The 53,121-nt window shown below is 68.9% G+C and carries 60 protein-coding genes (2 of these 60 cut by a window edge); 46 read left to right on the top strand and 14 right to left on the bottom strand.

The window, feature by feature from the left end:
- Nucleotides 1–344: the 3' portion of a hypothetical protein gene (locus ACI2KI_RS11150; protein WP_404620069.1), read on the top strand. The gene continues 295 nt to the left of window position 1, outside the view; only the last 344 of its 639 coding nucleotides appear in the window; the start codon falls outside the window, past its left edge; it ends in the stop codon at nucleotides 342–344.
- A gap of 4 nt (nucleotides 345–348) precedes the next feature.
- On the top strand, nucleotides 349–654 hold the full coding sequence (locus tag ACI2KI_RS11155; protein WP_404620071.1) for a winged helix-turn-helix domain-containing protein: 306 nt from the start codon (nucleotides 349–351) through the stop codon (nucleotides 652–654).
- 34 nt (nucleotides 655–688) lie between these two features.
- Here ACI2KI_RS11155 and ACI2KI_RS11160 read toward each other — a convergent pair whose 3' ends face one another.
- Together ACI2KI_RS11160 and ACI2KI_RS11165 are read right to left on the bottom strand one after the other, a co-directional pair.
- Entirely contained in the window at nucleotides 689–1,120 is a 432-nt protein-coding gene (locus tag ACI2KI_RS11160; protein ID WP_404620073.1) for a GreA/GreB family elongation factor, read from the bottom strand.
- Nucleotides 1,121–1,155: 35 nt separating this feature from the next.
- Entirely contained in the window at nucleotides 1,156–1,296 is a 141-nt protein-coding gene (locus ACI2KI_RS11165; protein WP_404620075.1) for a hypothetical protein, read from the bottom strand.
- A gap of 251 nt (nucleotides 1,297–1,547) precedes the next feature.
- On the opposite strand from ACI2KI_RS11165, the gene folP reads away from it, so the two are divergent.
- The 4 genes from folP to ACI2KI_RS11185 all read left to right on the top strand — a co-directional run bounded on the left by folP (nucleotide 1,548) and on the right by ACI2KI_RS11185 (nucleotide 4,281).
- Complete coding sequence (gene folP / locus ACI2KI_RS11170) at nucleotides 1,548–2,372, top strand: dihydropteroate synthase (RefSeq protein ID WP_404620077.1); 825 nt, start codon at nucleotides 1,548–1,550, stop codon at nucleotides 2,370–2,372.
- 41 nt (nucleotides 2,373–2,413) lie between these two features.
- On the top strand, nucleotides 2,414–2,758 hold the full coding sequence (locus tag ACI2KI_RS11175; protein ID WP_404620079.1) for a DMT family transporter: 345 nt from the start codon (nucleotides 2,414–2,416) through the stop codon (nucleotides 2,756–2,758).
- Complete coding sequence (thiD, locus tag ACI2KI_RS11180; RefSeq protein ID WP_404620081.1) at nucleotides 2,755–3,555, top strand: bifunctional hydroxymethylpyrimidine kinase/phosphomethylpyrimidine kinase; 801 nt, start codon at nucleotides 2,755–2,757, stop codon at nucleotides 3,553–3,555. The genes ACI2KI_RS11175 and thiD overlap by 4 nt, the downstream gene beginning before the upstream one ends.
- Before the next feature lie 153 nt (nucleotides 3,556–3,708).
- Nucleotides 3,709–4,281, top strand: coding sequence for a nucleotidyltransferase family protein (locus tag ACI2KI_RS11185; protein ID WP_404620083.1), 573 nt, complete (start codon nucleotides 3,709–3,711; stop codon nucleotides 4,279–4,281).
- An 82-nt stretch (nucleotides 4,282–4,363) separates the two neighbouring features.
- Here the strand turns inward: ACI2KI_RS11185 and ACI2KI_RS11190 are convergent, their stop codons facing one another.
- A complete protein-coding gene (locus ACI2KI_RS11190) occupies nucleotides 4,364–4,738 on the bottom strand; it encodes a hypothetical protein (protein ID WP_404620085.1) in 375 nt (124 codons plus the stop codon).
- A 262-nt stretch (nucleotides 4,739–5,000) separates the two neighbouring features.
- Between ACI2KI_RS11190 and ACI2KI_RS11195 the strand changes: the two genes are divergently transcribed.
- The 19 genes from ACI2KI_RS11195 to ACI2KI_RS11285 all read left to right on the top strand — a co-directional run bounded on the left by ACI2KI_RS11195 (nucleotide 5,001) and on the right by ACI2KI_RS11285 (nucleotide 24,450).
- Nucleotides 5,001–5,339 (top strand): hypothetical protein, encoded by a 339-nt coding sequence (locus ACI2KI_RS11195; RefSeq protein WP_292083404.1) that lies wholly within the window; start codon nucleotides 5,001–5,003, stop codon nucleotides 5,337–5,339.
- Nucleotides 5,340–6,020, top strand: coding sequence for a response regulator transcription factor (locus ACI2KI_RS11200; RefSeq protein WP_207825428.1), 681 nt, complete (start codon nucleotides 5,340–5,342; stop codon nucleotides 6,018–6,020). It abuts the gene before it with no gap.
- Nucleotides 6,021–6,023: 3 nt separating this feature from the next.
- Nucleotides 6,024–7,472 (top strand): sensor histidine kinase, encoded by a 1,449-nt coding sequence (locus ACI2KI_RS11205; RefSeq protein WP_404620087.1) that lies wholly within the window; start codon nucleotides 6,024–6,026, stop codon nucleotides 7,470–7,472.
- Between the two features lie 154 nt (nucleotides 7,473–7,626).
- Nucleotides 7,627–8,004 (top strand): hypothetical protein, encoded by a 378-nt coding sequence (locus ACI2KI_RS11210; protein WP_292083406.1) that lies wholly within the window; start codon nucleotides 7,627–7,629, stop codon nucleotides 8,002–8,004.
- Nucleotides 8,005–8,231: 227 nt separating this feature from the next.
- The gene (locus tag ACI2KI_RS11215; protein ID WP_404620089.1) at nucleotides 8,232–9,542 is read left to right on the top strand and encodes a hypothetical protein; all 1,311 of its coding nucleotides are present in this window, start codon (nucleotides 8,232–8,234) and stop codon (nucleotides 9,540–9,542) included.
- Between the two features lie 97 nt (nucleotides 9,543–9,639).
- Complete coding sequence (locus tag ACI2KI_RS11220) at nucleotides 9,640–11,004, top strand: hypothetical protein (RefSeq protein ID WP_404620091.1); 1,365 nt, start codon at nucleotides 9,640–9,642, stop codon at nucleotides 11,002–11,004.
- Between the two features lie 18 nt (nucleotides 11,005–11,022).
- Nucleotides 11,023–11,838 carry a c-type cytochrome biogenesis protein CcmI gene (ccmI, locus tag ACI2KI_RS11225; protein WP_404620093.1) on the top strand — a complete coding sequence of 272 codons (816 nt, stop codon included), beginning with the start codon at nucleotides 11,023–11,025 and terminating at the stop codon, nucleotides 11,836–11,838.
- 33 nt (nucleotides 11,839–11,871) lie between these two features.
- On the top strand, nucleotides 11,872–12,363 hold the full coding sequence (gene ccmE / locus ACI2KI_RS11230; protein WP_404620095.1) for a cytochrome c maturation protein CcmE: 492 nt from the start codon (nucleotides 11,872–11,874) through the stop codon (nucleotides 12,361–12,363).
- Nucleotides 12,360–14,345: a heme lyase CcmF/NrfE family subunit gene (locus ACI2KI_RS11235; protein WP_404620097.1), complete on the top strand. Its 1,986-nt coding sequence runs from the start codon at nucleotides 12,360–12,362 to the stop codon at nucleotides 14,343–14,345. Before ccmE ends, ACI2KI_RS11235 begins: the two co-directional genes overlap by 4 nt.
- Nucleotides 14,342–14,833: a cytochrome c-type biogenesis protein gene (locus ACI2KI_RS11240; RefSeq protein ID WP_404620099.1), complete on the top strand. Its 492-nt coding sequence runs from the start codon at nucleotides 14,342–14,344 to the stop codon at nucleotides 14,831–14,833. Before ACI2KI_RS11235 ends, ACI2KI_RS11240 begins: the two co-directional genes overlap by 4 nt.
- A 136-nt stretch (nucleotides 14,834–14,969) precedes the next feature.
- Complete coding sequence (locus ACI2KI_RS11245) at nucleotides 14,970–16,532, top strand: trypsin-like peptidase domain-containing protein (protein ID WP_404620101.1); 1,563 nt, start codon at nucleotides 14,970–14,972, stop codon at nucleotides 16,530–16,532.
- 66 nt (nucleotides 16,533–16,598) lie between these two features.
- Complete coding sequence (locus ACI2KI_RS11250) at nucleotides 16,599–17,270, top strand: response regulator transcription factor (protein ID WP_248117903.1); 672 nt, start codon at nucleotides 16,599–16,601, stop codon at nucleotides 17,268–17,270.
- A gap of 141 nt (nucleotides 17,271–17,411) precedes the next feature.
- Entirely contained in the window at nucleotides 17,412–17,819 is a 408-nt protein-coding gene (locus ACI2KI_RS11255; RefSeq protein WP_404620104.1) for an endonuclease domain-containing protein, read from the top strand.
- The gene (locus tag ACI2KI_RS11260) at nucleotides 17,816–19,234 is read left to right on the top strand and encodes an ATP-binding protein (RefSeq protein WP_404620106.1); all 1,419 of its coding nucleotides are present in this window, start codon (nucleotides 17,816–17,818) and stop codon (nucleotides 19,232–19,234) included. The genes ACI2KI_RS11255 and ACI2KI_RS11260 overlap by 4 nt, the downstream gene beginning before the upstream one ends.
- On the top strand, nucleotides 19,234–22,146 hold the full coding sequence (locus ACI2KI_RS11265) for a bifunctional [glutamine synthetase] adenylyltransferase/[glutamine synthetase]-adenylyl-L-tyrosine phosphorylase (RefSeq protein WP_404620108.1): 2,913 nt from the start codon (nucleotides 19,234–19,236) through the stop codon (nucleotides 22,144–22,146). Before ACI2KI_RS11260 ends, ACI2KI_RS11265 begins: the two co-directional genes overlap by 1 nt.
- Nucleotides 22,147–22,210: 64 nt before the next feature.
- Nucleotides 22,211–22,846: an EF-hand domain-containing protein gene (locus ACI2KI_RS11270; protein WP_404620110.1), complete on the top strand. Its 636-nt coding sequence runs from the start codon at nucleotides 22,211–22,213 to the stop codon at nucleotides 22,844–22,846.
- 62 nt (nucleotides 22,847–22,908) lie between these two features.
- The gene (locus ACI2KI_RS11275) at nucleotides 22,909–23,481 is read left to right on the top strand and encodes an RNA polymerase sigma factor (protein WP_404620112.1); all 573 of its coding nucleotides are present in this window, start codon (nucleotides 22,909–22,911) and stop codon (nucleotides 23,479–23,481) included.
- A gap of 16 nt (nucleotides 23,482–23,497) precedes the next feature.
- Nucleotides 23,498–23,935 carry a hypothetical protein gene (locus tag ACI2KI_RS11280; RefSeq protein ID WP_404620114.1) on the top strand — a complete coding sequence of 146 codons (438 nt, stop codon included), beginning with the start codon at nucleotides 23,498–23,500 and terminating at the stop codon, nucleotides 23,933–23,935.
- Nucleotides 23,932–24,450, top strand: a complete 519-nt coding sequence (locus ACI2KI_RS11285; protein ID WP_404620116.1) for a periplasmic heavy metal sensor — start codon at nucleotides 23,932–23,934, stop codon at nucleotides 24,448–24,450. The genes ACI2KI_RS11280 and ACI2KI_RS11285 overlap by 4 nt, the downstream gene beginning before the upstream one ends.
- A 67-nt stretch (nucleotides 24,451–24,517) precedes the next feature.
- Here ACI2KI_RS11285 and ACI2KI_RS11290 read toward each other — a convergent pair whose 3' ends face one another.
- The 4 genes from ACI2KI_RS11290 to ACI2KI_RS11305 all read right to left on the bottom strand — a co-directional run bounded on the left by ACI2KI_RS11290 (nucleotide 24,518) and on the right by ACI2KI_RS11305 (nucleotide 29,536).
- Nucleotides 24,518–25,678 (bottom strand): serine hydrolase domain-containing protein, encoded by a 1,161-nt coding sequence (locus ACI2KI_RS11290; RefSeq protein ID WP_404620118.1) that lies wholly within the window; start codon nucleotides 25,676–25,678, stop codon nucleotides 24,518–24,520.
- 257 nt (nucleotides 25,679–25,935) lie between these two features.
- Complete coding sequence (locus ACI2KI_RS11295) at nucleotides 25,936–28,338, bottom strand: ATP-binding protein (RefSeq protein WP_404620120.1); 2,403 nt, start codon at nucleotides 28,336–28,338, stop codon at nucleotides 25,936–25,938.
- 113 nt (nucleotides 28,339–28,451) lie between these two features.
- Nucleotides 28,452–29,033, bottom strand: coding sequence for a hypothetical protein (locus ACI2KI_RS11300; RefSeq protein WP_404620122.1), 582 nt, complete (start codon nucleotides 29,031–29,033; stop codon nucleotides 28,452–28,454).
- Nucleotides 29,034–29,122: 89 nt separating this feature from the next.
- A complete protein-coding gene (locus ACI2KI_RS11305; protein WP_312063697.1) occupies nucleotides 29,123–29,536 on the bottom strand; it encodes a CBS domain-containing protein in 414 nt (137 codons plus the stop codon).
- 137 nt (nucleotides 29,537–29,673) lie between these two features.
- On the opposite strand from ACI2KI_RS11305, the gene ACI2KI_RS11310 reads away from it, so the two are divergent.
- The 4 genes from ACI2KI_RS11310 (at nucleotide 29,674) to ACI2KI_RS11325 (ending at nucleotide 34,996) form a co-directional block, all read left to right on the top strand.
- Nucleotides 29,674–31,533 carry a monovalent cation:proton antiporter-2 (CPA2) family protein gene (locus ACI2KI_RS11310; protein ID WP_404620124.1) on the top strand — a complete coding sequence of 620 codons (1,860 nt, stop codon included), beginning with the start codon at nucleotides 29,674–29,676 and terminating at the stop codon, nucleotides 31,531–31,533.
- 3 nt (nucleotides 31,534–31,536) lie between these two features.
- Nucleotides 31,537–32,847 (top strand): nicotinate phosphoribosyltransferase, encoded by a 1,311-nt coding sequence (locus ACI2KI_RS11315; protein WP_404620126.1) that lies wholly within the window; start codon nucleotides 31,537–31,539, stop codon nucleotides 32,845–32,847.
- Between the two features lie 76 nt (nucleotides 32,848–32,923).
- Complete coding sequence (locus tag ACI2KI_RS11320; RefSeq protein WP_404620128.1) at nucleotides 32,924–33,496, top strand: NADPH-dependent FMN reductase; 573 nt, start codon at nucleotides 32,924–32,926, stop codon at nucleotides 33,494–33,496.
- Between the two features lie 54 nt (nucleotides 33,497–33,550).
- Nucleotides 33,551–34,996, top strand: coding sequence for a cryptochrome/photolyase family protein (locus ACI2KI_RS11325; protein WP_404620130.1), 1,446 nt, complete (start codon nucleotides 33,551–33,553; stop codon nucleotides 34,994–34,996).
- On the opposite strand, the gene ACI2KI_RS11330 is transcribed toward ACI2KI_RS11325, so the two are convergent.
- Complete coding sequence (locus ACI2KI_RS11330) at nucleotides 34,993–35,649, bottom strand: class I SAM-dependent methyltransferase (protein ID WP_404620132.1); 657 nt, start codon at nucleotides 35,647–35,649, stop codon at nucleotides 34,993–34,995. The genes ACI2KI_RS11325 and ACI2KI_RS11330 overlap by 4 nt on opposite strands.
- Nucleotides 35,650–35,875: 226 nt before the next feature.
- Between ACI2KI_RS11330 and ACI2KI_RS11335 the strand changes: the two genes are divergently transcribed.
- From ACI2KI_RS11335 to ACI2KI_RS11345, 3 genes are all read left to right on the top strand, one after another.
- Nucleotides 35,876–36,280 (top strand): hypothetical protein, encoded by a 405-nt coding sequence (locus tag ACI2KI_RS11335; protein ID WP_404620134.1) that lies wholly within the window; start codon nucleotides 35,876–35,878, stop codon nucleotides 36,278–36,280.
- On the top strand, nucleotides 36,280–36,477 hold the full coding sequence (locus ACI2KI_RS11340) for a helix-turn-helix transcriptional regulator (RefSeq protein WP_184270605.1): 198 nt from the start codon (nucleotides 36,280–36,282) through the stop codon (nucleotides 36,475–36,477). The genes ACI2KI_RS11335 and ACI2KI_RS11340 overlap by 1 nt, the downstream gene beginning before the upstream one ends.
- A 137-nt stretch (nucleotides 36,478–36,614) precedes the next feature.
- A complete protein-coding gene (locus tag ACI2KI_RS11345; protein WP_404620136.1) occupies nucleotides 36,615–37,538 on the top strand; it encodes an alpha/beta fold hydrolase in 924 nt (307 codons plus the stop codon).
- Nucleotides 37,539–37,715: 177 nt separating this feature from the next.
- Here the strand turns inward: ACI2KI_RS11345 and ACI2KI_RS11350 are convergent, their stop codons facing one another.
- Both ACI2KI_RS11350 and ACI2KI_RS11355 read right to left on the bottom strand, forming a co-directional pair.
- Entirely contained in the window at nucleotides 37,716–38,549 is an 834-nt protein-coding gene (locus ACI2KI_RS11350) for a DUF3298 domain-containing protein (RefSeq protein ID WP_404620138.1), read from the bottom strand.
- 26 nt (nucleotides 38,550–38,575) lie between these two features.
- Nucleotides 38,576–39,604: a UbiA family prenyltransferase gene (locus ACI2KI_RS11355; RefSeq protein ID WP_404620140.1), complete on the bottom strand. Its 1,029-nt coding sequence runs from the start codon at nucleotides 39,602–39,604 to the stop codon at nucleotides 38,576–38,578.
- Nucleotides 39,605–39,730: 126 nt separating this feature from the next.
- Between ACI2KI_RS11355 and ACI2KI_RS11360 the strand changes: the two genes are divergently transcribed.
- The 3 genes from ACI2KI_RS11360 (at nucleotide 39,731) to ACI2KI_RS11370 (ending at nucleotide 41,616) form a co-directional block, all read left to right on the top strand.
- On the top strand, nucleotides 39,731–39,946 hold the full coding sequence (locus tag ACI2KI_RS11360) for a DUF4287 domain-containing protein (RefSeq protein WP_400547618.1): 216 nt from the start codon (nucleotides 39,731–39,733) through the stop codon (nucleotides 39,944–39,946).
- Nucleotides 39,947–40,052: 106 nt separating this feature from the next.
- Nucleotides 40,053–40,694, top strand: coding sequence for a hypothetical protein (locus ACI2KI_RS11365; RefSeq protein ID WP_404620142.1), 642 nt, complete (start codon nucleotides 40,053–40,055; stop codon nucleotides 40,692–40,694).
- Between the two features lie 277 nt (nucleotides 40,695–40,971).
- On the top strand, nucleotides 40,972–41,616 hold the full coding sequence (locus ACI2KI_RS11370) for a hypothetical protein (protein ID WP_404620144.1): 645 nt from the start codon (nucleotides 40,972–40,974) through the stop codon (nucleotides 41,614–41,616).
- A gap of 10 nt (nucleotides 41,617–41,626) precedes the next feature.
- On the opposite strand, the gene ppk2 is transcribed toward ACI2KI_RS11370, so the two are convergent.
- Nucleotides 41,627–42,370, bottom strand: a complete 744-nt coding sequence (gene ppk2, locus ACI2KI_RS11375; protein WP_312063752.1) for a polyphosphate kinase 2 — start codon at nucleotides 42,368–42,370, stop codon at nucleotides 41,627–41,629.
- Nucleotides 42,371–42,677: 307 nt separating this feature from the next.
- On the opposite strand from ppk2, the gene ACI2KI_RS11380 reads away from it, so the two are divergent.
- Entirely contained in the window at nucleotides 42,678–42,881 is a 204-nt protein-coding gene (locus ACI2KI_RS11380; RefSeq protein ID WP_292083547.1) for a cold-shock protein, read from the top strand.
- Nucleotides 42,882–43,048: 167 nt separating this feature from the next.
- Here the strand turns inward: ACI2KI_RS11380 and gluQRS are convergent, their stop codons facing one another.
- Nucleotides 43,049–43,897, bottom strand: a complete 849-nt coding sequence (gene gluQRS, locus ACI2KI_RS11385) for a tRNA glutamyl-Q(34) synthetase GluQRS (RefSeq protein WP_404620146.1) — start codon at nucleotides 43,895–43,897, stop codon at nucleotides 43,049–43,051.
- A gap of 7 nt (nucleotides 43,898–43,904) precedes the next feature.
- Entirely contained in the window at nucleotides 43,905–45,038 is a 1,134-nt protein-coding gene (locus ACI2KI_RS11390) for a JmjC domain-containing protein (protein ID WP_404620148.1), read from the bottom strand.
- A 48-nt stretch (nucleotides 45,039–45,086) separates the two neighbouring features.
- Between ACI2KI_RS11390 and ACI2KI_RS11395 the strand changes: the two genes are divergently transcribed.
- The 5 genes from ACI2KI_RS11395 (at nucleotide 45,087) to ACI2KI_RS11415 (ending at nucleotide 48,483) form a co-directional block, all read left to right on the top strand.
- Nucleotides 45,087–45,743, top strand: a complete 657-nt coding sequence (locus tag ACI2KI_RS11395) for a DNA-3-methyladenine glycosylase family protein (RefSeq protein WP_404620150.1) — start codon at nucleotides 45,087–45,089, stop codon at nucleotides 45,741–45,743.
- Complete coding sequence (locus ACI2KI_RS11400; RefSeq protein WP_404620152.1) at nucleotides 45,740–46,390, top strand: trimeric intracellular cation channel family protein; 651 nt, start codon at nucleotides 45,740–45,742, stop codon at nucleotides 46,388–46,390. Before ACI2KI_RS11395 ends, ACI2KI_RS11400 begins: the two co-directional genes overlap by 4 nt.
- Nucleotides 46,391–46,400: 10 nt before the next feature.
- Complete coding sequence (locus tag ACI2KI_RS11405; RefSeq protein WP_404620154.1) at nucleotides 46,401–46,799, top strand: ASCH domain-containing protein; 399 nt, start codon at nucleotides 46,401–46,403, stop codon at nucleotides 46,797–46,799.
- A gap of 136 nt (nucleotides 46,800–46,935) precedes the next feature.
- Nucleotides 46,936–47,511: an HNH endonuclease gene (locus ACI2KI_RS11410; RefSeq protein ID WP_292083549.1), complete on the top strand. Its 576-nt coding sequence runs from the start codon at nucleotides 46,936–46,938 to the stop codon at nucleotides 47,509–47,511.
- A gap of 204 nt (nucleotides 47,512–47,715) precedes the next feature.
- Complete coding sequence (locus ACI2KI_RS11415) at nucleotides 47,716–48,483, top strand: IclR family transcriptional regulator (protein ID WP_312063727.1); 768 nt, start codon at nucleotides 47,716–47,718, stop codon at nucleotides 48,481–48,483.
- A gap of 4 nt (nucleotides 48,484–48,487) precedes the next feature.
- Here the strand turns inward: ACI2KI_RS11415 and ACI2KI_RS11420 are convergent, their stop codons facing one another.
- On the bottom strand, nucleotides 48,488–49,675 hold the full coding sequence (locus ACI2KI_RS11420; protein WP_404620156.1) for an NAD(P)/FAD-dependent oxidoreductase: 1,188 nt from the start codon (nucleotides 49,673–49,675) through the stop codon (nucleotides 48,488–48,490).
- Between the two features lie 123 nt (nucleotides 49,676–49,798).
- Here ACI2KI_RS11420 and ACI2KI_RS11425 point away from each other — a divergent pair, with 123 nt between their 5' ends.
- The 5 genes in view from ACI2KI_RS11425 to ACI2KI_RS11445 are tightly spaced (at most 8 nt apart) and all read left to right on the top strand, a layout consistent with a single transcriptional unit that may run on beyond the window.
- A complete protein-coding gene (locus ACI2KI_RS11425) occupies nucleotides 49,799–51,049 on the top strand; it encodes an aromatic ring-hydroxylating dioxygenase subunit alpha (protein ID WP_404620158.1) in 1,251 nt (416 codons plus the stop codon).
- Nucleotides 51,050–51,057: 8 nt separating this feature from the next.
- Nucleotides 51,058–51,525, top strand: coding sequence for an aromatic-ring-hydroxylating dioxygenase subunit beta (locus ACI2KI_RS11430; RefSeq protein ID WP_404620160.1), 468 nt, complete (start codon nucleotides 51,058–51,060; stop codon nucleotides 51,523–51,525).
- Nucleotides 51,522–51,851 (top strand): non-heme iron oxygenase ferredoxin subunit, encoded by a 330-nt coding sequence (locus tag ACI2KI_RS11435; RefSeq protein WP_404620162.1) that lies wholly within the window; start codon nucleotides 51,522–51,524, stop codon nucleotides 51,849–51,851. Before ACI2KI_RS11430 ends, ACI2KI_RS11435 begins: the two co-directional genes overlap by 4 nt.
- Before the next feature lie 3 nt (nucleotides 51,852–51,854).
- The gene (gene gtdA / locus ACI2KI_RS11440; RefSeq protein WP_404620164.1) at nucleotides 51,855–52,910 is read left to right on the top strand and encodes a gentisate 1,2-dioxygenase; all 1,056 of its coding nucleotides are present in this window, start codon (nucleotides 51,855–51,857) and stop codon (nucleotides 52,908–52,910) included.
- A protein-coding gene (locus ACI2KI_RS11445; protein ID WP_404620166.1) for a fumarylacetoacetate hydrolase family protein crosses the window boundary here: on the top strand, nucleotides 52,907–53,121 show its beginning. The gene runs 481 nt beyond the window's last position; only the first 215 of its 696 coding nucleotides appear in the window; its start codon is at nucleotides 52,907–52,909; the stop codon falls past the right edge of the window. The genes gtdA and ACI2KI_RS11445 overlap by 4 nt, the downstream gene beginning before the upstream one ends.

Genomic DNA, 53,121 nt, shown 5'->3' on the forward strand with positions numbered 1-53,121 from the left:
TGACTTCGGCCGCCTTCAGCGCCACCGGCATGGCCAACGCCGCGGTGATCATCGTCTTCGGCGTGGGGGCGGTGCGGGATCAGGATTTCGCCGTCTGGCTCTATTACGCCGCCATCGTCTTCGCCTTGCAGGCGGCGGCCTGGTATGTGGCCTGGGTGCTGAAGAAGAAGGGCTGGATGCTGGCGGTGTCGCTGGGCGGATGGGTGACGGCGGTGGCCCTGGGCGTGCTGGTGCGCCAGCCGGTGGCCTATCTGGGCGTCTGCACAGTGGCCCTGTTCCTGCTGTTCGCCCTGCCGGGCTGGGCCCTGTTCCGGGACGCCCGCGCGGGCGCCAAGGCCGCCTGACGCCATGGGGCTGGCGGACGACTTTGGACGGATCGACGAGGTCATCCACGGCCGCATGCGGCTGGGGATCATGGTCTATCTGGCCGATGTCGAGGCGGCGGACTTCACCGAGCTGAAGACAGTGCTGGAGGCGACCCAGGGCAATCTGTCGGTCCACCTGAGGAAGCTGGAGGAGGCGGGCTATGTCGCCATCAGCAAGAGCTTCGTGAACAACAAGCCCCTGACCCGGATCGCCATCACGCCGCAGGGGCGGGCGGCGTTTGCGGCCTATCTGGAGGCACTGGGCGGCCTGATCGGGCGGAAGGGCTGACGCCGGAAGGGCGTCAGCGCCAGCGCAGGAACTTTCAGTGGGCGGCGGCCTCGATGGGATCTTCGTCCTCGATCAGGACGGGCGTCAGCTTGCGGGTCTCGCCCGACGGATCGGGCCAGACGATGGACTGGCCTTCTTTCAGGCCGATGAGGCCGGCGCCGACGTGCGACAGGATGGAGACGCGGCCGGCGTCAATGTCGGCCTCACGCGGCAGGACCAGCTGGACGCGGCGCACCTCGGGGTGGCGGTCGTCGGCGTAGTGCAGCCAGCGGTTCAGGCCGACCACGTCGCGCGGCATGTCGGCGTCGTCGCAGACCTCGGCGCGGTCCAGTTCCTGCTGCAGCAGGCCGGCGGGGCCTGTGCCGGGCAGGTCGCCGACCAGACGGTCCAGGGCGTCGAAGTCCGCGCTGCTGAGGACGATGGCGGGCAGGGCCGGAGGGCGGCCGCGGGGTTTGGCGGTGGTCATGTCGGTTCTCGATGTGAAGAAAAAGGAAGAAGGGGTCAGGCGGCCGAGGGGCCGTCGTCGTCGCTGTCGTCCGCCGGGGGCGCAGGCGCGGGCGCCGGCGGCGTCGCGGGGCGGCGGCTCGGGAAGGGCAGGATGTCGGCGCCGCGCGCGGGCGGATCGTCTTGAGGTCGGGTCATGGCAGGCGTGTTCACGGACGGCCGACGGGCGGCGTGCGCGATCCTGAATGTTGGAGAACTAGGGAAGAATGCGAAGCGACGCGCCCCGTAGCGGGCGACAGCGCAGGCTGGCCGCTACGGGTTAGATGCCTTCGACGCGGCGACCCGCGTGGGTGAGGCGTCGAGCCTGGCTGACGAAACGTTCCATAGTGTCTAGAGGCTGAGCCTCAGCGCGCGGAATGTCAAACCGGCGCCCCGGGAGTTCTTGTCGCATGGACCTTCAATCCCTCGTGAAGCCGCCGCTGGTCATGGGTATCGTCAACGTCACGCCCGACAGCTTCTCGGACGGGGGCCTGCACGACACGCGCGAGGCGGCGCTGGCCCATGCGTTGCGGCTGATCGCCGAAGGCGCCGATGTTCTGGACATCGGCGGCGAGAGCACGCGGCCGGGCTCGGACCCGGTGGGCGAGGACGAGGAGATCGCCCGCACCCTGCCGCTGATCGCCGCCCTGCGCGCGCGTTGGGACGGGATGATCAGCATCGACACCATGAAGCCGGGGGTGGCGCGCGCCGCCGTCGCCGCTGGGGCGACGATGTGGAACGACGTGACGGCCCTGATGCACGACCCCGACAGTCTGGCGACGGCCGCCGAGCTGAACTGCGAGATGGTGCTGATGCACATGAAGGGCGAGCCCAAGACCATGCAGGACGACCCGCGCTATGACGACGTCGTCGCCGAGGTGGTCGCCCATCTGGCGGCGCGGGCCGAGGCGGCGATGAAGGCGGGGGTGGCGCGCGAGAAGATCTGGCTGGATCCCGGCATCGGCTTCGCCAAGACGACGGCGCATAACCTGACCCTGACGGCGCGGCTGGAGGCCCTGGTCGAACTGGGCTTCCCGGTGCTCTACGCCGCCAGCCGCAAGCGGACTATTCAGGGCGTGGACGCCACGGCGGTTGAGGCGACTGATCGGCTGGGCGGCTCATTGGCCCTGGCGCTGGAGGGGGCGCGGCGCGGGGCGCGGATGGTGCGCGTCCACGACGTGCGCGAGACGGTTCAGGCGCTGAAGCTGCAGGCGGCGGTGGCCAACGCGGGCTGAAAGCGGTTGCCCCGATGCGGCGGCTGGGTCATGCAGCCCTCATGTCCTGGCTGTTGTCACTCAATCCGTGGGCGGTGCTGATCGTCGCCGGTCTGTTCGAGGTCATGTGGGCTTCGGGCATCAAGTATGTGGGCGTGCAGCGGCCTCTGTTGTCGCTGGGCGTAGCCGCGGCCCTGGTGGCCAGCATGGTCGGGCTGTGGATCGCCACGCAGAAGCTGCCGGTGGGCACGGCCTATGCGGTGTGGACCGGTATCGGCGCCGTGGGCGCGGCGGCGGTCGGGATCGTGGTCTATGGCGAGCCGGCGACGGCGGTGCGGGCGGTCTGCATTCTGCTGATCGTGGCGGGCATCGTCGGGTTGAAGCTGTTTTCGGGAGCGGCGGCATGAGCGAAGCCAAGGGACGCGTATTGATTCTGGCGGGGTCTGATTCCGGCGGCGGGGCGGGCATCCAGGCCGACATCAAGGCGGTGACCATGCTGGGCGGGTTCGCCGCCACGGCGATCACGGCCGTCACCATCCAGAACACCCTGGGGGTTCACGGCGTCTATCCCCTGCCGATCGACGTGATCGATGCCCAGGTGAAAGCCGTGCTGGACGACATCGGGGCCGACGCCCTGAAGACCGGGATGCTGGGCTCGGTCGAGGTGGTCGAGGCGGTGGCGGGCCTGATCGACTATGCCGACAATGTGCCGACGGTGGTGGACCCGGTGATGATCGCCAAGGGCGGCTCGCCCCTGTTGGAGGATCGCGCGGTCGAGGCGGTGCGGCGGTTGATGGTGCCGCGCGCGGCCCTGCTGACCCCCAATGCGCCGGAGGCCGAGGCCCTGACCGGGATCGCCGTGGCGGATCTGGACGGCCAGCGTCGGGCCGGCGAGGCCCTGCTGGAGATGGGCGCGCGGGCGGTCCTGATGAAGGGCGGCCATGTGCCGGGCGAGACGGTGATCGACCTGCTGCTGACCCGCGACGGCGAGACGGTGCTGGAGAGCGAGCGCATCGACACGCGCCAGACCCACGGCACCGGCTGCACCCTGGCCAGCGCCTGCGCCGCCGGAATCGCCAAGGGCCTGCCGCTGCAGACCGCCGTGGCCGAGGCCTGGGCCTATGTGGCCGAGGCCATCCGCCGCGCCCCCGGACTGGGGCAGGGGCATGGGCCGCTGGACCACGGCTGGCCGCTGCGGGGATGATATCCACGTCATCCCGGAAGCCCGCAGGGCTATCCGGGACCGCGGAAGGCGCTGGCGTCGGCGTTCCTGGCGGTCCCGGCTCTCCGCTTTGCTACGGCCGGGATGACGCAGATTTTGGTTTTCGGGGCGTTGGAATCGCCGTCTCTGCCGCCCATGAGCCTGGAAACCCGACTGATCGAGATCGTCCGCGCCGACCCGGCGTTGATGCATGTGCTGAGCGTGATGCGGGACCTGGACCTGCCCGATTGGCGGCTGTTTTCCGGCGCCGTCTATCAGGGGGTGTGGAACGACCGGACCGGGCGGCCCGTCGGCTACGGCATCAAGGATTATGACATCGGCTATTTCGACCCGGACACCTCGTGGGACGCCGAGGACGTCATCATCAAGCGGGTGGCCGCCGCCTTCGAAGCGCCGTTCCGCGATCTGGTCGAGGTGCGCAACCAAGCGCGGGTTCACCTGTGGTTCGAGAGCAAGTTCGGGGAGCCCTATGCGCCCCTGACCTGCACCGACGACGCCCCGGCCCAGTTCGTGGCGCCGGCCTTCGCCCTGGCCGTGCGGCTAGAGAAGGACGACACGATCAGCGTGGCGGCGCCCTATGGCCTGGAGGACGTCTTCGACATGGTGATCAGGCCAAATCCCGTACGGGGTCTGGCCAGGGGCTGGGACAAGGTGGTCGCCAGCGCGCGGGGACGGTGGCCGGAACTCACGGTGATCGAGCCCGCATAGGAAAAGGGCGCGACCCTTGCGGATCGCGCCCCTCGGTCGGGCCTCGGACAGGGAGGGATGAGGCCCGGTTCCCGGTCAGCCGTCAGTGGCGACGGCCGTTGTAGTCGTTGCGCTCATAGCGGACCTTGGCCGACAGGCGGTCGTAACGACGGTCCAGGTCCTCGCGCTCCCAGCGGGTCAGGCCGCCGCGCATGTAGCTGCGCTCCAGACGGACCAGGCTGTTCAGCTCGTCCTGCAGACGCGAGGCCTCGCGGCGGCTGAGCTGGTGGTTGCGAATGCCCTGGTCGATGCGGCGATCCAGGTTGTGCTTGCGCTGGGAAATCGAGTTCCAGCCGCCGTAGTTCTGTTCGTAGCCGTGGCCGCGCGAGGGACCGTGACGGTCGTAGTTCTGGGCGGCGGCGGGCAGGGCGGCCGAGGCGACGGCGACGGCCAGGGCGGGGATCAGCAGCTTCTTCATGGTCTTGGCTCCTTCGGTTCGTCGCAACCGGATCGGCTGCGTTGACCCCAAAAGACCACCCGGGGGCTGAGCCGCATCTGAACGACGCGTTTCAGACTGCGTTCATCAGCATGAGAAGTTCTTCATCTTCATCCACATGCGCGGCCAAGTCGCATATGGGCGACAGCGACGGAGAATCGGCGCGCGTGCGTTCCTTGTCCGGATGAACAGCGATAGACTGCGTTCAGCCCCCGTTCAGAGGCCCCTGTCTAGAAGACAAACCATGATGCGTATTCGAGCCCTCCTGCTGGCCGGCCTGATCGCCCTCGTCCCCCTGACGGACGCGGCGGCCCAGTCGCGCGGCCGCGACCGGGACCGCGACGAGGACCGTCGCGAGCAGCCCCGGAACTATCCGGGCCAGGGGCTGCGTGATGCGCCCCGCTCGGCGCCGCGCGCAGACCCCGGCGATGTCGCCCGGCGGGTCCAGTCCAACCGTCCCGGCCGGATGCTGGGCGTGCAGGAGCGCGGCGGCGACTATGTGGTGCGCTGGGAATATCCGGGCGGACGCGTGTCGGACATACAGGTTGACGGCCGGTCCGGCCGGGTTCGCGGAGACGACTGAATGCGGGTGCTGCTTGTCGAGGACGACGTCGATCTGTCGCGCCAGCTGAAGACCGCACTTTCCGACGCCGGATACGCCGTCGACCACGCCCCGGACGGCGAGGAAGCCTGGTTCCTGGGCGACACCGAACCCTATGACGTGGTGGTGCTGGATCTGGGCCTGCCCAAGATCGACGGGGTGTCGGTGCTGGAGCGCTGGCGCCGCGAAGGCAAGGCCACGCCGGTTCTGATCCTGACGGCGCGCGGCGCCTGGTCGGACAAAGTGGCGGGCTTCGACGCCGGGGCCGATGACTATCTGACCAAGCCCTTCCACACCGAGGAGCTGCTGGCCCGCCTGCGCGCCCTGCTGCGTCGCTCGGCAGGCCATGCGGCGGCGACCCTGACCTGCGGCGGCCTGCGTCTGGACCCGCGCGCGGCGCGGGCGACGGTGAACGGCGAGCCGCTGCGCCTGACGTCGCTGGAATACCGTTTGCTGCACTACATGATGATGCATCAGGGCCGGGTCATCAGCCGCACCGAGCTGGTCGAGCACCTGTATGATCAGGACTTCGACCGCGACTCCAACACCATCGAGGTCTTTGTCGGTCGCCTGAGGAAGAAGATCGGTTCGGACCGGATCGAGACGGTGCGCGGACTGGGCTATCGCCTGTCGCCGCTGGCCGGCGAGAGCGACGCGGCCTGATCCGTGACCGACGCCGGGGCGGTTGAAGCGCCCGCCAAGCCGCACGGGAACGAATGGGGGCGCTGGCTGGGGCGGCCGGGCAAGTCGCTGACGCGGCGGCTGATCTGGCTGGCCTCGGCCTGGATTCTGGTGGCCCTTGTGGTCACGGGCGTGGTGCTGACCTCGGTGTTCCAGGAATCGGCGCTGCGACGACTGGGCAATATGCTGGGCGACACCATCGACGAGACGGTGGTGGCCGCCAGCATAACCCCCGAGGGCGAGGTCTTCGTCGGCGAAATCCGCGACGCGCGCACCGAGCGCCTGCTGTCGGGCAAGTACTGGATGGTGGCCGAGCCCGGCAGCGACGGGCGGCTGCAGGTGGTGGCGCGCTCCGCCTCTCTTGGCCGGGCCGATCTGGAATATGCGCCGGATCTGGATGAGCGGCTGCGCGAAGCCTTCGGCCAGACCATCAGCTACAACGCCGAGGACGGCCCCAAGGGCGAGCCCCTGCGCATCGCCGCCAGCATGAAGCAACTTCCGGGGCGGACCGCGCCGATCGTCTTCTTCGCCGGGGTGGATCGCTCGGACATCGACGCCGACACGCGCCAGTTCGCCACCGTGACCTGGGTGGCCATGCTGCTGCTGGGGGCCGGTCTGGTCTCGGCGGTCTTCATCCAGGTGCGGGTGGGGCTGCGGCCCCTGTTCGACCTGCGCGACGAGATTTCAGACGTGCGCAAGGGCCGCTCGCACCGGGTCGAGGGGGTCTATCCGCTGGAGATCCAGCCCCTGGCCGAACAGGTGAACCGGCTGCTGACCCACAACCAGGAGACGGTGGAGCGCCAGCGCACCCACGTCGGCAACCTGGCCCATGCGCTGAAGACGCCGTTGGCGGTCATGCTGGCCGAGGCGGGGACCAGCGAGGGCGTCCTGCCCGACATGGTGCGCAAGCAAACACGGGTCATGCAGGACCAGGTCGACCACCACCTGCGCCGCGCCCGCGCCGCCGCCCGCGCCGCCCATGGTCTGGGCGAAACCACGCCGGTGGGAGAGGTGCTGGACGAGCTGGCCGTCATGCTGGAGCGGGTGTTCGAGACCAAGGGCGTCGAGATCGACTGGCGCGCGCCGGACGACCTGGCCTTCCTGGGCGAGCGTCAGGACCTGCAGGAAATCTTTGGCAACTTGATCGAGAACGCCGCCAAGTGGTGCCGGCGCCGGGTGCGGATTTCAGCCGGCGCTTCGATCCCCGGCCAGATGATCGTGGTGGTTGAGGACGACGGCCCCGGCCTGCCCGCCGACCAGCGCGACGCTGCCCTGAAGCGCGGCACGCGGATGGACGAGGACACGCCGGGCACCGGCCTGGGCCTGTCCATCGTCGAGGACCTGACCCGCGCCTATGGCGGCCGCGTCACCCTGGCCGACAGCGACATGGGCGGGCTGAAGGTGCTGCTGGAACTGCCGGCGGCGGAGGGATGAGGAGCTGAGGCTAGAAGCGGGCGTGTCGGGTGTCCGCTAGGGGTGGTTAGCGATCATGGCGATCAATAAATTAAGGTAGTCAGGAGAATTGGGGGCAAGCGATCATCCGCCGGGACTTGCTCAAGCTCTCACAATGGACGTTGGATCGATGAGAATGAAAAAGCAGCCATCGAGCGATATTGTGTTGTGGGTTTGTGTGGCTTCAATACTGTCTGCAATATTTTGTATTTTGATCAAAGAAGAAAATTATCTATTTAACGCTGTTGCATTTATAGCGGGGATATTTACTTTTTTATATGCAATATATTTGGCAGATGAAAGACTTCGCCAAAGAGGGAAGAGCGCGTCGTGGCTTATAATTTTCTTTGGTCCAGCTGTGGCGGCAATTATGTTTTCCCAGCTTTTACCTGAGGGTGAGGACAAGCTGATAATGCTATATATCATAGTATGTTGTTTGCTTGTTGTTCCTCCAGCCGTATGGGGGGTGTGCGAATTGTCGACAAAGCCAAATAATGAGGATAAAATTATTTGATCTTATTAAGGGGTGGTGTTTGATTTTTGTGCCGCCACGCCCTTTGGATTGGCTAAATTAGGCAGTTCAGAAGTCTTTCATGACGTCCGCAACGGGTCGAAAGCAGACCATAGGCCGCTCTGCCGGACGACGAGGGCGGCGCTGTGCCCGCCGCCCTAATATAGTCGCTTGAAGCTTGGCCATATTCGCTGCGGGCCGTGAGGCGGCGTGGGGAATGAGGGAAGGCTATGACGTCGCGTTTTATTTGCGGGCGGTTCGGGCTGGCAGCGGCCTTGCTGTTGTTTTCGGCGACGGGCGCGGCCGCCGGGGAGCGGCCGGACGTCGTCCCGGCCATGGCGGCGTTCGAGCAGGCGCGGGTCCTGTGCGAGGCAGACGGCGGGCGGGCCTGGGGCGTCAGCCTGTGCGGGCCTGTGCTGATCGCCGATCCGGCGACGCGACAGGTCATCGCCAACATGGACGGGGTCGATGCGGCGCTGGAACGCGAGGGCGAGGTCTTCCGGGGCCAATTGCCGGACGCCGTGCCGATCGCCAACACCGCCGTGCGCTGGAACGGCCGCGTCTGGACCATGCTGGTCGCGCCTGTGCCGGCGGATGAGCCGGGGCGGTCCATCCTGCTGATGCATGAGGCCTGGCACCGGATTCAGGATCAGATCGGCTTGAAGGCGGCGAACGCCGACCAGCCGCAGCTGGCGATGGAGGCGGGGCGGGTCTCGCTGCGTCTGGAACTGCGGGCGCTGGCGGCGGCGCTGGCGGCGAGCGACCCGGCCGCGCGTCGTGTCGCGGTGGAGGACGCCCTGACCTTCCGCGCCTGGCGCCATGCTCGTTTCCCCGAGGCGCAGGTCGCCGAGGACGCCATGGAGCGGCATGAGGGACTGGCCGAATACACCGGCCGTTTTCTGTCGCGCGACGACGTCATGATCCCGCATCTGGTCGAGCATCTGGGGCGGGGAGACCGGGTTCGCGAATATGCGCGGTCCTTCGCCTATTACACCGGGCCAGCCTACGGCCTGCTGCTGGATGCGGCGGCGCCGGACTGGAAGGCGTCGTGGGACCGGCGCGAGGGCCTGCCGCAACTCCTGGCGCAGGCGCTGGGCCTGCAGATCGCCGCCGGGGATGCGACGTTCGCGGCGCGCGGGGCGGCCTATGGGGCGACAACGGTTCAGGCTGAAGAGGCGGCGCGGGCGCTGGAGCAGGCGGCCCGCGTCGCGAGCCTGAGGGCCGGGCTGGTGGACGGCCCGGTGCTGGTCGCGCCTGTCGCCGGGGCGAGCTTCAGCTTCGATCCCAACAAGGTGACGCCCCTGCCGCCCGAGGGGACCGTCTATGGCGTCATTCGCGCCGCCGCCGACTGGGGCGTGCTGACCGTCGAGAAGGACGGGCTTCTGTCGACGGACTGGTCGCGCCTGATCGTCGCTCACGGCGGGACGACCCCGACGCAGGACGGGTTGAAGGGCGAGGGCTGGGCCCTGACGCTCAAGCCGGAGTGGCGTCTGACGCCCGGGCCGCGCGACGGCGACTGGACGATCGCGCGACGTCCGTGAGTTCAGCGCGAGGACAGGCGGCTCCCAATCCCCTGTTAACCCGAAGGGCGCACCCTGACCCCCGTGGCCGGGATTCGGTTCGGCCTGAGGAGAATGCATGGCGGACCTATCGGCCGCGCAAAGGGCCGCCCTGGCCCAGCTGATCGCCGCTTGCCCGGATCATCTGCTGTCCCAGCTGGAAGCGCTGGCGGCGGCGATGACGGGGGATCGGGCGTGGGCGCTGCGCGACATGGTCGAGGCCGAGGTTTTGGACCGGCGACGGCGGGATACGGCCTTTGCGCCGCTGAGGCCGTTGTTCCGCCGCCGCGAGGACGGGCTGGAGGGGCTGAGCTTTCCTGCAAGCGTGCCCGGGCGGCTGTGGCGGCTGGCCACACGCAACGAGCCGGAACTGCTGCCGCAGCTGGACCGCGACGACGAACTGTCGCGCATGGTGGCCGATCGCCTGTGCCTGAGCGCTGCCTCGGCGGTGCGGGATCAGGGCGAGGCGCTGTGGCCCGGCGCCAGCGCGGCGCAGCTGGCGGAACTGTCTTCCTGTTTTGATCTGGCGGCCCTGGCGCGCCGGTCCCTGGACTATCTGGAGACCTGGCTGGGACGGCCGGGGCCGGAGGCGGTCGCCGAGTTGAAGCTGGCGTTGCGGCAGGCGGGCTCGATCGCGCCGGACGGGGCGGGACGGCTGATGGAGATGCTGTTCGCCCACATGCCGGACGCACGCATGATGTTGCGGGTCGTGGCCCAGGCGACGCCGACGGCCGGGCGCGAAACCCTGCTGAGCGAAAGCGAGCTGGCGGTCTTCGTCGATCGCGTGGTGACGGCGCTGGCGCATCGCGCGGCCGAGGCGGCGGCCTTTGATCCCACGGCGGCGGGGGCGGACGCCGCCCTGCTGAAGGCCGATCTGGACTGGTGCGCCGAAACCCTGTCGGAGATCGACATGACCCTGTCGCTGCGGGCGGACAGCGCCTGGGGCAAGGCGGTGCGGCAGGCGCGGCTGAAGATCGCCCTGCGTTTGTCCGAACTGTTCAGCGCCGCCGAGAAGGCGACGGGCAAGGTGCTGCCGGTCGAGCGCGCGGCCATGGCGGGGCGCATGACGCGTCCGGCGCCGCGTCTGGACGAGGCGGTCGATGCGGCGACGGCGGATCGGGCCAAGGCCCTGGCGGCGGTCATCGGCCTGGTGCGTGGACCCGCCACGGTGTTCGGCTGCGAGGCGGAGCGACGCCAGACGGCGGAAGGCCTGACCGGACGGCTGGCGACCTGGGCCGACGAGGCGCTGGAGCGGCTGAACGACGGCGAGGCGACGGATGAGGGGGTGGCGCGCAAGCGGATCGCCCTGACTGCTGAGCTGCTGGGTCTGATCGGGGCCAGGGAGGCCCAGCGCACGGTGCGGCGGCGGCTGACGGTGGCCGGGGCGCCGCCCAGCGTGGCGGTCGAGGCTGCGACCTCGGGAGCCTCGCGTCGGCGCGCCTGATCCGCTAGAGCGCAGGGCATGACGATCTTCTGGATCATGACGGGACTGGCTGCGGCGATGGCCGGGCTTCTGGTTCTGGCCGGCGCGCGACGCGGGGCGGACGCCGAAGCCGTCGTCGATCGCGACGCCGCCGGGCGCGAGTTGGCCGAGCTGGACCGCCTGAAGACGCGCGGCCTGCTGGACGAGGCGGGCTGGACCGCCGCGCGGGCCGAGGCGGGGCGGCGGCTGCTGGCCGCGCGCCGCGACGTGCGGACGCCGGTCGTGGGCGCCAAGGACCGTCTGTGGGTTCTGGGCGGCATCGGGCTGACGGCGGCGGTTTCACTGGCGCTCTATCTGGGGCTCGGCGCGCCGGGCATGGCGGATCAGGCCTATGAGACGCGGGTGCGTGGGTGGGCCTCTTCGCCCGAGACGCTGGAGCCGGCGCAGGCGGCGGCGGTCATCGGCCGCATCGTCAAGGACCGGCCTGACGACCATCGCGCCCTGACCATGCTGGGCGCGGCCCGGTTCGAGGCGGGCGACCCCATCGGCGCGGCCTCGGCCTTCCGCCGGGCGCTGGTGATTGAACCTGACGACGCCCAGAGCTGGGCGCGGCTGGGCGAGAGCCTGGTGCGGGCCAATGAGGGGGCGGTCGGCGGCGACGCCGAGGCGGCCTTCCGCGAGGCATTGAAGCGCGATCCGAACCAACTGGGCGCGCGCTACTTCCTCGGCGAAGCGGCGCTGAAGCGCGGCGACAAGGCGGGGGCGGCGGCGGTCTGGGGGCCGCTGATCGCGGCGCTGGAGCCGAACGATCCGCGCCGGGCCGACCTGCAACAAAGACTGGGCGGGGCCGGATGACGGCGCGCTGCAACCCTTCTGTGATGTCCTGACATGAGCTGGCTTCCCAAATCGCCCAAGGCGCGGCGGCGCCTGTGGATCGTGGCGGCGGCGGCGCCCGTGCTGGCCCTGGCGGTCGGCCTGTCGCTGTGGGCCATGAAGGACAACGTCACCTACTTCTTCTCGCCGTCCGAAGTGACCGAGGAGGCCGCGCCGGTCGGGCGGGTGATCCGTCTGGGCGGGCTGGTCGAGGCCGGCAGCGTGGTCAAGGGCGCGGACGGGACGGTGGTCTTCGTCGTCACCGACAACGTGGGCTCGTCCAAGGTCAGCTATCACGGCGACCTGCCCGACCTGTTCCGCGAGGGGCAGGGGATCGTCGCCCAGGGCGCCTTCCGTCCCGACCGCGTGTTTGAAGCCAGTCAGGTGCTGGCCAAGCACGATGAGACCTATATGCCGCGCGAAGTCGCTGACCGTCTGAAGGAAAAGGGCGAGTGGCGGCCTGAGACGGGCGAAGCGGCCCCGAGCCAAGCGAGCCGCAGCCTGTGATCGTCGAACTGGGGGCGTTCGCGCTGATCCTGGCCCTGGTTCTGGCCGGGCTGACGACGGCGCTGGCGACGGCGGGCCGGCTGAGGCTGAGCCCGGTGCTGGCCGGGGCCGCGGGCGGGGCGCTGATCGCCTCGGCGGCGGCGACGACGCTGGCCTTTGCGGCCCTGATCTATGCCTTTGCGGTGTCGGACTTCTCGGTGTCGAACGTGGCCCTGAACAGCCACACCGACAAGCCGATGCTGTACAAGGTCGCCGCCGCCTGGGGCAGCCATGAAGGCTCGCTGGTGCTGTGGTGCCTGGTCATGACCGGCTTCGGCGGGGCGCTGGCGCTGGCGCGCGGTCTGCCGTTCGGGCTGAAGACGTCGAGCGTCGCGGTGCAGGGCGCGCTGTCGACCATGTTCCTGGCCTTCGCCGTCTTCACGTCCAACCCGTTCGCGCGGCTGGACCCGGCGCCGGTGCAGGGGGCGTCGCTGAACCCATTGTTGCAGGACCCGGCGCTCGCCTTCCATCCGCCGCTGCTCTACGCGGGCTATGTCGGGTTTTCGGTCTGTTTCTCGCTGGCGGTCGCCGCGCTGATCGAGAAGCGGGTCGATCCGGCCTGGGGCCGCTGGGTGCGGCCGTGGGCGCTGGCGTCCTGGGCCTTCCTGACGGTCGGCATCCTGCTGGGCTCGTTCTGGGCCTATTACGAGCTGGGGTGGGGCGGCTGGTGGTTCTGGGACCCGGTGGAGAACGCCAGCTTCATGCCGTGGCTGGCGGGGGCGGCTCTGCTGCACTCGGCCATCGTGACCGAGCGGCGCGGGGCGCTGGCGGGGTGGACGGTTTTCCTCGCCATCCTGGCCTTCACCTTCTCCATGCTGGGGGCGTTTCTGGTGCGCTCGGGCGTGCTGACGAGCGTCCACGCCTTCGCCGTCGATCCGCAGCGGGGGATGATGCTGCTGGCCATCTTGGGCGCAGCGGCGGGGGCGGCCTTCATCCTGTTCGCCTTCAGGGCGCCGGCCATCCGGTCGGGTGCGGCATTCGCGCCGATCAGCCGCGAAGGCGCCCTGGTGCTGAACAACCTCTTCCTGACGGCGGCGGCGGCGACGGTGCTGCTAGGGACCCTGTATCCGCTGATCCTCGAGGGGATTTCGGGGGCGACCATTTCGGTGGGGCCGCCCTATTTCAACGCCACCTTCACGCCGTTGATGGTGGTGGCCTGTCTGATCCTGCCCGCCGGGCCTCTGCTGGCGTGGAAGCGCGGGGACCTGAAGGGGGCCTTGCAGCGGCTGTGGCTGGCGGCGGGTCTGGCGGTCGTGGCGGCTCTCGCGGCCTTCGCGCTGTTCGAGCCGAAAAAGGCGCTGGCGGCGGCGGGACTGGGCGTCGGGGCCTGGCTGATCCTGGGGGCGCTGGCCGAGGTCGGCGTGCGCACCAAGGCCTTCCGGGCGCCGGTGGCTGAGACCCTGCGTCGCGCCAAGGGTCTGCCGCTGGGCGCCTGGGGCATGGCCCTGGCCCATGCCGGGCTGGGGGTCTTCATTCTGGGAGCCGTGGTCGAGACCAGCTTCAAGGCCGAGGCGGCGGCGGCGGTCCCTCTGGGCGGCGTGGTGTCGTCGGGGCCGTGGCGGGTGCGTCTGGACGCGGTCGAGGTGATCGAGGGGCCGAACTATCTGGCCGAGCAGGGGCGGCTGACGGTCATGCCGGTCGAAGGAAAGGCGGTCGAGCGTGTCGTCACCGCCGAGCGCCGCTTCTTCCCGGCGGGCGGGCAGACGACGACCGAGGTGGGCCTCGACTTCCGCGGGCTGGACGACGTCTATGTGGTCATGGGCGAACGCGCCCGGTCCGAGGGCGGCGAGCAGGCCTGGACGGTGCGGGTCTATTACAATCCGTGGGCGCGCCTGATCTTCCTCGGCCCGCTGATCATGGCTCTGGGCGGGGTGCTGTCCCTGCTGGACCGGCGGCTGCGGGTCGGGGCGGGATCGCGCAAGAAGGCGGAGGCCAGGGCGTGAGGCGGCTGGCGGCGCTGACCGGGGCTCTGGCCCTGATGGCGGGCGCGGCGATGGCGGAGCCGCCGCCGGCGCCGGATCGTCCCTTGCCCGACGCGGCGCAAGAGGCGCGGGCACGCGCCCTGTTCAGCGACATCCGCTGCGTCGTCTGCCAGCACGAATCCATCGCCGACAGCCCGGCGGGCATTGCCGCCGACATGCGCCGTCTGGTCCGCGAGGAGATCGCGGCGGGCAAGAGCGATCAGGCGGTGCGTCAGGACCTGGTGCGGCGCTACGGCGACTACATCCTGTTCCAGCCGCCGGTGCGGGCGGGGACCTGGCTTTTGTGGTTCGGGCCTTTCGCTTTGGTGCTGGGCGCGGGAGCGGTCTTCGTCTGGCGTTCGCGGCGTCGTCGGGTCGAGGTTCAGCCTCTGACGGCGGAGGAAGAACAGGCGCTGGCGGACCTGACGGCCGAACCTGACGAAAGCGAGAGCCTTTCGCCGCGATCCTGACGCAAGCGCGCCTCACGGCGAACGCGGATCGGGGACAACCATCGCGCGGGCGTGCATTGGCTTGGGCCGTAACGCCCTATATTCATGGGCGAACGGAGCTTCTGGAGCTCCGCCTTTCAGGACTGCAAGGACGACGATGCTGAAGCGCAAGGAGTTCATTCTGGGGGCCGCCGTCGGCCTGACCTTCGCCGCCGCCGCGACGGCGGGCGGGGTCATCAGCTGGCCGGGCGCCCAGGCCGCGCCCGCCGCCGCACAGGCGGGACGACTGGTCCCCTCTGCCGGGGCCGCGGGTCTCGCCTTTGCACCGCCGCAGGGTGCGCCGCTCAGCTTCGCCGACATCTTCCAGCAGGTCGCGCCCGCCGTGGTGCAGATCGACGTCAAGACGCGGGTGCAGCGCCCCAATGGCGGCGGTTTTCTGCAGATCCCCGGCTTCGGCGCCGTGCCCATCCCCGGTCAGCCGCGCGGCGGCGGTTCGGATGAAGACAGTGAAGAGGACAATTCGACCACGGCCCAAGGCGCCGGATCGGGCTTCTTCATTTCGGCCGACGGCTTCATCGTCACCAACAACCACGTCGTGGCGGACGCGATCGAGATCAACGTCAAGCTGAGTGACGGGCGCGAGCTGAAGGGGCGTCTGGTCGGTCGCGACGAGGGAACGGATCTGGCGGTCATCAAGGTCGATGGCGAAGCCTTCCCGTTCGTCAGCTTCGAGGAAACGGCGGCTCCGCGCGTCGGCGACTGGGTCATCGCCGTGGGCAACCCGTTCGGTCTGGGCGGCTCGGCTACGGCGGGCATCGTTTCGGCGATGTCGCGCGATATCGATCCGGCCGGCTACAACGAGTATTTGCAAATCGACGCCGCCATCAACCGGGGCAACTCGGGCGGTCCGACCTTTGACATCTATGGTCGGGTGATCGGCGTCAACACGGCGATCTTCTCGCCGACGGGCGGTTCTGTCGGCATCGGCTTCGCTATTCCGGCGGCCACGGCCAAGAGCGTCACCGACCGTCTGATGCGTGGCGAAAAAATCGAACGGGGCTTCGTCGGCCTTGGCCTTCGCACCCTCAGCGAAGATGGCTGGGAGGCTCTGGGGCAGCCCAGGAACTTTAAGGGCGCGCTGGTGGAAACTGTCACCGAGGGCGCGCCAGCTTCGCGAGCAGGCGCGCAGATTGGCGACTTGCTTGTGAGCGTCAACGGCGAGGCGGTCGCCAATAGCGTCGAGGCGACCCGTCGCGTCGGCGCGGCCAAGCCGGGCGATACTATTCGTCTTGAGGTGATCCGCGACGGTCGTCGTCAGACTCTGAACGTCCGTGCGGGCGTCCGGCCCTCTGAAGATGAACTCGCGGCGGCGGACGAGGGCGGTGCTGCCCCTGGGGCCGCAAAGCCGAGCGCAAGCGAAACGGTGGAAGGCCTGGGCCTGACGCCGCTGACTGCGGCCGCGCGGTCGCGCTACAGCATTCCCGAGAGCGTCTCGGGTCTGGTGGTGACGAATGTGGCGCAAGGCTCGTCGGCGGCCCGCCTTGGCTTCCAGCCGGGCTTCGTCATCACGCGCGCAAACACCCAGACGGTGAGTTCGGCGGTGGACCTTCGGGCGGTGGTGGAAGCCGCCAAACAGGCGGGGCGTCCCAGCGTCCTGTTGTTCGTCCGCACGCCGCAGGGCACCAGCGTCGTGCCGCTGCCCTTCGCCAAGTCTGAATAAGGCGTAACTCACAGGATCGGCGGCGATGCGCTAACATTGCCGCCGAATCTATTTTGGGAGGGGTCCATGCGTATTCTGGTGGTCGAGGACGACGCTGAAGCGGCGACCGCGATGGTGCGCGGCCTGTCCGAGGCCGGGCATGAGGTGACGCACGCCGTGGACGGCGCCTTCGGCCTGCTGGAATCGCAGAAGGGCGGCTACGATGTCTATGTCGTGGACCGCATGATGCCGCGTCTGGACGGCGTCGGCATGGTCGAGACGGTGCGCAAGGGCGGCGATCAGACGCCGGTCCTCTTCCTGTCGGCCCTGGGCGAGGTCGAGGACCGGGTGACGGGGCTGAAAGCCGGCGCCGACGACTATCTGGTCAAGCCCTACGCCTTCGCCGAGCTGATCGCGCGGGTCGAGGCGCTGGCCCGTCGTCGCGAGACGGGCGGGGTGCAGACCGTGCTCAAGGTCGGCGACCTGGAAATGAACCTGATCGGCCGCACCGTGCATCGCGGCACGACCGAGATCGACCTGCAGCCGCGCGAGTTCCAGCTTCTGGAGTTCCTGATGCGCCACGCCGGCCAGTCGGTGACGCGCACCATGCTGCTGGAGAAGGTCTGGGAATACCACTTCGACCCCCAGACCAATGTCATCGACGTCCACATCAGCCGCCTGCGCTCCAAGATCGACAAGGGCTTCGACAAGGCCATGCTGCAGACCGTGCGCGGCGCGGGGTACCGGCTGGAGGCGTAGGGCGGCCTGCAACAGCATTCTCCCTCCCCGTTCGGGGAGGGTGGTCGCGTAGCGACCGGGTGGGGAGGGCCGGGCGATGCAGCATCATCGCTGCCTGGCTTTGCCCAACAGGGCTCGGTTGATTGGGGAGGGCTAGGCGGAATGGCCATCGTCGCCAGAGCGCGAGCAATGCGAAAGGCGCTGACGCCGGCCGAGGCGCGTCTTTGGTTGGCCTTGCGCGCTTTGCGCGCCGAGGGACTCCACTTTCGAAGACAGGCTCCACTGAGAGGCTATTTTCTCGACTTCGCTTGCGCCGATCGCTTCCTGATCGTTGAGGTTGATGGTTCGTCGCACGATGACGAGGATCGGGCGCGCAAGGATCGGGTTCGGGACGCCGTTTTGGCGAGAGAGGGATGGCGGACGTTACGTTACACGAACCTCGCTGTTCGGGATGAACTTGAAGCCTTAGTTGAGGATGTGCGGATGCATTGCCTTGCCCGCCCCACCCGCTCGGCGCTGCGCGCCGACCACCCTCCCCGGGACGGGGAGGGAGAAATGTCGCGCTCATGAAGCTGCCCTCCCTTTTCCGGCGGACGCCGTTTCGGCTGACGCTGCTGTTTCTGGCGCTGTTCGTGGCCACGGCCAGCGCGGTGCTGGCCTATGTCTATGTCGCCTCGGCGTCGGAGGCGCGGGCGCGGGCTGAGGCGGGGGTGCGCAGCGAGGTCGAGGCTCTGACGGCGGTTTACCGCACGCGTGGCGTGAACGCCCTGAACCAGGCCATGGTGGACCGGACGCTGCGGGGCGGATCCTACCTCTATCTGCTGATGGACAAGGATCGGAAGACGATCACCGGCAATATCTCGACCTCGCCGCTGGACCCCGGCGCGGCGGTGCAGGGCGGGCGCTGGGACGATTTCCGCCTGACCGACACCGACGAGGAAGGCCGGGTGCGCAAGCGTCAGGCCATCGGCGTGGAGATGCCCCTGTCGGGCGGCGAACAGCTGTTCGTCGGCGAGGACATCGGCGACATCGAGGCCTATCTGGCGCGACTGACCCAGGCCCTGTGGGGGGCCATGATCATGGTCCTGGTGCTGGGGGTCGGCGGCGGCCTGTGGATCAGCCGGGGCGTTGAGCGGGCCATGGGCGGGCTGAACCGCGTGGTTTCGGCGGTGCAGGAGGGCGACCTGAAGGTGCGCGCCCCGGTCAGGCACTCGGGCGACGAGCTGGACGAACTGGGTCAGGGGCTGAACACCATGCTGGACCGGCTGGAGGCCTCGATGGCCTCGATCCGCCACGCGGGGGACGCCATCGCCCACGACCTGCGCTCGCCGCTGACGCGGATGCGCGCCAAGCTGGAGGTGGCGCTGATCGACGCCGAGGCGGGCAAGGTGTCGGGCGTGGATGCGCTTAGCATCGCCCTGGACGAGGCGGATCTGCTGCTGAAGACCTTCAACACCGTCTTGGCCATCGCGCGATTGCAGGCGGGCGGAGCGCCCGATCCCAAGGTGTTCGACGCCGCCGAACTGGCCATCGACATGGCCGAGCTCTATGAGCCCTCCGGCGAGGACAAGGGGCTGGAGTTCTCGGCCGAGATCGAGAAGGGGCTGATGATCGAGGGCAACCAGCCCTTCCTGGCCCAGGCTCTCGCCAACATCATCGACAACGCCATCAAATATACGCCCGAGGGCGGGGCGGTGAAGTTCCGCGCCCGACGCCGGTCGTCCGGCGAGATCGAGTTTTCGGTCACCGACACCGGGCCGGGGGTGCCGGACGAGGACCGCGAGCGGGTGTTGCAGCGCTTTGTCCGGCTGGACAACAGCCGCACCGAGCCGGGCTCGGGTCTGGGCCTGTCGCTGGTGACGGCGGTGGCCGAGGCCCACGGCGGGCGGGTGCAATTGGACGAGGGGCCGGGGGCCTATGGCGGACAGGGGCCGGGCCTGCGCGTGGCCCTGGTCCTGCCCCCGGCGAGCGAGCCGGCGGCCTGATGAACGAGGCCCAGAAAGACGGAATGCTGGGACCGAGGCTGAAACCGTGCGGGCCAGTGCGCGACGCCGAAGCGGCGGGACGCATCCACGAGCGGCTGGTCGAGGCGGCGGGCGAGGGCGGCTGGCGCGCGACGCTGGACGGAGCCTGGGCGGCGCTGGAGCCGGTGTTCGCGGCCTCGCCCTATCTGGCCGGGCTGGCGCGGCGCCGGCCCGAGCGGCTGCGACAAATCCTCGAGACGGCGCCCGAGACGCGGCTGGCCGAAATCCTGACCGCGACCCATGAGATCGACGGCCCGGCGGACGAGGCCAGGGCGCCGCTGCGGCATCTGAAGGCCGAACTGCATCTGCTGACGGCCCTGTCCGACCTCGGCGGGGTCTGGGATCTGGACGCGGTGACGGGCGCCCTGTCGCGCTTCGCCGACGCGGCGGCGCAGGCGGCGCTGCGCTGCGTAGCCCACGACCAACGCCGGCGCGGCAAGCTGATCTCGGCGGCGGATGACCCGCGCGGGCCTGTGCCCGGCCTCTTCGTCCTGGCCATGGGCAAGGGCGGGGCGTTCGAGCTCAACTATTCCTCGGACATCGACCTGTCGCTCTTCTTCGAGCCGGAGGTGCTGGAAGGGGCGCTGGCCGAGGGCGTGGAGGCGCAGGGCTTCGTCAATCGTCTGGCCCAGGGTCTGGCGACCCTTCTGACCGAGCGGACGGCGGACGGCTATGTCTTCCGGGTGGACCTGAGGCTCCGGCCCGATCCGTCCTCGACCCCGCCGGTGGTCGCGGCGCCCATGGCCCTGGCCTACTACGAATCCGTCGGTCAGAACTGGGAGCGGGCGGCCTTCATCAAGGCGCGCGTCTGCGCCGGGGATGCAGAGGAGGGAGCGGCCTTCCTGAAGGCTCTGGTTCCCTACATCTGGCGGCGCAGCCTCGATTATCAGGCCGTGCTGGACATCCAGTCGATCAAGAAACAGATCCATGTCCACAAGACCGGCGAGGGGCTGGAGGCGGCGGGCGCCAATCTGAAGCTGGGGCGCGGCGGCATCCGCGAGATCGAATTCTACGTCCAGACCCAGCAGCTGATCCTGGGCGGGCGCGACAAGGGGCTGAGGTCGTCGCGGACGCTGGAGGCGCTGGACGCCCTGACCGAGCGCGGCCATGTGACGCCCGAGGCGCGCGATGAACTGGCCGCCGCCTATCACGAGCTGCGGGCGCTGGAGCATCGGGTGCAGATGCTGGCCGACGAGCAGAGCCACGTCCTGCCGGTCGATCCCGAGCGGCGGGCCGATGTGGCGGCGCTGGCGGGGCATGGCGATCTGGCGGCGTTCGACGCCGGGGTCGAGGCGGTGCTGGTCGGCGTCAACCAGCGCTACGGCGAGCTGTTCGAGGGGGGCGAGGAACTGTCGTCGCCCTATGGCAGTCTGGTCTTCACCGGGGTCGAGAACGATCCCGGCACGCTGGAGACGCTGAAACGGATGGGCTTTTCCGAGCCCGCGACCGTGTCGGACACCATTCGCAGCTGGCACCACGGACGCATCCCGGCGACGCGGACGGCGCGCGGGCGCGAGCTGTTCACCCGGCTGGCCCCGCAACTGCTGACGGCGGTGGCCAGGACGGGGGCGCCGGACGCGGCCTTTCGCCGGTTCGCGGTCTTCTTCTCGGGCCTGAGCGCCGGGGTGCAGGTGCAGGCCCTGTTCCTGAACCAGCCGAAGCTGTTCGATCTGGTGGTCGGGGTCATGGCTTTCGCCCCCAGACTGGCGCGGGCTCTGGGTCGTCAGCCGCAGGCCCTGGACGGGGTGCTGGACGCGCGCTTCATGACGGCCCTGGGCACGGACACCGGCCTTGCCGATCAGGTGGTGCGCGAGGCGCATGAGGCTGGCGACTTTGAAAGCGCCATGAATGCGGTGCGCCGCCTGCACCGCGAGCAGACTTTCCGCATCGGCATGCATGTCGTCACCGGGCGGACCACGGCCGAGCAGGCCGGGCTGACCAACACCTCGCTGGCCGACGCCTGCATGCGGGGGCTGGCGCCGGCGGCCCTGGCCGAGGCCGAGCGGATGGGCGGGGCGTTCGAGGGCGCGGTCGCCGTGGTGGCCCTGGGCAAGGCCGGGTCGCGCGAGATGACGGCGGGGTCGGACCTGGACCTGATGACGGTCTATGCCGCGCCGCCCGAGGCGGTCTCGGCGGTCAAGGGGTGGAGCGCGGACCTCTTCTACGGGCGGTTCACGCAGCGGTTCATCGCCGCCCTGTCGGCCCACACCGCCGAGGGCGGGCTGTACGAGGTGGATATGCGGCTGCGACCGACGGGCTCCAAGGGGCCGGTGTCGGTGCGGCTGGAGGCGCTGGAGGCCTATTACGCAGAGGAGGCCGAGACCTGGGAGTTCATGGCCCTGACGCGCGGGCGACTGGTCTGGGCCAGCGACGCGGCGTTCGGCGCGCGGGTCGAGGCGACGCTGGAGGCGGCGCTGCGGCGGCCGCGTCCCGGTGTGGACGTGGCGCGGGACGTGCGGGCCATGCGCGACCTGATGGACCGCGAACGGCGGCCCAAGGGGTTCTGGGATCTGAAGCTGTCGGCGGGGGCGCAGGTCGACGCCGAGTTCGTCGCCCAGTACCGCCAGCTGTGCGCGGCGGCGGCGGGCGAACCGCTGACGGTCTCGACGCTGGAGGCGCTGAAGGACGATGCGGTTCTGGCCGAGACCTGGCGCACGCACCAGCAACTGGGGCAGTTGATGGCCTGCGCCTTCGACGGGCGTGGCGACCCGGACGCCGAGCCGGCGGGCTTCCAGCAGCGGCTGGCGGAAGCGGCGGGGGCGGCGGACTTCGAGACTCTGAAGGCGCAGTTGGTCGAGTTGCGGCTGCGGGCGCGAAACGCGTTCGAGGCGGCGCTGCCGAGCGGGCTGGACGGCGGTCGCGACGGAAACTGATCCGGGCGGCGTTCTATTTCTCGACAGGGATGTTTTCTGGCTGCGGCCCGTGGAGACCATCGAGATGAACAAGACCCTTGGCGGCGTGGCCGCCATCGCCATTCTGACCGTTTTCAGCAGCGTGGCTGTGGCCCAGACCGCTGCGCCGCAGCGACCCGCGCGGGCGGCCATGGCCCAGCCGGTCACGCAGGCGGACTTTGTTGCGCGCCGGGTCGAGCGCCTGCGCGCCGCTGACGCCAACCGAGACGGCACGGTCACGGCGGAAGAAATGCGCGCCGCCAGTCAAGCCAAGCGGGCCGAGCACCGCGCCGCCGCGTTTGATCGCCTGGACGCGAACAAGGACGGCTCGATCAGCCGGGCCGAGTTCGACGCGCCGCGCGCGGACGGCCAAAGGGCGGCTCGGGACGAGCGCGGCCGGCGCGGACCGCGCGCTGAACACGCCGGTCGCGGCCATCGCGGCGGCATGCATCGCGGGGCCGAGCGCATGGGGCGGGGCGGTGAAGGCCGCTTCCCGATCGTGATCGCCGAGGCCGAGCGCAAGGCGACGGAGGCCTTTACGCGTCTGGACGCCGATCGCGACGGGACGCTGACGGTCGAGGAGCGCCGTGCGGGCATGCAGGCGCGTCGCGCCGAGATGCGCCAGAAGCGTATCGAGCGTCGGGCCCCGGCGGCGTCGCCTTCGACGCCCGCTTCGGAGTAGGGTGGTGTCGGGGAAGGCGGTGCAGCCGTCGGCCCGTTTCGTGAACGGCGAAAGAGGCTGGATTGGCGAAGACCGCCGACCCCGACGAGGAACTGGTGCGGCGCGTGGGTCAGGGCGATCCCGCGGCGATCCAGGCCATGGTCGCTCGCAAGCTGCCGCGCATGCTGACGCTGGCGCAGCGGATGCTGGGCGACGCGGCGGAGGCTGAGGACGTGGCCCAGGAAGCAATGCTGAGAGCCTGGCGACAGGCGCCGCGCTGGACGCCGGGTCAGGCCAAGTTCGACACCTGGCTGCACCGGGTGGGGCTGAACCTCTGCTACGACCGGCTGCGGCGTCGGCGCGAGATCGCGACGGATACGCCGCCGGATCGCCCCGACGACGGGCCGGCGCCGGATCGGGGCCTGCTGGCCCTGGAGACGGGGGCGCGGGTCGAGGCGGCCCTGGCGAAACTGCCCGAGCGGCAGCGCGAGGCCATCGTCCTGTGTCACTATCAGGAACTGGGGAATATCGAGGCGGCGGGGCTGATGAACGTCAGCGTCGAAGCCTTGGAGAGCCTGCTGTCGCGCGGACGGCGGGCGTTGCGGACGGCGCTGGCGGACATGGCGCCGGATGCAGTGAGAGCGGCGAATGGGTAAGGCGGGGGCTGGAACCATGACGATGACCTACGAGCGTTTTGAAACTCTGGCCGACGCCTATGGCGGCGACCTGCGGCGCTGGCCCGAGGCCGAGCGCGAGGCGGCGCGCGCCCTGAGGGATGCGGACCCGCGCGCGGCGGCGCTGCTGCGCGAGGCCGACGGACTGGACGTCCTGCTGGACGCCGCGCCGCGCCCGGTTGCGTCGCACGTCCTGCGCGAGGCGGTGATCGCCAGCGCGGCGGGGGCGGGCCTTGGAGCTGGTTTGCGGTCGCGCAGTCGGGGTCCTGGTCCTCTGGCCTGGCTGTCGGGCGCCGGGTGGGCGGCGGCGGCCTGCGCCGGGGTGGTGTTCGGGATCAACCTGACCAGCCATCTGACCGCCGACGTCCAGGCGGATGCAGTGCTTTATCAAGCCAGTCTGATCAGTGCGGACGACACGGAGGTTCTGGGCGGATGACGTCGCGCAGTTTGAAGATCGCCCTGGCCGTTTCGGTCGCTCTGAACGTCTTCGCCGTCGCGGCGGGCGCAGCCGTGTGGGTGGAGCGCGACAAGATCGAGGACCGCGTGGCCGAGGCGCACAAGCCGGGCCGCAGCGAGCCGGTCTGGGACGTCATCGAACGCATGGACCCGGCGGTGCGCGATCAGGTCAAGGCGCAACTGCGCGCCGCCGCCATGCAGGCGCGACCGGACTTCGACGAGGCGCGGGCGGCGCGTCGCGAGGCCATCGCCCTGACCGGCGGCGAGACCTTTGATCCGGTGGCGGTGGCCGCCCTGCTGGAACGCTCGCGCGCGTCCGAGGCGCGCGGTCGCTCGCGGCTGGAGACCGGGGCGGTCGAGACCCTGAACCAACTCAGCCCGGCGGACCGAAAGGCCCTGGCCCCCATCCTGTCGCGCCACAAGCCGAAGCGGGAGGCGCGCAAGCCCGAGAAGGCCGATAAGCCGGTCGCGCCCGTGGCGGCGGCCCGCCCGTAGTCTCGCCCGTCATCCCGGACGGCCGTCAGGTCGATCCGGGACACAGGTGTCGGTGCAGGGGCTGTCGTCAGTTCTCGACAGCGAGATCGGGGATGTATTGCGCAGCAATCCTGTCGACGAACTTCTGGGGCGAAGCGCCCATCAGGTTCGTCAGAACGATCACCGTCAGGTCGTCCTCGGGGTAGATGAAGATGGCCGCCCGGTCGCCGCCAGTGGGCGTGACCGCGGGATGTTCCGCGCGGCGGATGACCGGCCAGCCGAGCCCATAGCCATTGATGGTCCGGTTGAAGCCGCGGTAGCTTCCGTCGGGTAGTTGCTGCGGCGTCCAGAGCTGTTCGAGGCCCTTTTCACTGACCAGTTTCCGATCCTGCAGCGCGATGACCCATGCGGCCAGATCTCGAGCCGTGGTCTGAACGCCTCCGGTGGGATGCATATAGGCCGGCCACGTCTCATGGCGCGCCATCGGGGTCTCGCTGCGCTCGACGCCGACGGCCCTCATGCCCTCCATCTTCAGCGTCAAATAGGTATAGAGCGAGGCGAGCTCGGGCACGGTGTCGGCGGTGTGTCCAAAGCGCGCCTGCTCCATGCCCGCCGCGTTGAACTGCCCCTCGCGCACGAAATCGACGAAGGGCTTGCCCGAGAGCTTCTCGATGATCTTGCCCATCAGTGCATAGCCGGTCTGATTGTAGGCGTACTGCGTCCCGGGCGCATATCTCAGGGGCAGCTCCTGCACCTTCGCCCAGGCGGCGTCGGGCGAGGCGCCGTCGATCAGTCGGGTGTTGTCGTCGATGATCTCGGGCAGGCCGGACGTGTGCGTGAGGACCTGGCGGAACGTGATCTCTTTCCACGATGCCGGAAGCCCTTCGAGATACTGCGTCACCGATGCGTCGAGATCGAGTTTGCCGGCCTCGACAAGCTGCATCGCCGCGACGCCGGTGAAGGCCTTGCTGATCGAGTTGACGCCGAAGACCGTGCGTTCCGTTACCGGTTTCGCGGTCTCGAGGTCGGACTGGCCATAGGCGCCGGTGAAGATGATTTCGCCGTTTTTCACGATCGCCAATTGGAGCCCCGGAATACGGCGAGAAGCCATCTCGCCTTGAACCAGTTGGTCAATCGCGGCGGCCCTGTTGTCCGTTTCCGCGACCGGCGTCGCCTGAGCGTCGGCGCTATCGGCAAGACCGCCCATGATCGCAATCAGGCCGATTGCAGCAGAAATTTTGTTCAGCATTTTTTGGCTATCCAGAGCTTTGGGGTATCGGCGTGTTGACCGAGAGAGGGGCCGGTCATGACGTCGATTGAGCCGCTCGCCGCACGCTCGTCCATCGCGGCTCGGTCAATGGCGCGCCTTGATCGGTGAACGGCCGTGCGTCCCGGTGAACGGTCGCCTCAGGGGGGGGCGACGCCAGGCGGCCTGGAGCGAACTTCATCCTGGGAGAGCGCCGCTGCCTGGGTCCTGGGTTTTGGGCTCGCCGGACGAGCGGCTCGCTAGGCCGCCTGCGACTGAACCCGCTGAACTGGCGCGCCGGCCGGGGCCATGGCGCCCTCGGGGGCGCGCAGCGGCAGGTCGAACCAGACGGTGGTGCCGTGGCCGGGTTCGCTTTCGATGGTCATGCGGCCGCGATGCAGTTCGATCAGCGACTTGGTCAGGGCCAGGCCGAGGCCCGTGCCTTGCGTGGTCTTGGAATGCTGGCCCTCGACCTGTTCAAACGGCTGGGCCAGGCGCTCCAGATCGGCGGCGGCGATGCCGATGCCGGTGTCGGTCACCGAGACGCGGACATGATCGGCGTCGTGGGGCGCGATGGTGACGGTGACCGCGCCGCCCTCGGGCGTGAACTTCACCGCGTTGGAGATGAGGTTCAGCATCACCTGCTTCAGACCGCGATGGTCGGCCTCGACCTGCAGGGTTTCGGGGGCGACGAGGCCGAGGGTCAGGCCGGCCTCCATCGCCTTGCCGCGCATCAGGCGGATGGCGTCGTTGCACAGGGCGTTCAGCGACACGGCTTCATAATGCAGGGTCAGCTTGCCGGCCTCGATCTTGGCCATGTCGAGGATGTCGTTGATCAGGCTGAGCAGGTGCTGGCCCGACTGATGGATGTCGGCGGCGTAGCCCTTGTAGCGTTTATCGCCCAGCGGGCCGAACATCTCGCCGGCCATGATTTCCGAGAAGCCGTTGATGGCGTTCAGCGGGGTGCGCAGTTCGTGGCTCATATTGGCCAGGAACTCGGACTTGGCCTGGTTGGCGGCCTCGGCGCGGGTCATGGCGACTTCGTACTTGCGGGCCAGAAGCGACAGCTTGGCCTCGCGGTCCTCAAGCTCCTCGACCATGCCGCGCAGTTCGTCGGCGGCGCGACGGCGCTCGGCCTCCTGACGGCGGATGACGGTGATGTCCGTGCAGATGACCACGGTGCCGCCGTCGCCGGTGAAGCGTTCGGCCATCTGCAGCCAGCGGCCGTCCTTCAGCTCGACCTCGCGCACGCCGGCGCGGCCGCTGGCCGAGGGGTGCTCGGCCTTGATGGCCCCGGCGGCGATGCGGTTCAGGGCGTCTTTCTGGGCCCCGCGCACCACGACGCCGGCGGGGAAGGCGAAGGCGTCCTGGAAGGCCTGGTTCCACAGGATCAGACGACCCTGGCGGTCGAACAGGACGAAGGCGTCGGATACGCTTTCGATGCCGTCGCGCAGGCGGTTCTCGGCGGCCTGGGCCTGGGCCTTGGAGCGGCGGGCCTCGGTGATGTCCAACGCCACGCCCAGCAGGCTGGAGAAGGCGCCGCTGTTGCGCGGCTGGCGCGACTGGCCGCGAGCGTCGATCCAGCGCACCCCGCCCGACTTCAGCGGTACGGGGAAGGTGACGTCGAAGACGCCGTCGGCGGCGGCGCGGTCGATGGCGTCGATCAGGGTTTCGCGATAGCGCGGGTGGACCCGGTCGATCAGGGCCTGGGTGGTCAGGATCTGGCCGGGCTCGGCCTCCAGCATGGCGGCCATGTAGTCGGACAGGACCACCTCGCCGCGCGCCAGATCCCATTCCCAGACGCCGCAGCGGGCGGCCTCGACAGCGACGCGGAAGCGGCGCTCGGTGTCGGCCCATTGTCGGCTCGCGCGGGCCTGGCGCCAGTTCTGCACGGCGAGGACGGCCAGCATCAGCAGGACCAGCAGCAGGGGCGCAGCCAGCATCCAGGCGTCGTCCAGCCAGGCGGACAGGCCGCCGGCGATGGGCAGGGAGGCCACGACCGCCTGACCGGCGACCCCGAGTGGAGCTGAGGCCGTCAGCCGGAGCCGACCGTCGGCGTCCTTGACCGGACGTCCCGCGTCGGCGGGAGCCTGACCGGCGGGGGTGAGGCTGAGGTCGGCGCCGCCGAGTTCGGCCTTGAGCGGGGGCAGGGGCGTGCGGGCGACGACGGCGCGGCCGTCCCTGAGCGCGCGACGCGTCACCAGGGCGTCGTCGTGCAGGGCATAGGCGGAGGCGGGCGACGCGGATGGGGCCGAGGCGGCGTCGGCCTTGCCGCCCACAGCGGCGAGGACGCGTCCTTCGGCGTCCACGACGACGAAGCCGGCTTCGGGCGCGACGAGGCGGGCGCGGTCCAGGGCCTCGACGGCGAGCGCCGGACGTTCGGCCAGATCGCGGGCGATGAGATCGAGCGCGCGGTCGGTCAGGGCCAGGCGGGCGTCGATCAGGCCTGCGGCGCGCTGGGCTTCGAGCCTCAGGGCCTCGAAGCGGACCGCCTCTGCCTCGCGGCGGGGGCGGCTGTCGTCACGGATGACCAGCAGGGCGTAGGCGGTGATGACCAGGGCGACGGCGAGCAGCAGCGCGCGCACCCACGGCATGTGACCGCGCGTGATCTGGTCCGTGGCCCGGCGGCCCGGCTGATAGCTGCGGCGCTCCTTGCCCTGCAAGCCGACCCTCTCATGCTGAACAGCAGGCGAGAATCTAGGCTGCGTCGCGGATTCCTGTCGAGGCCCGGAGCGAAAGGCTTTTCACCTGGAAGGCGAACCGGTGCAGGAAAGACTCAGGCCGCCTCGTCAGCGGCGCTCGTCGTGGCGCGCGGGGCGTCGCCGGGCGCGGCCAGAACATCGGTGATCTGACGCAGGACGTCGCGGGCGCGGCGGGCGAGACGCAGGCTTTCCGGCGGAGCGTCGTCGGGGGCTTCGGACACCGTCTCGACCAGTTCACGGGCCAGGTTCATCAGGTCGGGCGCGGCGGCGATCAGGCGGGACTGGAACTCGATGCGTTCGGGGTCGCGATCATACTCGGCGCCGGGCACGCGCCAGCCGCCCCAGTCGGCCTTGTCGGTGACGACCACCGGATAGGAGCCGGGGAAGGGGTGGTGGGCGCAGTCGGCCGGTTCCTGCCACTTGTTGCGTGCGCGCAGGACGCGCCAGTCGCCCAGGGCGGTCACGGCCACATTGTCCTCGGCCGGAAGCTGCAGTTCGGCGGCCTGGAACTCGCGGCCAAGGCCGACCTCGTAGGTGATGCGGACAGGTTCGTCGAAGCCCTTGGCCCAGACGGGCATGACCTTCTCGATCTGGGCCCAGGCGCCGACGCTTTCGACCCAGACCTTCTGGCCTTTCTGGAACTGCGCGCGCGCCATGGACCTCTCCCCGAATGCAGGGAGCCAGCATGGCGCGCCAGCCGTTATCGTCGGGTTCCGCGACGTGGTTAGCGCGCGGTAAGGATCGATCAGGCCGAGCGGGAGATCTCTTCGAGGGCCTCGCCGGCGTACTTCTCCTTCACCCGCGTCGACAGGTCGCCCAGAGAGACCACGCCGACCAGGCGACCGTCCTTGTCCACGACCGGCAGACGGCGCACCTGACGCGAGCTCATCAGGTCCAGGGCGATCTTCAGATCGTCGTCGGCGCGCACGACCAGGGCGTCGCGGCTGAGGAACTCGACCACGCGGGCGTTGGGGGCGGCCCCGGCGGCCACGGCGCGCACCGTGATGTCGCGGTCGGTGAGGGCGCCCACCAGGTTCTCGCCGTCGGCCACGGGGATGAAGCCGAAGTCGCCCGCCGCCATGCGGGCGGCCACTTCCTGAAGGGTGTCGTTGGGACGGGCCACCTGCACGTCCTTGCTCATCACGTCGCGGATCTTCATGGGGTTCTCCAGGAGGTTCTGACTTGGCCTTGGGAACCCCCGGCGGCGGGTGCGGTTCCGGCGCGGGCGGGACAAGGCTCGCAATCGCGACGCTTCGTCTCCACAATGGCGGCTCAGGTTTGAGACAAGGGTGAGCGATGGCCGACGCGGCGACAGGACTGAATCTGGGCCATGGGGTCGTTCTGCTGGCGGCGGGGGTCGTGGCGGTGCCGGTGTTCCGCAAGATCGGGCTGGGCTCCGTGCTCGGCTATCTGGCGGCGGGGGCGGCCATCGGCCCGTTCGGCCTGGCCCTGTTCCGCGAGCCGGAAACCATCCTGCACGTCGCCGAGTTCGGCGTGGTCATCTTCCTGTTCATCATCGGTCTGGAGATGCGGCCCAAGCGGCTGTGGGGGATGAGGAAGGAGATCTTCGGTCTGGGGGCGGCCCAGGTCGGACTGGCGGGTCTGGCCCTGACCCTGGTGGCCATGGCGGCGGGGGTGTCGGCGCCGGTGGCCTTCGTGGGGGCCATGGGCTTCGTCATGTCCTCGACCGCCGTCATCGTGCAGATGCTGGAGGAGCGGGGCGACCTGCCGACGCCGCAGGGCCAACGCGCAGTGTCCATCCTGCTTTTCGAGGACCTGGCCATCGTGCCGCTGCTGGCCATCGTCGCCATTCTGGCCGCCTCGGTCGGGACCGCGAGCGAGAGCGCCACGCCCCTGTGGCAGACCATAGGCCTGGCGGTCGCGGCGGTGGCCGGGGTGCTGGTCGCGGGGCGCTACGCGATCAATCCGGCCTTCCGCTTCCTGGCGCGCAACGGCGGACGTGAGGTGATGACGGCGGCGGCCCTGCTGGTGGTGGCGGGCACGGCCTGGATCATGAACGAGGTCGGCCTGTCGATGGCCATGGGCGCCTTCCTGGCCGGGGTGCTGCTGTCGGACTCGACCTTCCGACATCAGCTGGAGGCGGATGTCGAGCCGTTCCGCGCCATCCTGCTGGGGTTGTTCTTCCTGTCGGTGGGCATGGCGCTGGACATCGGGGTGGTGATTTCCGACTGGCGCATCGTGGTCGCGGGCCTGCTGGCCTTCATGGTCGTCAAGGCCCTGGTCATCTATGTCGTCGCCCGTCTGTTCAAGGCGCGCCACCATGAGGCGATCGAGCGCGCGGCCCTGTTCGCGCAGGGCGGGGAGTTCGCCTTTGTCCTGTACGGCGCCGCGGCGGCGGGCGGAGTGATTGACGGTCAGGCCAGCGCGGCCCTGACGGCCATCGTCATCCTGTCCATGGCCCTGACGCCGTTAACGACCCTGGCGATGAAGCGCTGGCTGCCGAAGGAGGCGGGCCTGTCGCCGGAAGAGGCCGAGGGCGTGGACGCGGCCGAGGGCCTGCGGGGCCAGGTGCTGATCATCGGTTTCGGCCGGTTCGCCCAGGTGGTGTCGCAGCCCCTGCTGGCGCGCGACGTGGACGTGTCGATCATCGAGAACGACGTGGAGATGATCCAGGCGGCCGGGAACTTCGGCTTCAAGGTCTATTACGGCGACGGCACCCGTCTCGACACGCTGCGGGCCTCGGGCGCGGGCAAGGCCGAGGCGGTGCTGGTCTGCGTCGACAAGCCGGAGGCCGCCGACAAGATCGTGCAACTGGTGAAGTCGGAATTCCCGGGCGTGAAGCTATTCGTGCGCGCCTTTGACCGGGGCCATTCGCTGCGCCTGATCGCGGCGGGCGTCGACTATCACATCCGCGAAACCTTCGAATCGGCGCTGGCGTTCGGCGAGGCGGTGCTGGTCGATCTGGGCGTGGCCGAAGACGAGGCGGCCGAGACCATCGCCGACGTGCGCCGGCGCGACGCGGCGCGACTGGACCTGCAGGTCACGGGCGGACTGACCGCCGGGCGGGCGCTGATGCGCGGCAACGCCGTGACGCCGCAGCCCGAGCCCTACATCAAGCCGGCGCGCGAGGGGCGGCTGGTCAACGAGAGCGAGGCCCCGCCCGAAGCGGTGATCGAGCACGAGGCGCAAGACTAGGTCATGGCGAGCGTCGATCTGGCCAAGCGGGCCTATGACCACGGCTGGCGGTTGGACCCCATCGTCCGCAGCCTTCTGGACACCGACTTCTACAAGCTGCTGATGCTGCAGCTGATCTGGCGCAAGCATCGCCATGTGCCGGTGACCTTCAGCGTCATCAACCGCACGACCAGCGTGCGGCTGGCCGAGGAGGTGGACGAGGCGGAGTTGCGGGCGCAGCTGGATCACGCGCGGACCCTGCGCTTTTCCAATCGCGAGCTGATCTGGCTGGGCGGCAACACCTTCTATGGGGTGAAGTCGATCTTCAGCCCCGACTTCCTGGCCTGGCTGGCCGAGTATCGCCTGCCCGAGTACGACCTGTCGCGCGGGGCGGACGGGCAGTTCCGGCTGGAGTTCTCGGGCGGCTGGGCGGACGTCACCCTGTGGGAGATTCCGGCCCTGTCGATCCTGAACGAGCTGCGCAGCCGCAAGGCCCTGCGGCGTCTGGGCCGGTTCGAGCTGGACGTTCTCTATGCGCGGGCCAAGACCAAGCTGTGGGGCAAGGTTGAGCGGCTGCGGAAGCTGGAGCCCCTGGCCATTTCGGATTTCGGCACGCGGCGGCGGCACGGCTTCCTGTGGCAGGGCTGGTGCGTCGAGGCGCTGAAGGAGGGGTTGGGCAAGGCCTTCATCGGGACCTCTAACGTCCTTTTGGCCATGAACAACGACCTGGAGGCGGTCGGCACCAACGGGCACGAGCTGCCGATGGTGCTGGCGGCGCTTGCGGGGGACGACGACGCGGCGCTGCGGCGCGCGCCCTGGCAGGTGCTGGAGGAATGGCGGGCGACCTATGACGGCAATCTGTTGATCGCCCTGCCGGACGCCTTCGGAACGCGGGCCTTTCTGGCCGATGCGCCGGACTGGCTGGCCGACTGGAAGGGCTTCCGGCCCGACTCCGCGCCGCCGATCGAGGGCGGGGAGGAAATCCTGAACTGGTGGAAGGCGCAGGGCCGCGACCCGCGCGAACGGCTGCTGGTCTTCGCCGACGGCATGGACGTGGATACGATTGAGGCGACCCATGCCCACTTCAAGGGCCGGGTGCGGACCAGCTTCGGCTGGGGCACCAATCTGACCAATGACTTCCGCGACTGCGCCCCGGCGCCCATGCCGGAGCTGACGCCCATTTCTCTGGTGTGCAAGGTGACGCGGGCGGGCGGGCGTTCGGCGGTCAAGCTGTCGGACAATGTCGAGAAGGCGACCGGCGACCGGGCCGAGATCGCGCGCTATCTGCGGGTCTTCGGCGAGGCGGGACGGGGGCGGCAGGCGGTCACCGTCTGAGGGCGGAACCGGGTCATTTCGCCGGGCATTTCGCCTGAGGCGGCGGTCGGCGTCGTCTCAATCAGCGGGATGCGTCATGACCACCTACAACGTCGGCTATATCGTCGGCAGCCTGGCCAAGGCGTCGATCAACCGCAAGCTGGCCAAGGCGCTGATCAGGCTGGCGCCCGAGAAGCTGAAGTTCCACGAGATCTCGTTCGCGGACCTGCCGCTCTATTCCTACGACTACGACGCCGACTATCCGGCCGTGGCCAATGACTTCAAGGCGGCGATCAAGGGCTCGGACGCCATCCTGTTCGTGACGCCGGAATACAACCGCTCGATCCCCGGCGGGTTGAAGAACGCCATCGACTGGGCCAGCCGCCCCTATGGAACCAACAGCTTCGCCAACAAGCCGACGGCGGTGATCGGGACCTCGCCCGGCGCCATCGGCACGGCGGTCGGTCAGCAGGTGCTGCGGCCCATCCTGGGCTTCCTGCAGGCGCCGCAGATGAATGCACCCGAGGCCTATATCCAGTTCAAGCCGGGCCTGATCGACGACGACGGCAAGGTCAGCGTCCCCGAGACGGAGCAGTTCCTGCGCGACTATATGGAGGCCTTCCACCAGTTCATGGCGCGCGTGCTGACCGTCTTGCCGCGCGACGCCTGATCCAGCAGACGGGCGGGACCGTATTCGGGGCTAGACCCCAGTCAGGACCGCCGCTTGTCATCCTCTCCGCCCGTCATCCTCTGGTTCCGCCGCGACCTGCGGCTGGCCGACAATCCGGCCCTGCATCAGGCAATGGCGACCGGTCGGCGCGTGCTGCCGGTCTATGTCCGGGACGAAAGGCTGGAGGGGCGGCCCATCGGCGGCGCCTCGCGCTGGTGGCTGGACAAGAGCTTGCGGGCGCTGGATGCGGACCTGAGAGCGCGTGGCGGGCGGCTGATCCTGCGAAGCGGCGATGCAGAGGCGCAACTGCATCGCCTGATCGCCGAGACGGGCGCGGATCAGGTCTTCATGAACCGGCTGTTCGAGCCGGAAGCCTTCGCTCGTGACGCCGACATCGCCCATGGTCTGAAGGCGGAAGGCGTCGCGTGCCGGGGCTTCAACGCCAGCCTGATGTGTCGACCCGGCGCGGTGCTGAACGGCCCGGGTCAGCCCTACAAGGTGTTCACGCCCTTCCTGAAGGCCCTACTGAGCGTCGCCGAGGCCCCGGCGGGGCTGGACGCGCCGGAGACGATCACGGTCACTGACGGGGTCACGAGCGAGGAGGTCGAGGACTGGGGCCTGCATCCGACGCGGCCCGACTGGTCCGCCGGCTTTGTCGGGACGCCGGGCGAGGCGGGGGCGAGGGCGGCGCTGGAGGCCTTTGTGGCGGGAGGCCTGAAGACCTACGCCACGGATCGCGACCGGCCGGATCGGGCGGGGACCAGCGGTCTGGCGGCGCATCTGCACTGGGGCGAGATCGGGCCGTGGCGGGCCATCCAGACGGCGCGGGCGGCGGCGGCCGAGGGCCGGGTTCCAGCGGCGGAGGCGGAGAAGTTCGTCGCCGAAATCGGCTGGCGCGAGTTCTCGGCTCATCTGCTGCACCACTTCCCCTATCTGCCCGAGCGGGCGTTCCGGCCAGAGTACGACGCCATGCCGTGGCGCGACGATCCGGCGGGGCTGGCGGCGTGGAAGGCGGGGCGGACGGGCTATCCTCTGGTCGACGCCGGGATGCGCCAGCTGTGGGCGACGGGGACCATGCACAACCGGGTGCGGATGGTGGTCGCCTCCTTCCTGATCAAGCATCTGCTGATCGACTGGCGCGAGGGGGAGGCCTGGTTCTGGGACTGTCTGACCGACGCTGATCTGGCCAGCAATGTGCAGAACTGGCAGTGGGTGGCGGGGTCCGGCGCGGACGCGGCTCCCTATTTCCGCGTCTTCAATCCGGTGGTTCAGGGCGAGAAGTTCGATCCGACGGGGCGCTATGTGCGGCGCTGGGTGCCCGAGGTGGCGGGTCTGCCGGATCGCTGGATCCACGCGCCGTGGACCGCGCCGCCGATGGTGCTGAGCGAGGCGGGAGTGAGGCTGGGGGCGACCTATCCCCGGCCCATCGTCGATCACGTCGAAGGCCGTGAGCGGGCCTTGGCGGCGCTGAAGACGGTCAGCGCCAGTCGGGACGACTAGTCCAGCGACCAGACGCGCGAGCGTTTGACCTCCTGGTCCTCCAGCTCGCGGGTGGTGGGGACGGTGTATTCGGCCAGAAGGGTCAGGCCGGACTTGGGGAAGTAGGTGCGGCCTGGGTCGCCGACGATGACGCGGGTTCCGTTGGCCTGCGCCTGCTTCAGCCAGGTCAGAACCGCCTCGGCCATGGGCTTTTCATAGAAGACGTCGCCGGCGCAGATCAGGTCGGCGGGCGGCGGCGGGGCGTCCAGCAGGTTGGCGTCGGTGAAGGCGATCTCGACGCCGTTGGACTTCGCGTTGGCGGCGACGGCGGCGGCGCAGAAGGGGTCGATGTCGGCGGCCAGGACGCTGGCCGCGCCTGCCTTCATGGCGGCGACGGCGACCAGACCCGAGCCGGTGGCGAGATCAATGACGCGCTGGCCCGCGACCTGATCCGGGTGGTCCAGCAGCCAGCGCGCCAGCGCCTGCCCGCCCGCCCAGGCGAAGGCCCAGAAGGGCGGGGGCAGGCCCATGGCGCCCAGTTCTTCCTCGGTCAGACGCCACAGGGGCGTGATCTCGTCCGCCAGCCACAGCGAAATCTCCGGCGCGTGCGGCACGGCCTGCAGCCGGGTGTTGGCGGCGATGAAGTCGGGAGCGTTGCCGGGTGTGAGGCGCATGGGGGTGTCTAGGGCGCAGGCAGTTGTTTGTCATCCCGGAAGCCCGCAGGGCTTTCCTGGACCGCAGCACAGGCAAACGGCGGCGTCTTGGGCGGTCTCGGCTCTGCGCCCCGCCATGCGAAGCTGGGGCGGAATGGAAAAATCATGCTGTCCTGACAAAAAGTCAGGTTGACGTGACACGATCGTGGTGTAAGGTGGGCCTTACATTCAGTCAGGAGCGCCTTCCATGTTAAGCCTGTCCAAACAGAACACCCCCGCCGGCCGCCGCTACGTGGTCCGCACCATGGCCTTCATGGGCGGCTATGTCGCGGTCATGCTGGCCACCATCGGCGGGGCCTTCGACACCATCCAGAACACCCCCGCCGCCTGGGCTCTGGCCCTGACAGTGGCGGCCCCGATCGCCGGTCAGATCTGGGCCACCCTGAGCTTCATGCGCGACAGCGACGAGTTCGTCCGCGCCGTGACGGCCAAGCAGTTCATCGTCTCGGCGGGCGTGGCCATGGCGGCCTTCAGCGCCTGGGGCTTCGGCGAGAGTTTCGCCGGCGCCCCGCACGCCGAGGGCTGGCTGATCTATCCGCTGTTCTGGGCGGTGTTCGGCGTCGTCTCGCCCTTCATCCGGTCGTCGAACTGATGAAGAACAAGCTGAAACTGCTGCGCGTCGAGCGCAACTGGACCCAGGAGCAGCTGGGTCAGGCGCTGGGGGTCTCGCGTCAGGCCGTCAACGCCCTGGAGACCGAGAAGCACGATCCCTCGCTGGACCTCGCCTACCGCATCGCCGCACTGTTCGCGCGGCCGGTGGAAGAGGTGTTCGAGAACCCCCACGCCTGACGCCTCTGTCAGTCTAACCTTACTTTTTCGCCTTGCCTTTCCGCCGTCATTTCCGGGCTCGCCTCGGAAAGCGACCTCGCGCGTCCTGAACCCAGGGCGAAGACGGCGGGCCCATCTCAAAACCGAAAGGAAACGCCATGTCCAAGATCTCCGCCCCCGCCAAGACCCTTCGCGCCTTCATGCTGGCCGCCGCCGTCGGATGGGCCGCCGGGAGCATCTTCTCCCCGGCGCAGGCGGCCGAACCGATCCGCGTCGAAGCGCCCGCCTTCGCTTCGGACCGTCTGTCGGTCGAGGTGATGGGGCAGGGTCCCGATGTCGTCCTGATCCCCGGCTTCGCCTCGTCGCGCGACGTGTGGCGGCCGCTGGCCGAGCGCCTGTCGGCGACGCACCGGGTGCATCTGGTGCAACTGGCGGGGTTCGCGGGCGAGCCGTGGAGCCACGGCGACGGCGCCTTCGTCCAGCCGGCCGTGGATGATCTGGCCCGCTACGCCAAGACCCTGAACAAGCCTGCCGTCATCGGTCATTCCATGGGCGCCCTGACCGGGCTGATGCTGGCGCAGCAGCACCCCGAAGTCGTCGGCAGGTTGATGAGCGTCGACAGCCTGCCCTTCTTCAGCGCCCTCTATGGCCCGACCGCGACGGCCGAGACCGCCAAGCCTTTCGCCGAGCAGGCTGCGGCGGGCATCCTGAACGCCGACGCCGCCGGATACCGCGTCCAGCAAGAGCGTACGGCGGGCGGCATGATGCGCAACGAAGCGGGGCGCGCCGCCATGGTCGAATGGTCGATGGCCTCGGACCGTCAGGCCATGGCCTCGGCGATCCGCGACGTGATGACGACCGACGCCCGGCCGGGTCTGGCGGCCATGACCACGCCGGTCTGGGCGGTCTATGCGGCGGATGCGAACGGCGGCGTCTCGGCCGCCGCGGCCGACGCCATGTGGAGCCGGGAGTACGCCGCCCTGCCGAGCGCCAAGCTGGTCCGTGTGGACGACAGCCGCCACTTCATCATGACCGATCAGCCCGAGCGGCTGGGCGCGGTGGTGGATGAGTTTCTCAAGTAGGCGATCCTCCCCTGCGCAGCGGGGGAGGGGGACCGCGACGGCGTAGCCGGCGGGGTGGAGGGGGCGAACGGCGCGCGCTGTGCTCTGGTGGTTGAGCGCCTGTCTGGGTCCGCCCCCTCCACCGCTACGCGGTCCCCCTCCCCCGTGAACGGGGGAGGATTGAGTGGCCCTGAACCCTTACTTCGGGCGCAGGTCGTTGGTGACGTCGCCGGTCTTCAGCGGCTTGCCGCCGAACTCCGACGCATAGGCCGGGGCCAGCAGGCTCTGGAAGGTCGAGGCGGGCAGGGTCAGGTAGTAGGCGCCTTCGACGTAGGGGCCGACCGCATAGGCGTCGAGCAGGAAGGTCAGGCCGCCGGCCTTGCCCGGCGCATCGCCGGGGGCGAGGATCAAGGCCACGTCCTTCAGCTTGGGGCAGGACCAGGTGTCGCCGCCGACCTTGACCGGGGTGGCGCCGGGGCGGGCCTTCTTGGCGGTGTTGACGGCGTCGCACAGGGCGCGCTCCAGCGACGACAGGTCGGCGCCCTTGGCGAACAGGTCCGCCGGGCTGATGCGGCGCTTCTCGGTCTTGTCCCACAGCAGGGCGGTCGCCACCGTGTTCGGGTGGGCGCCGCCGGAATAGTCGAAGTCGGTGCGCATGGCGCTGAACAGGCGGCCGGTCTGGACCGGATCGCCATAGGCGATGGTCTTCTCATAGGGGCCCATGGCGCTCTCGCCGCCGGCCTCGGTGCGGTCGGCCTGGGCGCCTTCGGCGTACTTGGCCAGGTCGGCGACCTCCTGACGATAGAGGGCGGCGTAGAGCTCGGGCTGGGTCTTGATGGCGTCCGGCAGGGTCAGGCTGACCTTGGCGTAGGGGGTGGCGCTCTCGTACTTCAGCGGGCCGTCGGCGGCGACCGCAGCGGCGGCCTTCGACGCCTCGGGCGCCTTCTGCTCGTTGCGCTGGCAGGCGGCGAGCGAGGCCGCGACGGCGACGGTCAGGAGGAGGGCGCGGAGCGGGACGCGGTACGAGGTCATGCGGAGTTCCTTTTGGGAGGGCGCGATCAGGAAGCTAGGCCGTTGAACGCGATGGCGGCCAGAAGGATCAATCCCGCCTCACGATTTGATTTGAACAGACGCAGGGCCAGGACGCCGTCCTCGGGCTTCAGCGCCTTGACCTGCCAGGCCAGGTGCAGGGCGTAGGCGGCCAGACCGACATAGAAGACGGGGCCGAGCCCGGCGACGAAACCGGCGGCGCCCGCCAGCAGGGCGGCCAGGACGTAGAAGACGGCAACGCCCGGCTTGACTTGTGAGCCCAGACGCCGGGCCGAGGATTTGACCCCGGCCATGACGTCGTCCTCGATGTCTTGCAGTGCGTAGATGGTGTCGTAGCCGAGGGTCCAGAAGACGCCGCCGGCATACAGAAGCAGGGCTGACAGGGCGAGGTGGCTGTAGCGGAACGCCCACTCTCCCATCTCAGTGGACAGGCTCAGCGTCAGGCCGCCCTCCCAGATGAGATCGAGCCACCAGTACAGAAGGCCGTAGCCGCCGGTCGCCGCCGCGAAGCCCAGCAGCGCGCCCCAGTTGAAGGTCAGGCCCAGCCAGGCCTGGGGCCACCAGGTGATGCGCTTCATGAAGGGGTAGGCCGCGACCAGTCCCAGCGACAGGGCGCCGAGCAGGACGGATGTCAGGTTCATCGTCAGCAGGATGCACAGGCTGATCAGGCTGAGGCCCGCGACGAAGGCCCAGGCCTGTTTGACGCTGATCTGGCCCGCCGGAATGGGGCGCAGGGCGGTGCGGGCGACCTGGGCGTCGAAGTCGCGGTCGACGATGTCGTTCACCGCGCAGCCGGCGCCGCGCATCAGGCAGGCCCCGATGGCGAAGCCGACGATCAGCCACAGCTCATAGCCGCCGAAGGGCCGGTCGTACTGATTCAGCGCCAGCATGATCCCCTGCCAGCCGGGCAGCAGCAGCAGCCAGGTGCCGATGGGGCGGTCGAAGCGGCCCAGCTTCAGCCACGGCTTCAGCCCCTCGGGGGCGTAGCGGTCCACCCAGTTCTGGCGGGCGGCGTCGGGAAGCGGGGCTGTGCTCATGCAAGGGTCTTAGACCCTGAGGCGGGCGCGGGTGAAGGGGCTGTGTCCGACCGGCGTCATGCGAGGGGCATTGCGGAGCGCCGCCGTCGCGCGTTTAGTGGCGCTTCAAACCGGAGGGAGCCGCCGATGACTGACGCGCCGATCAAGGGCCCTGCGTCCTATTTCCCCTCCATCGAGAAGAAGTACGGACGGCCCATCGCCGAGTGGAAGGCCGAGGTCCGCGCCCGCTATCCCGCCAAGCACATGGAGCTGGTGACCCTGCTCAAGGACGAGCACGACATGGGCCACGGCCACGCCAACGCCATCGTAGCGCACACCCTGGCGGAAGACGGGCTGAAATGAGGGCAATGTGGCCATGCTGAGGCCCCGGAATGTGATGCGGTTTGTCACAAGGAACTGTCCGAGTTTCTCTCGCGCCCTTGCCTCTTGCGTCACGGCAGCCGTCTGGATGATGGCAGGCAGCGTCGTCGCTCAAGACGACGACTGGGATTTCCACGCGGTGCCGTCGAAACGTTTGGCGTTGGCCAGCGTAGAATTTGGCGACGGCGTATTGATCGCCGTTCAATGCCAAGCGGCGGAATTGAACGTCATCATCGGCGGTGTTCCGGGCTCCGACAGTTCGATTCGGTCTGTATTGGTCACACGGGCTGACGGGCGATCGCGTAGAGTGGTGTTGTCGGCCGTTGAAGGCTCCAGTTTGTTCAGATCGCGGAATGCGCGTGATGCGCGCTTCTTGAGAGGGAGCGGACAGACCGCAATCACCTCTGTGCCTGGCGACGCTCGGCCATTTCGAATGGATATCGCCCTCCCATCGCAAGCGACGGGCGTGAACAACGTGCTGACGTCCTGCGGCTACGCCCTAGATGATGATCGTGACTTCCTGACAGACGTTAGCGATCGCTTGGTGAGCACGCCTGCTCTTGAGATGGCCCCCTTCGCTCGCACCTATACGACTGTTCGTGTCGAGTTGAGTTGTCTGGTTTCCGAGGGTCGATTGACGGCTTGCCGATCGGATCATGAAAGACCGTCCGCCCCCGAGGTAGGACTGGCCACGGCGCGGCTCGCGAACGGCTATCGTCTCTCTCTCTGAAAAACGGCGCCAATGCCGACGGCGGGGTGCTGGAGATCGTTGTCACGGGTAATCGCATCTATCGCTGACCCAAGAAGGCGACCTTCCATCACTAGCTCAGGTGTTGGGCAGGTCTGCCTTGTCTCTCCAGTTCGTCTGCCCGTTCCGCTCTAATTTCGCAGCGCGCAGCTAGGTGCTCGGTCGAGCGAGCGCGTCCGCTTTCGCAAGGCCCGAGCGACGGTGGCGTGGTAGGAAGGCCGGTCGCTGAAGCTTGTCGGCGGCCGATCAGAGGCTGTTCATGACGTTTCGTCCGCGCGGGGGCCGTCCGCCCATCATCCTGTATCTGACCTGGCTGATCCTGATCGGGGCGGCGGTGGGCGGGTTTCTGAGCGAGGCGTTCAGCATTACCTTTGTCGCGGCCGGGACCCTGCTGCTGTCGCTGGTTCCGGTCTGGGTGGGGGAGAAGATCGGCGTGACCCTGCCGACGGCCTTTGTCAGCGCCATCGCCGCCTTCCTGTGCGCCACGCTGCTGCTGGGCGAGGTCGGGGACTTCTATGAGCGCTACTGGTGGTGGGACGTGGTGCTTCACGGCGGGTCGGCCGTGGCCTTCGGCCTGGTCGGGTCCTTGCTGATGCTGATGCTGGTCAAGGGGAACCGGCTGACGGCGGCGCCTTTCACCGCGGCCTTCTTCGCCTTCTGCTTCGCCGTTATGATCGGCGCGGTGTGGGAGATCTGGGAGTTCGCGCTGGACCAGTTGTTCGGCCTGAACACGCAGAAGTCCGGCCTGGTCGACACCATGTGGGACCTGATCGTGGACGCGGTCGGCGCCCTGATCGGCGCGGGCGCGGGCTGGGCCTATCTCAAGGGACGTCAGAACGGGCCGCTGACCCAGGCCATCCACGCCTTTGTCGACAAGAACCGCCGCCTGTTCGGCGACGACTGAGTCGTCAGGGCTACTTGGCCAGTCGCCCCTTGGCCTTGTCGGCGGGGAAGACGATGTCGGGATCGGGCTTGCCGGCCTCCAGTCCCGGGCAGTTCAGCTGGTGCAGGACGTGGCGGATGATGTTCAGCCGCGCCTTCTTCTTGTTGTCGGTGGCCACCACAGTCCACGGCGCATAGTCGAAATGGGTGCGTTCCAGCATCTGGTCGCGGGCGGCCGAATAGTCGGCCCAGCGCTTCTGGGCCTCGGCGTCCAGCGGCGAGACCTTGAAGCGTTTCAGCGGGTGGGTGGTGCGTTCTTCCAGCCGCCGGTCCTGCTCCTCGCGGCTGATGTCCAGCCACAGCTTGATCAGGGTCGTGCCCGACTGGGTCAGCATCCGCTCGAAATGCGGGGCGTCGTGCAGAAAGCGATCATGCTGGGCGGGGGTGCAGAAGCCCATGACCGCCTCGACGCCCGCGCGGTTGTACCAGGAGCGGTTGAAGAAGACGGTTTCCCCGGCGGCGGGCAGATGGGCGGCGTAGCGCTGGAAATACCACTGGGTCAGTTCGCGGTCGTTGGGCTTGGGCAGGGCGACGACGCGGGTCTGGCGCGGGGCCATGAACTCGGTCATGCGCTTGATGGCCCCGTCCTTGCCGGCGGCGTCGCGGCCCTCGAAGACGATCACCACCTTCAGCCCCTGTTCAATGGCCCAGGCCTGGGTCTCGACCAACTGGATCTGCAGGGCTTCCAGGGTGTCTTCGTAGTTGTCCTTGGCCATGGTGGTCAGTCCTGTGCCGCGCGATGAACGGACCTTGCGACCATTTGAGGCCCGGCGCCAGCCCGCGCTGAGGATAGCCCACATCTGGTGACTCGCGTTCGGCGTTTACCAATCCCTCGCATTGGGGCGTTCGCTTTACAGTTGACGTGCTGTGGATAGTCGGGTGACAACATCGCCGCAGTCCGGATTTCACGTGGGGTCCAAACCCGCGTCTCGCTCCTTCGCCTGAACGAGCTTGTCCAGATGGGCTGACGGATTCTCCTGCATGGAAATCCGCCTGGCAAAGCGCGTTTACGGAGACGCAGATATGGCGACCGGCACGGTCAAGTGGTTCAACCCCACCAAGGGCTACGGCTTCATCCAGCCCGACAACGGCGGTTCGGACGTTTTCGTCCACATCACCGCGGTTCAGAAGGCTGGCCTGCAAGGCCTCGATGAAAACGCCAAGGTCGAGTACGAGCTGGAAAACCAGCGCGGCAAGACCTCGGCTGTGGACCTCAAGGTTCTCTAAGGCCGACGAACCCGAAACGGGTTCAGACGATTGAAAGGCGCGGGACCGAAGGGTTCCGCGCCTTTCTTTCTTGGGTGAAGAGGAGGGCGCTAACGCGCGGCTCGCGGAGCCGCGCTGCTTGAGCGCTGAAGAAGCCCGATCTTCAAAAAAGGCAGGCCGAGCGCGCCCTAGAACCCCAGCTCCGCCCGCAGGGCCTCGGGCGTCAGGCCGCCGGCGCGCAGTTCGGCCAGGGTCACCGACTGGTCGCGCTTGGCGTAGCGGCGGCCGTCGGGGCCGGTCAGCAGGCGGTGGTGGCGATAGACGGGAGCGGGCCAGCCCATCAGGGTCTGGATCAGGCGCTGGATGTGGGTGGCCTCGAACAGGTCCTGACCGCGAACGACATGGGTGACGCCTTGCAGGGCGTCGTCGTGGGTGACGGCCAGATGATAGGCGGTCCCGGCGTCCTTGCGCGCCAGCACCACGTCGCCCGCCGTCTCGGGGCGCGCACGAATGACGCCGGTTTCACCGTCCGGGCCTTCGCCCTCCTCGACAAAGGACAGCGCATTCCAGGCCTCTTCGCCGAGCGCCTCGCGGGCCCGCTCCAGCGACAGCCGCCAGGCGTAGGGGCGGCCTTCGGCCAGCAGACGGGCTTCATCCTCGGGCGCATGAGGGCCTGGGCGGACGGCCTCGGCCGGGCCGTGTGGCGCGTCGCCGATGGCGTCGAGGATCTCCTTGCGGGTGCGGAAGCAGGGGTACAGCAGGTCGCGCGCGTTCAGGGCGTCGATGACGGCGGCGTAGTCGGCCAGATGCTCGGACTGACGCCGCACCGGCGTCTCCCAGTCAAGGCCCAGCCAGGCCAGGTCCTCGAGGATGGCCGTCTCGAACTCCGGTTTGCAGCGGGTCGGGTCGATGTCCTCGATCCGCAGAACGAAGCGACCGCCCGTCGCCTTGGCCGCGCTCGAGGCGGTCAGGGCCGAAAAGGCGTGGCCCTTATGTAGACGGCCGGTGGGCGATGGGGCGAAGCGGGTGGCGAACATCGGCCGATCAGAAGCGCTTGAGCGCCCCGGCCTTTTCCGCCTGATCGACGGCGGCGCGAATATCGGCCTCGGCCACGAAGTCGAACTGGGCGATCAACTCCTCGAGGGCGAAGTCCGGCTGGGACAGGGCCCAGCGCATGGCGTGGGCCGCGGGACCGGCGAAGGCAGGGCCGAGCAACCCGGTCGGGCGATAGGCGGTGAGCATCGACGGCTGGGGCAGGGCGAAGCGGGCCGGGCGGGGGACCAGTTTTTCCTGCGTCATCGCCACCTCGTCACGGAAGGCGGGCAGGGCGATCAGGCGGGCCAGGCGCTGGCCGAGATCGGCGAGGTGGTCCTGCAGGGCCTGACCGCCGTCTTGACCGGCCGGCGGCATGAAGGCGCGGAAGGCCGGGTCCTGCATGGCGATCCGATCCAGCAGGGAGAAAAGGATCCGTCCATAAAGCGGCGTGACCGAGAAGGTGACGTGCAGGGAGGCGCCGTCCTGGGCCAGGGCGTCGTGATACCAGCCGCGCGGCAAATAGAGGACGTCGCCAGGCCGCATCCGCACCTCGGTCATCAGCCGGCCCCGGGTCTGCTCCAGCCAGCGGCGGGTCTCGGGCGTGTCGGGGGGGAAGTCGACGGGATTTTCGGCGCGGTTCTCATACAGGCACCAGACCTTTTCACCCTCGACCTGAAGGGCGAAGACATCGTGCAGGTCATAGTGGGCGCCAAAGGCCCTCACGCCCTTGAAGGAGCAGTAGAGGTTGACCCCGACGGCGGCGGCGAAGGCGCGGCCCAGCATGGCCGAGGCGTCGGCCAGGCGCGGAGTCAGTTCCTGCGCGTCCCCGGCGATGAGGCTGGCCCCGGTGGCCAGGAAGACGGCCACCTTGGCCGGGTCGGGACGCATCACCGAACCGGACTGAGTCTGGACCGGACGGCAATACTGGTCCGGCGTTACGGCGACCGTGTCGCGCACCAGCTTCAGGCTCTGGGGGGTCCAGATCGACGACTGGTTCAACAGGGCGTTGAAACCGTCCCAGTCCAGCAGGGTCCGCTTGGGCGCGCCTTCCCCGGCGGGAATGTGCAGCGGTTTCCGGCCGTGAAACTCGGCGAAGAAACGATCGGGGGTGATCGGGTTAAGAAGTTCGTCCAGACTGTGCATCGGCCGCGACGCTAGAGCGGCGCCGTTCCCCTGTCGATACGGACCCTCATGGCCACAGCTCCCTCCGCATCCTCCATCGCCGCCGCCCGGGAGGCCCTGGCCGCCGCTGATCCGGCGCTGGCGCGGGCGCACGCCTCGACCCCCGTGTTCGAGTGGCGGCTGCGGCCCGGCGGCTATGAGGGCCTGTTCCGCATGATCGTGGAGCAGCAGGTCTCGGTCGCTGCCGCCGCCTCGATCTGGAAGCGGACCGTCGAGGGGCTGGGCGGGGCGGTGACGCCGGACGCCGTGTTGGCGCTGGACGTCGAGACCCTGCGCACCTTCGGCCTGTCGGGGCAGAAGGCGAAGTACGGGCATGAGATCGCCCGCGCCCACACCGAAGGTCGCATCGACTTCGACCATCTGGAGCGGTTGGACGACGTGGAAGCCATCGCGGCGTTGGTGGCCATCAAGGGGGTGGGCAGGTGGACGGCCGAGACCTTCCTGATGTTCTGCGAGGGGCGGCTGGACGTCTTTCCTGGCGGCGACGTCGCCTTGCAGGAGGCGATGCGCTGGGCCGATGCGGGCGAGGCGCGGCCGAATGAGAAACAGGCCTATGCCCGGGCCGAAATCTGGCGGCCGCATCGCGGGGTGGCGGCGCATCTGCTCTGGGGATGGTATGGAGGGGTCAAGCGCGGCGATATCGCGCTGGAGGACTTGAAGACTTGAATCCGCTGACCGACGCCGACCTGACCCGGCCCGAGACCGTCCTGCCGCTGCTGGATTTTGCGGGGGTGGCCGTCTTCGCGGCGACGGGCGCCCTGGCCGCTGCGCGCGAGAAGCACGACCTGGTGACCTTCGCCTTCTTCGGGGCCATCACCGGCGTCGGGGGCGGGACGCTGCGCGATCTGCTGATCGGGGCGCCGGTCTTCTGGGTGCAGGACTGGCGCTACATCGCCGTCTGCCTGCTGGCGGCGGCGACCTTCTGGATGCTGGGGGCGCGGACCTGGCGCTTCCGGGCCCTGCTGTGGCTGGATGCCGTGGGTCTGGCGGCCTATGGCGTCATGGGGGCGGCCAAGGCGGCCTCCTATGGCGTGGCGCCCCTGATCTGCGTCGTCATGGGGGTGCTGACGGCCTGTTTCGGCGGGGTGGTGCGTGACGTCCTGGCGGGCCAGCCGTCGATCCTGTTGCGGCGCGAACTGAACATCACCGCCGCCCTCTTGTCAGCGGGCCTGTTCGTCAGCCTGAAGGCCCTGACCGTGCCGACCTGGCCGGCGGTGGGCGTGGCGGTTGCGGCGGGCTTCGTCCTGCGCGCCGGGGCCCTGACCTGGGGCTGGAGCCTGCCGGCCTTCCCCAGCGCCCCGAGCAGAAATTGAGGATTGATCCATGACCGATCTTCCCGCCGCCTATCGCGACGCGCCGCGCTGGCCGTTCGGCGACAGCCCTGAACTGGCCGACGAACTGCTGGCCCTGGTCATCGCGGGCGGCAAGAAGGCCACCTGTTCGTCGCTGGCGGCGTGCGAGGCCGACATCATGCCGACGGTGGGCGAGATCAGCGTCATTCTCGACGGCGCCGGCGTTCCGCGCTGCGCCATCCGCACCACCGAGGTCGAGATCATGCCCTTCGAGCAGGTCAGCGAGGACTTCGCCCGCGCCGAGGGAGAGGGCGACCTGACCTATGAATGGTGGCGCGACGCGCACGAGGCCTATTACCGCCGCGAAGGGACCTGGGCGCCGGGCATGAGGGTGGTCTGCGAGCGCTTCGAACTGGTCGAGGTCTTCTGAAGCGGCGTCACGAAAACGCTGCATCTCGGTCATGGCGATGAGGGAGAATCGGGCGTAGGCTGAGGCCATCAGACTAGGGAAGGAGACGTGTCCTCACTCCTGTCGCCTCGGTATCCCCCCGTATGAGCGGGAGGGCCTGATGCAGGTCCTGACCCGCCCTCCGTCCGGCTTTCCGGCCCTGGTGCTGAACGCCGATTTTCGTCCTCTGTCCTATTACCCCCTGTCGATCTGGCCCTGGGAAGAAGTGGTCAAGGCCGTCTGGCAGGAGCGCGTCGACGTGGTCGCCACCTATGACAAGGTGGTGCGCAGCCCGTCGATGGAGATGCAGCTGCCCAGCGTCATCTCGCTGAAGTCCTATGTCGATCAGGACCGCAAGCCCGCCTTCACCCGCTTCAACGTCTTCCTGCGCGACGGTTTCGCCTGCCAGTATTGCGGCGAGAGCGGTCTGGCCCAGGATCTGACCTTCGACCACGTCATCCCCCGCTCGCGCGGCGGCCGCACCACCTGGCAGAACATCGTCGCCGCCTGTGGTCCCTGCAACCTGAGGAAGGGCGGACGCACGCCCCAGCAGGCCGGCATGCCCCTGCTGCGCCGCACCGCCCATCAGCCGAACTCGTGGGAACTCCAGGAAGCCGGTCGCCGCTTCCCGCCCCACTACCTGCACCAGAGCTGGCTGGACTACCTCTACTGGGACATCGAGCTGGAGCCCTAGGGCGGCGTCCGTAGTCACACGAGCGGCTGGATGTCGGGCGCTGCGTGAAGATGCCCTGCTTGCGCCGTTCCGACGGAGTCCTTGGCGGCGCCTAGCGGCGGCGCATGCCGACAAGTCTTGCGGGCAAGGCGGCGAACTGGAAAGGAATGGGTTGCGCGGTCGCGAAAAGCTGTACCTTGGCGTTCGTATTGGGGTGGTGACACGATGAGCGAGACAGGCGACCGGCGGCAGGGCATTCAGTCCGTGGGCATCGGGCTGCGCGTGCTGGACGTTCTGGCGTCCCTGAACGGGGCGGCTGCGCTGGGCGCGATTGCGCAGGCGTCGGACCTGTCGGCGTCGCAGGCGCACCGCTATCTGGCCAGTCTGATCGCGGCGGGCATGGCGCGACAGGATGCGGCGACCGGGCGCTATGAGCTGGGGCCGGGGGCGCTGCGTCTGGGGCTGGCGGCGCTGTCGCGGATGGACAGTTTTCGCGAGGCGGCGATCGCCCTGACCGACTATGTGCGCGAGACGGGCCGCACGGTGCAGATGGGCGCCCTGGGGCCGTCCGGCCCCATCGTGGTGCGCTGGATCATGGGCACGCCCGCGATCTCGACCTCCCTGATGGTCGGTTCGCCCCTGCCGTTGCTGAGCTCGGCCACGGGCCACGTTTTCCTGGCCTTCCGCCCCGAGGCGGCGACGCGGCAGATGGTCGAGCGCGAGACCCAGCCGCAGTTCCAGCCGGTCGATGTCGAGGGTCTGCGCGCCCGTGTGCAACGCGACGGCTATTCGGCGGTCAGGGGCGATCTGATCCCGGGGCTGCGCGCCACCGCCGTGCCGATCTTCGACCTGCAGGGGGAGGCGGTCTTCACCGCCACGGTCCTGGCCACGGATGTGTTCAAGACCGAGTACGATGATCAGGCGCGTGAGCGCCTGATCGAGGTGTGCGACCAGATCACCCTGGCGACGGGCGGGGTGCGCCCGTCGATCTGACGGCTCAGGCGGCGGCCTTGCGCAGGTCGGTCGCCGGATCGCCGGCGGTTTCCGCGATCAGGGTCTTGCCCATCAGGCGGCGCGCCGTGGCGAAATCGCGGGGCTGATCCAGACAGACCGCGCCGACCAGGACGCCGTCGCGCAGATAGAGACGCACCGCCTCGCCGCGCGCCACGACGGCGTCGCCCGCCGCCGGATCACCGAGGATCTGCAGGTTGTGGCCGCACTGGGCGGTCCAGAACCAGGGCGTCGGCTCGACCTCTGCGGGCTGACCCGTGATCGCCAGGGCGGCGGCGCGGGCCGAGGTCTGGGCGTGGGCCCAGGTCTCCATGCGGGCGGCGGCGCCGTCTCGCGTCCGCGTGGCCAGATCTCCCACGGCGAAGATGCGGGTGTCGGCGGGCGAACGGTAGTCGTCGCCGACCAGAACTCCGCCGGCGACGGGCAGGCCCGCGGCCTCGGCCATCCCGGTCGAGGGGATGATGCCGATGCCGACGACGATCAGGTCGGCCTCGATGGTCGAGCCGTCGTCCAGCCGCGCCAGAACCGAGCCGTCGGCGGCGTCTTCCAATGATTGCAGCGACCGGCCCAGCTTCACCTCGACGCCGATGCGGGCGTGGGCGGCGGCCAGCCATTCGGCGGCCTCGGCCGGGACGTTGCGGCCCAGCAGGCGCTGGCCCGCCTCGATCACCACGGCGCTCAGGCCCAGCCCGCGCAGGGTCGAAGCCGCCTCCAGACCGATCACGCCGCCGCCGACCACCAGGGTGCGGGCGCCGGGCTTGGCCGCCGCCGCGATGGCGCGGGCGTCGTCGGCGGTGCGCAGATAGCGGACGGCGGCATGGTCGGGCAGGGGCAGGCGGCGCACGCGACCGCCCATGGCCAGGACCAGTTTGTCGTAGGGTTCGGCCGAACCGTCGGCCAGTCGAATCTCGCCCCTGTCACGGTCGATGGCGACGGCCTCGGCGCCCAGTTTCAGGGCCACGTCCAGCTCGGCCCAGCGTTCAACGGGCGCCAGCCAGACCGGATCGGCCTCGGCGCCCGACAGGTATTCCTTGGACAGGCTTGGACGTTCGTAGGGGGGGTGGGCCTCGTCGCCCACGACCAGGATCGATCCCGAAAAACCCAGCTCACGCAAGGCGATAGCGGTCGCGCCGCCGGCGTGTCCGGCGCCCAGGATGACAATGCGTTCAGCCATTTGTGATCTCCATTCGTCGTTGCACTAGATGCAACGCGTTTGACATAGATCAAAAACCACGACACCAATGCGGTCAACGGCGACATGAGATCGCCGCTTCGAATTCTTGTCCGGGAGCTTTCAGTGAACATCCCCGTACGCCCGCCGGAGGGCGAGAACAGCCGCGCATGGCCGGCCGACGTCGACGCCGCCGTGCCCTACTGGGTCTATACGGACCCTGCGATCTACGCCGAGGAACTGCAGAAGATCTGGTACGGGCCGCACTGGCTCTATGTCGGCCTGGAGTGCGAGCTGGCCGAGGTCGGCGACTGGAAGACGACGACCCTGGGCGAAAAGCCCTGCGTCATGGTCCGCTCGGGCGAGGACGAGATTTCGGTCGTCGAGAACCGCTGCGCCCACAAGGGCGTCAAGTTCTGCCAGACCCGCACCGGTCACTCCAAGGAACTGATCTGCCCCTATCACCAGTGGTCCTATGCCCTGAACGGCGACCTGCAGGGCGTGCCCTTCCGTCGCGGCGTCAAGCGTCAGGGCGGGATGCCGTCGGACTTCGATCCCAAGGACCACAGCCTGAACAAGCTGCGCGTCGAGGTGGTCAACGGCGTGGTCTGGGCCACCTTCTCGGACGAGACGCCGACCTTCCGCGACTATCTCGGCGAGAAGTTCTGGAAGCACTACACCCGCGTCTATGACGGCCGGAAGCTGGAGGTCCTGGGCTACAACCGCCAGCACATCCCCGCCAACTGGAAGCAGATGCAGGAGAACATCAAGGACCCCTATCACGCGGGTCTGCTGCACGTTTTCTTCGCCACCTTCGGCCTGTTCCGCGCCGACCAGAAGTCCGCCGTCGATATCGACGACGAGGGCCGCCACGGCATCCTGATCTCGCGCAAGGGCGAGCAGGAAAAGACCGAGGCCATGGCCGACATCCGCAACTTCCAGGGCGATCTGGTGCTGGAAGACCCTCGCGTCATGGACGTGGTGCAGGAGTTCCCCGGCGAGGAAACCGTCGGGATGATCACCATCTTCCCCAGCGTGATCCTGCAACAGCAGGTCAACAGCCTGACCACGCGCCAGATCGTGCCCAAGGGCGTCGGTGGCTTTGACTTCCACTGGACCCACTGGTGCTACGCCGACGACACGCCGGAGATGCGCCTGCGCCGCACGCGTCAGGCCAACCTGTTCGGCCCGGCGGGCTTCGTCTCGGCCGACGACGGCGAGGTTCTGGAAATGACCCAGCAGGGCGCCGCCGCTTCGCCGGACGAGCACTTCATCCTGCAGATGGGCGGCCGCGAGATCGCGCCGACCGACCACCAGGTCACCGAGACCGCCGTGCGCGGCATGTACCGCTACTGGCGCAAGGTGATGGGCCTGTGAGCGAGACCATGACCATTGCTCGTGAAGAGATCCGCGACCTGTATGACGCCTATTACGGCGTGCTGGACGATGTCGATCTGCACGCCTGGCCCGACTTCTTCACCGAGGACTGCCTGTATCGGGTGATCCCACGCGAGAACTACGACGCCGGCTATACCCTGTGCACCATGCAGGCCGAGAGCCGGGGCATGCTGAAGGATCGGGTGACCGGCCTGACGCGGACCCAGATGTATGCGCCGCGCTATTACCGTCGCTTCCCGACCGCGCCGCGCGTGGTCGAGCAGGGGGAGGAGGGCGTGCGCGTCCGCCACAACCTGCTGGTGGTGCAGACCCTGGTCGACAAGCAGTCGGACATCATCCTGTCCGCCGTCTGCCACGACCGCATCGTCCGCGACGGCGACCGCCTGCGCTTTGTCGAGCGGATCGTCGTCTTCGATTCCGAAATGATCCCCAACAGTCTGGTGTACCCCGCATGACCGAAGCCGCGACCCTGTCGTGGGTGGCGACCCTGCCGCCCTCGGCCCTCGAAGACCACGGCGTGGCCAAGGCCAGCGCCAACGGCCTGAGCGTCGCCCTCTATGTCGTGGACGGCGAGTATTTCGCGACCGCCGACCTGTGCACCCACGGCGCGGCCAGCCTGTCCGACGGCTTTCTCGACGGCGAGTTGATCGAGTGCCCGCTGCATCAGGGCACCTTCAACGTGAAGACCGGCGCGCCGGTCGACGCGCCGTGTTCGGTCGCCGTGCGCAGCTTCCCGGTGAAGCTGCAGGACGGCCTGCTGCACGTCGGCATGGAGGGCTGAGCCATGCAGGAAGTCCTTTCCAACGACCAGCAGTCCCAGTTGAACGCCCTCTATGAGCAGATGGAGCCCGAAGGCCTCTATCCCCTGTGGGAGAAGCTGTCGGCCCTGGTCCTGCCCAAGCCGGACTCGCCGGCCAAGGTGCACAAGTGGTCCTATGACAAGGCGCGCGACTACCTGATGCGGGCGGGCGACCTGATCAGCGCCAAGCAGGCCGAGCGCCGGGTGCTGATCCTGGAGAACCCCGGCCTGCCGGGCCATTCGGGCATCACACCCAGCCTCTATGCCGGTCTGCAACTGATCCTGCCGGGCGAGATCGCCCCGGCCCACCGCCACGCCCAGTGCGCCCTGCGCTTCGTCATGGAGGGGGGCGGCGCCTATACCTCGGTGGACGGCGAGAAGGCGGTGATGCAGCCCTTCGATCTGGTGCTGACGCCGGGCGGTCAGTGGCACGACCACGGCAATCCGACCGAGACGCCGATGATCTGGCTGGACGGCCTGGACATCCCGACCGTCCGCCACTTCGACGCCAGCTTCGCCGAGGGCTATTCGGAAGACCAGTTTCCCGAACAGGCCCCGGCCGGCGACAGCCTGAACCGCTATGGCCGCAACATGCGTCCGCTGAAGGGCCACACGGCGGATCGCCGTCCGGCGCATCAGCCGCTGTTCCACTACCCCTACGCCGAGTGGCGTCCGGCGCTGGACGCCATGGCCGAGAGCGGCGCCGAGATCGACCAGCATCTGGGCCACGCGCTGGAGTTCATGAACCCGATCAACGGTGGGCCGATCATGGCCACCATCTCGGCCCATGTCCGCCTGCTGCCGGAAGGCTTTGAGACCAAACCGCGCCGCTCGACCGACGGCACCATCTTCGTGGTCGTCGAGGGTACGGGCGAGGCGGTCATCGAAGGCGAGGCCATCGCCCTGAAGCCGCGCGACATCGTGGTCGTGCCGTCGTGGAAATCGGTCGCCTTCAAGGCGATCAGCCGACTTGTCCTGTTCGGATACTCCGACAAGGCCTGTCAGGAAAAACTGAACCTCTACAAGGAAGAGAACGCATGAGCCTGCTGTTCCAACCGCAAGCGCCCGTGCTTGCCCCGACCAACACCGGGGACGAATTCCCGGTGCGCCGCATCTTCTGCGTCGGCCGCAACTATGCCGCCCACGCCCGCGAAATGGGCCGCGACCCGGACCGCGAGCCGCCCTTCTTCTTCACCGCCTGGGCCGAGACCGTCGTGCCGGACGGCACGACCATCGCCTATCCGTCCAAGAC

The sequence above is a fragment of the Brevundimonas sp. NPDC046655 genome, assembly GCF_044901625.1.
Classification (GTDB): Bacteria; Pseudomonadota; Alphaproteobacteria; order Caulobacterales; family Caulobacteraceae; genus Brevundimonas.

Excerpts from the sequence above, each read along its gene's own strand:
- ACI2KI_RS11155 (WP_404620071.1), top strand. The coding sequence starts at position 349 with ATGGGGCTGGCGGACGACTTTGGACGGATCGACGAGGTCATCCACGGC.
- ACI2KI_RS11160 (WP_404620073.1), bottom strand. The coding sequence starts at position 1,120 with ATGACCACCGCCAAACCCCGCGGCCGCCCTCCGGCCCTGCCCGCCATC.
- ACI2KI_RS11165 (WP_404620075.1), bottom strand. The coding sequence starts at position 1,296 with ATGACCCGACCTCAAGACGATCCGCCCGCGCGCGGCGCCGACATCCTG.
- folP (WP_404620077.1), top strand. The coding sequence starts at position 1,548 with ATGGACCTTCAATCCCTCGTGAAGCCGCCGCTGGTCATGGGTATCGTC.
- ACI2KI_RS11175 (WP_404620079.1), top strand. The coding sequence starts at position 2,414 with ATGTCCTGGCTGTTGTCACTCAATCCGTGGGCGGTGCTGATCGTCGCC.
- thiD (WP_404620081.1), top strand. The coding sequence starts at position 2,755 with ATGAGCGAAGCCAAGGGACGCGTATTGATTCTGGCGGGGTCTGATTCC.
- ACI2KI_RS11185 (WP_404620083.1), top strand. The coding sequence starts at position 3,709 with ATGAGCCTGGAAACCCGACTGATCGAGATCGTCCGCGCCGACCCGGCG.
- ACI2KI_RS11190 (WP_404620085.1), bottom strand. The coding sequence starts at position 4,738 with ATGAAGAAGCTGCTGATCCCCGCCCTGGCCGTCGCCGTCGCCTCGGCC.
- ACI2KI_RS11195 (WP_292083404.1), top strand. The coding sequence starts at position 5,001 with ATGATGCGTATTCGAGCCCTCCTGCTGGCCGGCCTGATCGCCCTCGTC.
- ACI2KI_RS11200 (WP_207825428.1), top strand. The coding sequence starts at position 5,340 with ATGCGGGTGCTGCTTGTCGAGGACGACGTCGATCTGTCGCGCCAGCTG.
- ACI2KI_RS11210 (WP_292083406.1), top strand. The coding sequence starts at position 7,627 with ATGAAAAAGCAGCCATCGAGCGATATTGTGTTGTGGGTTTGTGTGGCT.
- ACI2KI_RS11215 (WP_404620089.1), top strand. The coding sequence starts at position 8,232 with ATGACGTCGCGTTTTATTTGCGGGCGGTTCGGGCTGGCAGCGGCCTTG.
- ACI2KI_RS11220 (WP_404620091.1), top strand. The coding sequence starts at position 9,640 with ATGGCGGACCTATCGGCCGCGCAAAGGGCCGCCCTGGCCCAGCTGATC.
- ccmI (WP_404620093.1), top strand. The coding sequence starts at position 11,023 with ATGACGATCTTCTGGATCATGACGGGACTGGCTGCGGCGATGGCCGGG.
- ccmE (WP_404620095.1), top strand. The coding sequence starts at position 11,872 with ATGAGCTGGCTTCCCAAATCGCCCAAGGCGCGGCGGCGCCTGTGGATC.
- ACI2KI_RS11245 (WP_404620101.1), top strand. The coding sequence starts at position 14,970 with ATGCTGAAGCGCAAGGAGTTCATTCTGGGGGCCGCCGTCGGCCTGACC.
- ACI2KI_RS11250 (WP_248117903.1), top strand. The coding sequence starts at position 16,599 with ATGCGTATTCTGGTGGTCGAGGACGACGCTGAAGCGGCGACCGCGATG.
- ACI2KI_RS11255 (WP_404620104.1), top strand. The coding sequence starts at position 17,412 with ATGGCCATCGTCGCCAGAGCGCGAGCAATGCGAAAGGCGCTGACGCCG.
- ACI2KI_RS11260 (WP_404620106.1), top strand. The coding sequence starts at position 17,816 with ATGAAGCTGCCCTCCCTTTTCCGGCGGACGCCGTTTCGGCTGACGCTG.
- ACI2KI_RS11265 (WP_404620108.1), top strand. The coding sequence starts at position 19,234 with ATGAACGAGGCCCAGAAAGACGGAATGCTGGGACCGAGGCTGAAACCG.
- ACI2KI_RS11270 (WP_404620110.1), top strand. The coding sequence starts at position 22,211 with ATGAACAAGACCCTTGGCGGCGTGGCCGCCATCGCCATTCTGACCGTT.
- ACI2KI_RS11280 (WP_404620114.1), top strand. The coding sequence starts at position 23,498 with ATGACGATGACCTACGAGCGTTTTGAAACTCTGGCCGACGCCTATGGC.
- ACI2KI_RS11285 (WP_404620116.1), top strand. The coding sequence starts at position 23,932 with ATGACGTCGCGCAGTTTGAAGATCGCCCTGGCCGTTTCGGTCGCTCTG.
- ACI2KI_RS11290 (WP_404620118.1), bottom strand. The coding sequence starts at position 25,678 with ATGCTGAACAAAATTTCTGCTGCAATCGGCCTGATTGCGATCATGGGC.
- ACI2KI_RS11300 (WP_404620122.1), bottom strand. The coding sequence starts at position 29,033 with ATGGCGCGCGCGCAGTTCCAGAAAGGCCAGAAGGTCTGGGTCGAAAGC.
- ACI2KI_RS11305 (WP_312063697.1), bottom strand. The coding sequence starts at position 29,536 with ATGAAGATCCGCGACGTGATGAGCAAGGACGTGCAGGTGGCCCGTCCC.
- ACI2KI_RS11310 (WP_404620124.1), top strand. The coding sequence starts at position 29,674 with ATGGCCGACGCGGCGACAGGACTGAATCTGGGCCATGGGGTCGTTCTG.
- ACI2KI_RS11315 (WP_404620126.1), top strand. The coding sequence starts at position 31,537 with ATGGCGAGCGTCGATCTGGCCAAGCGGGCCTATGACCACGGCTGGCGG.
- ACI2KI_RS11320 (WP_404620128.1), top strand. The coding sequence starts at position 32,924 with ATGACCACCTACAACGTCGGCTATATCGTCGGCAGCCTGGCCAAGGCG.
- ACI2KI_RS11330 (WP_404620132.1), bottom strand. The coding sequence starts at position 35,649 with ATGCGCCTCACACCCGGCAACGCTCCCGACTTCATCGCCGCCAACACC.
- ACI2KI_RS11335 (WP_404620134.1), top strand. The coding sequence starts at position 35,876 with ATGTTAAGCCTGTCCAAACAGAACACCCCCGCCGGCCGCCGCTACGTG.
- ACI2KI_RS11340 (WP_184270605.1), top strand. The coding sequence starts at position 36,280 with ATGAAGAACAAGCTGAAACTGCTGCGCGTCGAGCGCAACTGGACCCAG.
- ACI2KI_RS11345 (WP_404620136.1), top strand. The coding sequence starts at position 36,615 with ATGTCCAAGATCTCCGCCCCCGCCAAGACCCTTCGCGCCTTCATGCTG.
- ACI2KI_RS11350 (WP_404620138.1), bottom strand. The coding sequence starts at position 38,549 with ATGACCTCGTACCGCGTCCCGCTCCGCGCCCTCCTCCTGACCGTCGCC.
- ACI2KI_RS11355 (WP_404620140.1), bottom strand. The coding sequence starts at position 39,604 with ATGAGCACAGCCCCGCTTCCCGACGCCGCCCGCCAGAACTGGGTGGAC.
- ACI2KI_RS11360 (WP_400547618.1), top strand. The coding sequence starts at position 39,731 with ATGACTGACGCGCCGATCAAGGGCCCTGCGTCCTATTTCCCCTCCATC.
- ACI2KI_RS11365 (WP_404620142.1), top strand. The coding sequence starts at position 40,053 with ATGATGGCAGGCAGCGTCGTCGCTCAAGACGACGACTGGGATTTCCAC.
- ACI2KI_RS11370 (WP_404620144.1), top strand. The coding sequence starts at position 40,972 with ATGACGTTTCGTCCGCGCGGGGGCCGTCCGCCCATCATCCTGTATCTG.
- ppk2 (WP_312063752.1), bottom strand. The coding sequence starts at position 42,370 with ATGGCCAAGGACAACTACGAAGACACCCTGGAAGCCCTGCAGATCCAG.
- ACI2KI_RS11380 (WP_292083547.1), top strand. The coding sequence starts at position 42,678 with ATGGCGACCGGCACGGTCAAGTGGTTCAACCCCACCAAGGGCTACGGC.
- gluQRS (WP_404620146.1), bottom strand. The coding sequence starts at position 43,897 with ATGTTCGCCACCCGCTTCGCCCCATCGCCCACCGGCCGTCTACATAAG.
- ACI2KI_RS11390 (WP_404620148.1), bottom strand. The coding sequence starts at position 45,038 with ATGCACAGTCTGGACGAACTTCTTAACCCGATCACCCCCGATCGTTTC.
- ACI2KI_RS11395 (WP_404620150.1), top strand. The coding sequence starts at position 45,087 with ATGGCCACAGCTCCCTCCGCATCCTCCATCGCCGCCGCCCGGGAGGCC.
- ACI2KI_RS11405 (WP_404620154.1), top strand. The coding sequence starts at position 46,401 with ATGACCGATCTTCCCGCCGCCTATCGCGACGCGCCGCGCTGGCCGTTC.
- ACI2KI_RS11415 (WP_312063727.1), top strand. The coding sequence starts at position 47,716 with ATGAGCGAGACAGGCGACCGGCGGCAGGGCATTCAGTCCGTGGGCATC.
- ACI2KI_RS11420 (WP_404620156.1), bottom strand. The coding sequence starts at position 49,675 with ATGGCTGAACGCATTGTCATCCTGGGCGCCGGACACGCCGGCGGCGCG.
- ACI2KI_RS11430 (WP_404620160.1), top strand. The coding sequence starts at position 51,058 with ATGACCATTGCTCGTGAAGAGATCCGCGACCTGTATGACGCCTATTAC.
- ACI2KI_RS11435 (WP_404620162.1), top strand. The coding sequence starts at position 51,522 with ATGACCGAAGCCGCGACCCTGTCGTGGGTGGCGACCCTGCCGCCCTCG.
- gtdA (WP_404620164.1), top strand. The coding sequence starts at position 51,855 with ATGCAGGAAGTCCTTTCCAACGACCAGCAGTCCCAGTTGAACGCCCTC.